The sequence below is a fragment of the Hydrotalea sp. AMD genome (assembly GCF_004100315.1).
GTDB classification, from domain to species: Bacteria; Bacteroidota; Bacteroidia; order Chitinophagales; family Chitinophagaceae; genus Hydrotalea; species Hydrotalea flava.
This window is the reverse complement of sequence record NZ_SCKY01000001.1, coordinates 57672-115342: the sequence shown is the minus strand read 5'-3', so window position 1 is coordinate 115342 and position 57671 is coordinate 57672. Positions and strand designations below refer to the sequence as shown.

Below are 57671 nucleotides of genomic sequence, written 5' to 3'. Positions count from 1 at the left end.
CAGGCATTGGAGTAAGCACCAACATTTACATAAATATTGCCATCATTATCTAATGTAATGGATTTAGATTCATGTTCTCTTCTGTTCAATAACCCATGAACAATTTCTTCAGGTTGATTGGATGTTAATACCTCATGCTGATTATTTAGTTTATAACGATAAACATTTTCATCGGATGAAGCGTATAAGTAATTGTTTTTCAATGCTATACCAGTACCTATATAATTTCCAAAACCGGTACCTTCATCCACCCTTCCATCACCATTTTTATCTTTCAGTAAATAAATACCATTGCCGTTAAATAAACGAGCCAATTTTACATAAATATATCCTTCCGGAGTTACAGCAATATGCCTGGGCTTACCATAAGTATCAGTTACTTTTAAAGCACCAAATCCTTTGGGTAAAATCAGGCCTGCATTATCCGGATCAGGCACAATAGTACCCGATTTTTGTATGGTGGAATCACTGTAAACAGCATTGTGCGCCTGAACAAACAATACTGAGAGAGCAGTTACCGCTAATGATAAAATTAATTTTTTCATACGCATATATTTTATATTACAAGTGAGAAAATGCGAGAAGATAGTTTTTAAATGATTGAAATTAGCTTCAATTGTTTTTGGGCTTCTAAAGATAGATAAAGATTTTAGTTTTGAAGCGAATAATTCAATGTTATTCAATGGCTGCAAGGGCATCTACCAATAAAGTGTTTTCTTTTTCAGTACCAATGGTAATGCGCAAACAACCTTCGCACAGCTGCACATTACTTCTATCACGCACCACAATGCCTTTTGTTAATAAATAGTTATAAACCGATGATGCATTTTTTACCTTAACCAATAAAAAATTAGCATCCGATGGATACACTTTCTCTACCACCGGTATTTGTTGAAACACTTTGGCCAATGCTCCACGCATGGCTACTAATTCTTTAATCATATCATTTACCATACCTACTTCCTGCAATGCATCTGTTACCAAATCCTGTGTAACCTGATTGATATTATATGGCGGTTTTACTTTATCCATTATTTCCACAATCGGTTCATGTGCAAAGGCCATTCCCAATCGTAAACCGGCCAGTCCCCAGGCTTTACTAAAAGTTTGCAGAATAACAAGATTAGGATAATTGGATAGCTCCTGAATAAAAGATTTTTGGCGCGAAAAATTAATGTATGCCTCATCTATTACAACAATGCCGTTGTAATTGTTGAGAATGGTTTCAATATCAACCCGATTCAATGAATTACCGGTTGGATTGTTGGGAGAACAAAGCCAAATAATTTTGGTATGGATATCTACCAAATTTTCCAAATGAATGGTGTCTAACTGAAAATGCTCTGTTAAAGGTGCTTTTCTTATTTCAATATTATTAATGGCAGCCGATACCTCGTACATGCCGTAGGTAGGCGGGCAAATAATTACATTATCAACTCCCGGTTCACAAAAAGTTCTGTATAGTACATCAATACATTCATCACTACCATTCCCTAAAAATATTTGTGAGGCGGGAACTGATTTTACAGAGCTAATGGCAGCTTTTAATTTTTTTTGATGCGGATCGGGATAACGGTTATACCATTTCAGTAATGGAGAACCCAGACTGTTTTCATTGGCATCTAAAAAAACCGAAGCGTCCCCGCTAAATTCATCTCTTGCAGAGGAGTAGGGTTTTAATGCAGCAATATTTTTTCTAATTAATTTTTGTAATGAGAATGACATGATCTATGAATTTATGCGTTTGCGAGAAACATTATTCCATCGTATTTAATCGGATTTGAACAGCATTACGGTGCGCATCCAATCCTTCTGCCGCTGCCATTAATGCTACTGATGGGCCAATTAATGCCAATCCATCCTGTGTTAGTTGCTGATAGGTAATTTTTTTTACAAATGAGTCTACACTTACGCCACTATAGGCTTTTGCAAACCCGTTGGTAGGTAAAGTATGATTGGTACCACTGGCATAATCACCCACACTTTCAGGAGAAAATACACCTAAAAATACAGAACCTGCATTGGTAATTTGTTCGGCAATCAGTTCCGGTTGCCGGCAGTGCAGAATTAAATGTTCGGCTGCATAAGCATTTACAAATGCTATGGCTTCCTCCATTTTTTGAAGTACAATACATTTGCTATTATCCAAAGATTTTTTAGCTAATGTTTTACGAGGCAGCATCTTTAGTTGCTTTTCAATTTCCTCCAAGACCAAGGTTACCAATGAAGCATGTGTTGTTACCAACATTACCTGACTATCTGGTCCATGCTCAGCCTGCGATAATAAATCTGCTGCAATAAATGCTGCATTAGCCGTTTCATCGGCCAATACGCATACTTCGCTGGGGCCGGCAGGCATGTCAATAGCAACACCCTCCTGTTGTATCAATTGCTTAGCAGCGGTTACATACTGATTACCTGGTCCAAAAATTTTATATACCTGCGGTATGGTATTGGTGCCGTATGCCATGGCGCCAATAGCCTGTACTCCTCCAATACTGAATACTTTTTTAATTCCAAGTAAGGATGCCGTATATAATATTACTTCATTAACGGTACCATCTTTACGTGGAGGCGTACACAAAACAATTTCTTTACAACCGGCAATTTTTGCAGGAATAGCTAACATCAATAAAGTTGAAAATAATGGCGCTGAACCTCCTGGAATATATAATCCAACTTTATCAATAGGTACTGATTTACGCCAGCATACAACACCTGGCATTGTTTCAATTTTCTCAACTGGTTGTAATTGCTTTTCATGAAATAATGTAATGTTATTGGCCGCAACCTGAATGGCATTTTTAAGTTCAGGTTTTATTTTGAAGCTTGCAGATGCAATCTCAGCTTCCTGCACTGCTATATCTTCCAATAAAACTTTATCTAATGAAAGTGTAAATGAACGTATGGCTGCATCTCCGTTTAGTTTTACTTCTTTTAAAATATTTTGTACGGTAGCCTGTAAACCGGTATTATCAAAAACGGGACGTTGTAATAATTCTTTCCAAACTTGAGGAGCAGGATTTTCAAAAACTTGCATGGTAAAATTTATTTAAATAATCATTTTTTCAATGGGTACTACTAAAATGCCCTGAGCGCCGGCATTTTTTAATTGTTCAATAATATCCCAAAATTGATTTTCACTTAATACACTATGCACACTACTCCACCCTTGTTCTGCCAAAGGCAGTACCGTTGGGCTTTTCATACCCGGCAACAAAGCAATGATTTCAGTTAATTTATGGTTGGGTGCATTTAATAAAACGTATTTGTTATTCTTAGCTTTTTTTACTGCCTGTATACGAAACAATAATTTGTTCAGTAATTGTTGTTTGTGCTGTGGCAATTGTTCATTTTGAATTAATACTGCCTGTGAATTTAAAATTACTTCCGATTCTGCCAATCCATTCATAAATAAAGTTGAACCGCTGCTTACCAAATCACAAATAGCATCTGCTAAACCAATTCCCGGCGCAATTTCAACACTGCCGCTAATTTCATGTATTTCGGCATCGATATTTTTTTGTTGTAAGTATTGTTGTAATAAAACGGGATAACTGGTTGCAATTTTTTTACCCTGTAAATATTCGGGGCCTGCATACACATCACCTTTTTTAACGGCAATAGACAAACGGCATTTACCAAATCCTAATTTTTCAACCACCGCTACTTTTTTATTTTTTTCATATACCACATTTTCACCAACAAATCCAATATCTGCAACAGCATCTTCTACATATTGCGGTATATCATCATCTCTCAGAAAAAATACTTCAATCGGGAAATTACTTGCTTCGGTTTTTAATTTATTTACACCATTGGTAATATCAATACCACATTCTTTCAATAATTTCATTGAATCATCATGTAGTCTTCCACTTTTTTGAATAGCCAATTTTAATTTTTCGTTTTGCATATCATTTTTGTTTTTCACCTATTTGTCAAGGTTTGTAAAATAAAAAAAGCTTACCGGAGTAAGCTTCTAATGTTATGGAAAGTATAAACACAAAACATCATCTGCTTACAAAGGTGGCAGTGTATGATGATGCATGTATACGTTATTTAAATTCATTTGTTTTTTATTTCGCTGCAAAGCTAAGGCATTGATTGGAATAGAGAAATTTTTTTTTGAAAAAACTCAAACACCGGTGTTATAAATTGAACAATAACCATTGCAATGAATGATAGTTGCAAAATATAGCAATCTTATAACAAGATATTTCAATTTATTCAATAAATTTGTAAGGAACCATTAAAAATAAAATTTATGAAAGCAAATATTGGAATCAACGATCAACATGCACAATCAGCAGCCAAAAAATTAAACCAGATATTGGCCGATGAATATGTACTATACACCAAAGTACGAAATTGTCATTGGAATATTGAAGGCAGTAATTTTATGGAAATGCACAAGTTTTATGAGGATATGTACAATGGTATTGATGAAATAATTGATGAAATTGCAGAAAGGGTAAGAATGTTGGGCCATTATGCTGAAGGAAGATTAAAAGATTTTTTAGCCTTAACCAACTTATTGGAAGAAGAATATACCAATAACCAAAAGAAACAATTAGAAAATTTGTTGAATGATCACGAAACCATGATTCGCAGTTTACGCAACGATATTGTTTTATTTTCTGACGAATACAAGGATTTGGGAAATGCAGATTTTTTAACCGGTTTGTTGAAAATGCACGAAAAATGGGCATGGTTTGTAAGAAGTTATCTTAAATAAAAGTTGAAGCAATTTTAGCGCATAAAAGCCGGGACACTACCCGGTTTTTTTGTGAAACTACTTTTTATGTGAAGCTGTTTTTTTACCGCGATGCTTGTGTTGGTGGGTTTGTGGTGGGTGGTGCGTAGGTTGTAACATTTTTTTGCGTAACAGATTGCCTAATAAAATAAGGGCAAGTGCAAACAATGCAAACAAAATAATAGGGAAATTAATGTTACCGGTAATGGTAATTTGTATTATAATCCAAATAGCAAAAATAATTCCTTCTGCCATAACAAGAATAGGATGAAATGCAATATGCTGTATGCAGCTCCAGGCTGCAATCAGGCTTCCCAAGCCAATAAAAACAACCAATAACCAACCCGGTGTGCTATAAGATGAAAATGGAGTGCCTTGTAAATCATCGTATGACAATCCTAATGAACGGCCACTGGAATCGTTGATTAAGCTAAATCCAATATACAATGCAGTAAGTGCTGCAATAATTAGTATAGCAATTAAAAATTGACGAATTGTTTTCATATAGCAATACAGTTTTAGTGAATGAATGAAATAATTATTTACATTATTTTATATACCCGGAAATGTTGATAGATAAAGTTACAATCCGTTGCTTAAAATTTCACAAATACTTAGAATTATTCTGTAGTACTATTTTGCTGCAACAAATATTGTATGGTATGTTCAAAATCTTCCTGAAATTTTTTATAATATTCACCTGAACCCGGGCCATAAAAGCCGGTATCTATTTTGGCAACTTTCCCATCTTTACCAATAAAGATAAGCGTTGGAAATACTTTAATGGACTGTAAAGCCGGTAAAGTTTTCTCTGTTTTCAAACTATCATTTACCGCAGCGCCTGTAATTAAAATGGGATATTGTACATTAAACCGATGCTGAAATTTTTCAAGACTGGCTTTTGATCGGTTAAAGTCAGTACTCAATTCATAAGCCAAAGCAATTACTGCAACGCCTTTATCTTTATAGGCATCATAAAACTTACTGAGAAATTGTGTTTCATCCATGCAGTTAGGGCACCAGGAACCCATAATTTGCAAAACCACTACTTTATTTTTAAACGCAGCATCCTGCAAAGAAACCGGATGATGATTTAAATCGGGAAAAGTAAAATGCAATGTTGTTTCACCGGGTTTCATATAAGTGGCAGCAATTGAATCGGGCAATTGTGCGTTTCTGTTTTTAACAGCAGAAAATTTTTCAGTAGCCGTAGCATCAGAATAAAAAAAGCCATTTTTTAAAATGCTGTCGTTTTCAGCAATGGCATGAAAAAGATAAGCATGGCCTCCATCAAAAGTAGAGAGCTTTAATGTATCGCCGGTTACAATTCCGCTCAGGTATCTGTAATCGCCACTGGGTGTTAAGAATGTGCCCGTTATAATATTACCGGTTTGTTTAAATTCGGCAATGGCAGGCCGTAAAGTTCCATTGGGTCTGGTGAATGTTACCTGCCATCTGCCCGATAAATTAGCGGAAGCAGGGCTTGTTTGTTGAAATTTATCTGGTTGAACCGTTGCTGTAAAAGGTAATTCAACAGGTATTGCAGAGGTTCCTTTTTTCCAAACCCCCTGCCATAAATCAGGTGCCAGTACTTTGGCTTTAAACTGCGATTCAAATACGGGCATCTGTATAAAAACAGAATCGTTTCTGAATTGAACACTGTCCACCAAAAATTTATCCGAACCATTTAACAGATACAAAACGGTTTTGTGCTGCAGGGTAGCTAATTGAAAATTAAATACTATAGTATTCCCATCCGGACGTTTCATACCTGCAGTCCAAATACTTTGGGCATTTACTTGTTGTGTAACAAAAAAAGTAATGAAAAGAAAAATTAAAATGAATTTTCGTTGCTCGTTTTGCATTATTGCTTTAATCATTGTTTTAATCATTGATTTGTGTTCAATAAAAATTGCTGCCACCAGAAACCTGAATTTTTGATGGTACGTTGTTGCGTTTTAAAATCAACATGCACCAACCCAAATGGAGCCTGAAAACCTTCTGACCATTCAAAATTATCGGTTAATGTCCATACATAATATCCTTTTATAGGTATTCCATCTTTTTTTGCTTGTAACAGTGTCCTTAAATAACTCTTAAAATATGCAATACGCTGCACATCATGAATCATACCATTGTGCAGTTTATCTTTAAAGCAGGCACCATTTTCAGTTATAATCATTTTATTTACATTCGGATAATCTGCGAACTGTTTTAAAATATTATAAAAACTTTTTGCATTAATTTCCCAGCCTAAATCAGTATGCGGTACTTTACGTTTGGCAGCTTTCACCTCAATAGCCTGCACATAAGGAATCATAGCCTGATGGGCTACCGTAACGGGAAAATAATTTTGAAGGCCGATAAAATCAAAATCAAATTTCATCCTTTCCGTATATTTCCATGCTTTGGTATATAGGTGCAATCGATCCATTAAAATAAAATCATCCGAAGGATAACCCATACCCAAGGCAGGTTCAATAAATAATCGGTTAAATAAAATATCAATTTTTTTGGATGCCACAATATCTTCTTTTTTTTCTGAAGCCGGTACAACTTCACTGCACGAAAATGTGGTTCCAATCATTGCGTCCGGCACCATTGCACGAACAATTCTGCCGCCTTCAGCCTGAGCCAATACTGCATTGTGTACAGCAGCAAAAAATTGTTGTATACCCGATTTTCCTGGTGCATGTTTACCCAGCATATATCCCAATGAGGTAAAGCCCATTGGTTCATTCAGAATAATCCACTGCTTTACTTTGTTGCCATATTCGTGCATACAAACCGTAACATATTTTGTAAACCATTTTAGTAAGGAATGAGAAGTCCATCCACCCTCCTTTTGTAATGCCAATGGTAAATCCCAATGATAGAGCGTAATACAGGGTGTTAACCCTAAAGCAATGCATTCATCTATAACATGATGATAAAAATGAATTCCTTCTTTATTCACAGAACCGGTTCCATTCGGTATAATTCGGCTCCAGGAAATTGAAAAACGAAATACTTTAAATCCCATCTGTTTTACCAACTGCAAATCATTTTTATAACGGTGGTAAAAATCGCAACACTCATCAGGTTTGGCATTCCCCTTAATTTTTCCGCTACGAATTGCAAACTGATCCCAAATGGAAGGGCCGCGTCCATATAAATTATGAGCACCTTCATTTTGTGCGGCTGCAATGGCAATGCCCCATAAAAAATCAGAACCAAAATCAGCTGCATTGAACGATGTAGATGTAGGTGTATACATATTAGTTTGAATGTCCTAAAATTCCATGATTATTTTGATATACACATTAAAATTTGATAAAAATAAATCAAACGTTTGTTTAAATCAAACATTTGTTTAAAATTTGCATTTTAATAGTTACACTATGAGTATAGACAAGAAGGAATTGATTATACAAACCGCCATTTCCCTTTTTTCAGAAAAGGGATTTGAGGGCACTTCAATTCGTGATTTAGCACAGAAAGCAGAAGTGAATCTTGCTATGGTAAACTACTATTTTGGTTCAAAAGAGAAATTGTTCGAAGCCATAGTAGAAGAAAAGGTTCGTTATATAAGGGGTCGTATTGAGGATTTGGAAAATGATAAAAACCTTAGTGAAATTGAAAAAATTGATTTAATTATAGAAGCTTATGTAGATCGCTTTTTATCCTATCCAGATTTTCATAAGGTGATGGAACAGGAAATGCTGGTTTCGCAGCGAAAAGATTTGCATAAGAAAGTGATTGAAATAGTAACGCAGAACATCAACAATTTTACAAAAATTATTGAAAAAGGTATTCGAAAAAAAGTATTTAAAAAGGTAGATGCTCCTCTCCTTTTTGCCAGCATTATCGGTACCATTAATCAGGTACTGAAATCGAAACAAATTTGTTGTGTATATATTTTCAGAGAAAGTAATAAAGATTTTAATCCTTACTCCGATGAACATTTTAGGAAACGACTCGTTACACACATTCAACAAATGGTTCATTCTACATTATTACAATCATAAAAAATAAATCATCAAAATACATGGAACAGCAAGCACAGGAACAAAAGAAAAAATCACCCATCAGATTAATTATACTCATTGCGGTTTTATTGATAGCAGGGTATTTTATTTTCGATAAAATAAAATTTGCACTAACCCATGAAACTACCGACGATGCTCAGGTTGAGGGGCAAATTACCCCTGTTTTACCCAGGATTTCAGGTTATATTAAAACATTGTATATAAGAGATTATGACAGTGTAAAAGCCGGACAATTGGTAGCAGAAATTGATGATGCAGATTTATTGTTGCAACTGAAAGAAATGGAGGCTACTTTGGCTCAAACAAAAATAGATATTGTAAATGCCAGAGCTACTTTAAATAATGCATTGGTTACTTTAAAAGTAAACAAAGGGAATATTGACTTAAGCGAATTAAGACTGAAGAAAGCGCAACAGGATTTGAATAGAGATAAAAATTTATTTGTAGCTGAAGCCATTACCAAAAAACAATTAGACGACACACAGTACAATTATGAAACAGCACTTCAGCAATATCAAAACTCGCATAGAGATTATAATGCGGCCGATAGCAGACTGGCTGTGTTAAGAGCATCAGTTGAAAAAGCCGAAGCATCTATTGCTGTGCAACAAGCAAAAATTGACCAACAAAAACTTAAATTAACTTACACTAAAATTTTTGCGCCACAATCGGGGAAAATTGGCAAACGAAATGTTAGCGAAGGCCAGTTTGTGCAAGAGGGCACCCCATTGTTTTCGATTGTTGACAATAGTACTTATTGGGTAGTGGCCAATTTTAAAGAAAACCAGCTTCGCCATTTATATAGGGGCAAAAGAGTTGAAATTAATATAGATGCTTATCCGAATTTAAAAATTACAGGAACCATTGCCAATTTAAGTGATGCTACAGGTGCCAAATTTGCCTTGCTTCCTCCAGATAATTCTAGCGGCAACTTTGTAAAAGTTACCCAACGTGTGCCTGTTAAAATAAATTTCGACAATATTGATCAATTCAAAGATTTATTGAGGGCCGGTTTAAGTGTATATGTAGTTGCTAATAACAAATAAAAAAAATTCATGGCTACACCAAAAGGATTTGCCCGTACCATTATTGTGTTAACTACCGTTACAGCAGCCGTAATGGAATTAATTGACACATCTATTGTAAATGTGGCTTTAAATGATATGAGTGGAAGTTTGGGCGTAAGTATAGAAGATATTAGCTGGGTAATTACTTCTTATGCCATAGCAAACGTAATTATTATTCCCCTAACCGGATTTTTAGCCGAATATTTTGGCCGTAAAAATTATTATCTGGTATCCATGATCATTTTTACAGCAGCATCGTACATGTGCGCCCAATCTTCCTCGCTGGTTGAAATTATTGCTTGGCGCTTTGTGCAGGGCATTGGAGGTGGAGCGCTACTATCTACCTCCCAAGCCATTTTATTTGATGCATTTGAACCACAGGATCGCCCAATTGCTTCCGGATTGTTTGGGATGGGTATTGTACTGGGGCCAACGCTGGGGCCAACACTTGGCGGATATATTATAGACCACGCTTCCTGGCCTCTGATTTTTATGATTAATATTCCTATTGGCATTATTGCTACCATGCTTACTTTCTACTTTATTGAAAAAAAGGAAGGCGAAGGGAAAAAGAAAAAATCCATACATATCGATTACAACGGTATACTATTGCTGGCAGCAGGTATTGGCTGTTTACAATTTGTATTGGAACGGGGTGAAGCAGATGATTGGTTTAGTAGTTCTGCCATACGTATATGTTCTGTTATTGCAGTGGTAGGTATAATAGGCTTTATTATTTATGAGTTAAGTATTAAAGAACCTGCTGTTAATTTAAGGGTATTGGGTAATCGTAATCTGGCATTTACCACCATTTTTACTTTCGTTGCAGGATTGGGATTATTTACTTCTGTATTTGTATATCCGGTATTGGCACAACGTATATTGGGTTTTACTGCATACGATACCGGCATTTCACTACTGCCCCCTACACTTGCTGCTGTCGTAATGCTGCCCATTGTAGGAAAAATAATGAGTAAAGGCGTATCACCCATTCCATTTGTTGTAGCAGGTTTTTTACTGTTTGCAGCTTATAGTGTATTAACCTCAGAAGTAAGTTCGGATGTAGGTAAATGGGACTTCTTTGTACCATTATTATTGAGAGCAATTGGCATTTCAATGGTACAATTACCACTTATTAATCAGGCAGTAGCCGGACTTGAACCCAAAGATTATGCTGCAGGTATTTCATTAAATAATATGATCCGGCAATTAGGTGGCGCATTTGGTATTGCCATGGCCAACAATTATATATCACACCAATATGCACAACACAGGAGTGATTTGGTAAGTAATATGCCATCAGGTTCTCCTTTACTATTACAGCGTGTGCAAATCATTGCACAGGATTTAATCAGTAAAACAGGCGCCAGTTTACAGGATGCAACCCATCAGGCTTATGGTTTTATCAATGCTTCAGTAGAAAGGCAATCCTATTACTTAGCTTATCTGGATACGTTTAGATTAATTGCTATATTTTTTGTAATGGTAATTCCTTTAGTGGCATTTTTAAGAGTAAAAAAACAAAATGCAGCAGAGAAAGCAGCGATGATGAAAGCAGCCAGTGAAGCGCATTAAGTCAACATCCAGTATTGTTTAAACGTACCATAACAATTGAATTAAAATAAGGAAAGATGAAAAAATATAATTTTTTAATATTATTTACTTTAATAGCTGTTTTTTGCCAGGCACAAGTGCAGGTAAACACAGAATTAAAAAATTTGATTAATCAATCTTTTACTTTTTATCCCAAAGTAAAAGAAGTAAATAATACCATTAGTACTGCACAACAAAAATTAGAACTTACCAAACTGAATAATATGCCGGAAATTACCGGTAATGCCAGTTATGCATATGTACAACCAAAAATCACCATCCCATTAGGTGGTACCGATTTTCAGTTTGCGCCTGTTAACAGTATGAATGCCAGTATGAATGCGCAATATGCATTATTTGATTTTGGAAGATTGAAAGCCAATATTGAAAAATCGAAAGATGAATTGCAAACTGCCACACATAATCTTGCAAATGTAAAATCGCAATTAGCCAATCAGGTTTCCATTATTTATTATAATATGGTTTATTTGAAAAAAGCAATTGCAATTCAGGATAGTGTTTTAAAGTTTTTAAATGACAATAAAAAAATAGTAGATGCAAAATTAAAAAATGGCGATGCACTTAAAATTGATGTAATGAATATACAAGCCGCAATTGATAATGAACAAAACAGAAAAGTTGATCTTCTAAATTCATTACAAAAGCAACTAAATTTACTGGCATATACTACCGGCACCAATTTTGAAAATGGAACAACATTCGATTTTGATTTAACAGCTACCAATAATATTGATGATTTAATCAGCATTGCACAAGCCACCAATATGGATTTTGTTATTATGAAAGATAAAATAAAAGAGGCTTTAAGCGATGTAAATATTGCCAAACTTTCCAATAAACCAATAGTAGGTTTACAGGCAGCAGCAGGTTACAAAAATGGATATGTTCCTGAAGTTGAAAATCCCCGTTTTAATTATGTTGCAGGTGTTGGAATCACCATTCCTATTTATAATGGCGGTAAAACCAAACAGCAGGTTAAACTGGCACAAAATATTGTAAAACAAAATGAATTGGCACAGGAAACATTAAATAATAATTATCGAAAAGATATACAGCAAGCCCTTACCGATATTAAAAGTAATATGGAACGAATTCAAAATACAACCGGACAAATTGAAGAAGCTGTATATGCAGAAAAATTAGCCGCTTCCCGGTTTTTAAATGGTACAGGCACCAATTTAGAGTTAACCAATGCCAGTACCAACGTGCAAAGGGCTGCTTTAACCAGATTGCAATATGAATACCAATTATGCCTGGCTAAAATTGAATTAGCACGATTAATTGGCTATAAGTATTGGTAATTTTTTTATAGTTGGGTTTTGGTGAATTACGGGGCTGTATTCTTACAGCCCCTTTTTATAACTGTATCAAATTATTTTGCATCGAACCAAATTTTTGTTGTATCATTTGGATTTGCATTGTAATTAATAAAAATCTCATCGCCTTTATTAATTTTTTTTACAGTAGTAATCGTCATTAATGCGCTTTCAAAATCCATCGTATAATCAGCATTAGCATCATAATCATGATTGTATAAAGATAGATAGCCTAACCCTAATGCTGCCAGCTTCCGCGACCTACCCCACTCAAAAATGTAATTATATAACAAAGTTTGCTCTACAATCAAACGTTCCTGTTTACTAAAAACCAACACCGGTGAAATTTCAATAATGGTTCCGGATGGTATAACGGCTAAAGCAAATACTCCTCTCCCTCCTTTTGGGGAGGGTGCTATGATTAAATCTGGTAATATCATTTCTTATTCACTAATGCAGGCGAAGTTAGCAGAATTCAGTATCTCAAATTTTTTCTTCCTCTGTTAAAGGCTTAAATTGCAATATGGCTGAAATTTCAAAAAAAAATATTTCCAAAGAAGACCAATTCTTGCATTATTTGCAATCTGATAACAAAGAAGGGCTTTCCTATTTTTTAAATAACCTGCATATCAGCGATGTTGTTGAATTGGTAAACCAATTTCCGGATGAAGAGGCTACCATCCTCTCTAACATGTCTATTCACCGAGCCATCAATGTTTTTAAAATTTTAGATATTGCGCAACAGAAAGACATTATTAAAACCTTACCACCTGCCAAAACTGCTGAATTACTGAATGAATTGCCACCCGATGACAGAACTGCTTTTTTAGCAGAATTGCCCAATCATATTATTCGCGATTTAATTAAACTACTCAATCCAGAAGAAAGAAAAATTACATTGGCTTTATTAGGTTATCCGGAAGATTCTGTAGGCCGCTTAATGACACCCGACTATGTGTATGTATATGAATACAATACCATAGAAGAAGTTTTTGCTACTATCCGAAAATTTGCCAAGAATAGCGAAACCATTGATGTGATTTATGTCATTAACCACAAAGGGGAATTATTAGATGATATACGTATTAAGGATATTTTATTGGCAGTACCCAACGCTTTGGTTTCAGAAATTATGGATGGAAGAGTCATTACATTGAATGTACATGACGATCAGGAATATGCCGGTAAAATTTTTAAAATGAATAACCGGGTAGCTTTACCGGTAGTGGATGACAATAATATTTTATTGGGTATTGTTACCATTGATGATATACTTTGGGTAACCAATGAAGAATTTAGTGAAGACATACAAAAAATAGGTGGAACGGAGGCATTAGATGAGCCTTATTTGGATATCTCTTTTTTAAAACTCATCAAAAAAAGAGTAGGATGGCTTATCGTTTTATTTTTAAGTGAAATGCTAACTGCAACAGCGATGGCCTATTTTGCCGATGAAATTGAAAAAGCTGTTGTTTTATCCATATTTGTTCCACTCATTATGTCGAGTGGCGGCAACAGCGGCTCGCAGGCCTCTACCCTTATTATTCAGGCAATGGCAGTGGGCGAAGTTTCTTTAACCGACTGGTGGCGGGTAATGCGCAGAGAAATTAGCAGTGGAATTATTTTAGGAAGTATCTTGGGACTCATTGGTTTTATCAGAATTGCATCCTGGCATGTTTTAATGCAGCATGGCATTATTCAGAACTTATATGGTACCCACTGGTTGTTAATTGGATTTACGGTTGGGGTAAGTTTAATTGGAGTAGTTTTATGGGGAACCCTATCCGGCTCAATGTTGCCTATGCTGCTTAAAAAATTGGGGGCCGACCCTGCAGTTTCTTCCGCGCCTTTTGTGGCAACATTGGTGGATGTTACCGGTCTGATTATTTATTTCAGTGTAGCCTATCTTTTTTTAAGAGGCATATTATTGTAACAGCTTATACAATTCCATATAAACTTCCGCCTTTTGCAAAAATCGGATCGATTTTTTTTTGGATTTCCGGCAATACTTCAACCGGAGGAGCATGATGTGGTTTAATGCGTGCATCAATTACCAATGGTCCTTTGCAACCCCAATGTTTGTTTTCAATAAAGGCACCAATACCATGTATATCATGCGATGGATTGGAACGCGTAAAGGTAACCCACAAAAAATTGTTGAGGGTAGCCGCAGTAAATACACTGCTGTCACAGAATACAATACAAGCCACATCAGACAATGTATTCCATCTCTCTTTGAGTTGTGTTTCTAAAATTTCTAAAGTTTGTTTTGCTGCATCTGTATCTGTATAAGGCTGTGCTGTTATGGCAATAACCCCGGGTATTACCAGTTGCGCATTTTCAAAAGAATGGAGTTCTTTTAATTGAACAGGCACCTCAGTGCATAAGCGCCTAATTGGATTTCCGTATGCAGCAAATACTACCTTACTGCCTTTGTTGAATCCTGCTCCGCTGTAATCCAATGTATCAATACTGGTATTGGTATAAAAATGCACATCCCGGGTAAAATCAATTCGCTCCATTACAAACTGCATAAATTCAGGTACGTTAGATGTAGTTAACTGTTTGGTATCATCAGCAGTAATGAATAAAAATTTAGCCAGACTCAATTGGCCGGTTCCCAAAATATGATTGGCAATGGTTAAAATTTCCGCAGGCTCTCTGGCAGGATTAAATGGCGTATATCTTTCGCTGCCAATAGCCAGCAACAATGGATGTACACCTGCAGCATCCACTGCATGAATTTCACGCACACCCGGAATTTCCTTTGTAACAGCATTACCGGTAAGTTCATGAATTAATGCTCCAAAACTGGTATCTTCCTGTGGTGGCCTGCCTACAACCGTAAATGGCCAAATGGCATTTTTCTTTGCAAATACCTTATGCACTTTCATTACAGGAAATGGATGTTTCAAACTATAATAACCTAAATGGTCACCAAATGGTCCTTCCGGTTTGTTTTCTCCCGGCATTACTTCACCCGTAATTACAAAATCAGCATCAGTACTAATGGCAAATCCATCTACATAGGTATAACGAAATCTTCTGGCACCCAATGCCCCTGCAAAAACCATTTCGCTTATGCCCTCTGGTAATGGCATTACTGCTGCCAAACTATGTGCCGGCGGGCCACCCACAAAACAGCTTACTTTTAATGGAACGCCTTTTGCATTGGCTTTTGTTTGATGAATACCAATACCTCTGTGTAATTGATAATGCAACCCAATTTCTTTATTCCATACATAATCATTCCCTGTTAATTGAATGCGGTACATGCCAAGATTAGCATGCATAATGCCAGGTTGTTCAACATCTTCCGTATACACTTGCGGAAGCGTAACGAATGCCCCGCCATCATTGGGCCAGTGCCGTATTAACGGCAAATCACTGATTTGAATTTGATTAGCTAATACCGGCTTTAGAATGGGATTTTTTAAGGGCAATGCTTTCAATGCAGCCCATCCGGTGTATAAATATTTAAAAGGTGATTGTAGTGCTTTAATGGGATTATCTTTCAGCTCAATTAACTGTTGTACCAATTGAAAAGTATCTCGAAAAATAAATTTACTTCTTTCCACTGTTCCAAAAATGTTGGAAGCAGCTCTATACGGTGTACCCTTTACATTTTCAAACAACAATGCCGGCCCACCTGCAGCATGCACTCTTAAATGAATAGCAGCCATCTCCAAATTGGGGTCTACGGCTTCTTTAATACGCACTAAGTGACCATTTTTTTCTAAATCATTGATGCAGGCTTCTAATGTGGCATACGACATAACAGTAAGAACAATTGCTCTTTTACAAAGTTCTATGCGAAGTTACTGTAGTTTTCAAATGAACCATACAGTAATTCAACTTCTTTACTTTCAACATAATTAAAGAAAATATTCAATACTGACCAATATTGCGGCATTGCATTTTTTATAATTACTTTGCATAAAATAACTCAGTTGTATGAATACACGGTTAAGTGTCAATATTAATAAATTTGCCACTTTACGCAATGCCAGGGGTGGCAATAATCCCAATGTAGTCAAAGTAGCTATCGATGCACAGCTTTTTGGTGCAGAAGGTATTACTGTGCATCCGCGACCTGATGAACGGCATATTACTTACCAGGATGTGTTGGATATTAAAAAAGTAATTACTACTGAATTTAATATAGAAGGAAACCCATCTGAACAAAAGTTTGTTGAGCTGGTGCTGGCTGCTAAACCAGATCAGGTAACATTAGTACCCGATGCCACAAAACAATTAACCAGCGACCATGGCTGGGACACGATTCAACACAAAGATTTTTTAATAGATATCATCGGCACATTTAAAAAGGCAGGAATCCGGGTATCAATTTTTATAGACCCGGATTTAAAAATGGTAGAAGCCGCAGCCAAAACCAATACCGACAGAATTGAATTGTATACAGAAATGTATGCCCGTGAATTTGCTGCAGGAAAAAAGGAAATGGCTATTCAACCTTATCAGTCAGCTGCAAAATTAGCGTCCACCTTAGGTTTGGGTATTAATGCAGGGCACGACTTAGATTTATATAACCTTCACTATTTCAGGCAACATATTTCGCATTTGGATGAAGTGAGCATTGGCCATGCCTTAATTTGCGATGCATTGTATTTGGGTTTTGAAAACACCATTCAACTATATAAACGGCAATTACAAATTGCAGTATAAAAAAAATGATATGGAAACAGGAAACATTAAAGTAGGTATTGTAATGGGAAGCGACAGCGATTTGCCCGTAATGCAGGCTGCTGCAGATATATTGACACAATTTAAAATTCCATTTGAATTAACCATTGTTTCGGCACACAGAACACCGCTGCGCATGGTTGAGTATGCACAAAAAGCAAAACAAAGGGGATTAAAAATTATTATTGCAGGCGCCGGCGGAGCTGCTCATTTACCCGGTATGCTGGCTGCCATTACGCCATTGCCGGTTATTGGCGTACCCATCAAATCATCTAACTCAATAGATGGGTGGGACTCTATTTTATCCATTCTCCAAATGCCCAACGGTGTGCCGGTAGCCACAGTTGCCTTAAATGCTGCAAAAAATGCCGGTATTTTGGCCGCAGAAATAATTGGTACTTTTGAACCCATTACAGGTACTTTGGTAGAACAATATAAAATTCAGTTAGAACAGGAAATAAAAGAAAAAATTTCTAAAATAAAATCAGACTGGGTAAATCAGTTTGATATTTAAGACATTGCAATAATGCCCATTTGCTGCCCAAATGATTTTGAAGCTGCATAAATATGATGAAATAATTCAGGGCCATGTTTTCCATATAATACAGAAAAATTCTCCACACGCTCCTGCAGATTATTATTAGGAAATAATTGTGTTTTAATGTTGGCAATTCGTTGCATATCAGTTGCATATTTTCGCCTTTCTGCTCTTGCCATCTTTTTCTCTAATTGTTCAATTTTTTCAATGGCCCGATGCTGTAATACCTGAACATGTGTAGTTAAAGCACTATCTGCTTTAGCAGCATGCGCCGAAATGAGCGCATAAATAGCTCTGATTTGCGCTATCTCATCATTTAATGATAAAGAATAATCGCTATGTCTTTTTGCATATTCATTTTGCAAATGCAATACCGGTTTAAATAAATCTTCTACACTAAATTGCAACGAACGCCATATTTCCAACTGACGTTCTTGTATTAAAACAAACGAATTGCGTAACAATAACATAGGATAAGGCACGCCTGCCGATTCAAAAACCCGCTTTAATTCTAACCAATAAGCCAATTCGCCACCGCCACCAATAAAAACAATATTGGGTAACACAGTTTCCTGAAATAACCCCCTTAAAATAACATTTCCACTAAATCGTTCGGGATGCTGCTGCAGTTCTTCCAATATGGCTTCTTTACTGAATTGCAAGCCGGCTTTTTTTACAACAAATACATTGTTTTCACATTCAATACGTTCCCGATAGGTATCCATCAAATAAAATAAATTAATGGTGCGCCCTTGCGTTTGAATGGGATAATGCTGCTGCATTTCGCGGATAGTAGCTTCCACTGCCTGATGCGAAAATTGTTCGGACAATTCTTTAATGATAACCGGTTCAAATACTTTTTTTAAACGGGCATTATCGGGTATTAATATCAGCAAACCAAAATTAGCAAATAAAGTATGCACCAGTTCCAAAGTAGCCTGCTGTATTGTTTTACCTAACGTATAAGCATTGGCGAATAAAGTGCTTAATTGCTTACCATGTGGCAATACATCAATTTGTCCTTTTATTTCCGCTATCAGTTGCAGAAAAGACTGATCTACCTTCATCCTGCCTACTGCACCTGTTTGTTTGGTTTGCCAGGTAAGTTGTTTCCCATCAATTGTAATTGTCCCTAATTCATCCAAATCAGCATCTTCACTACCCATATAATAAAATGGAATAAAATGATATTGGGGTAATTGTACTTTTAAATAATCAGCCAGCTGAATAGCATGTATAATTTTGTAAATAAAATACAATGGGCCGGTAAAAATATTGGGTTGGTGGGCCGTTGTAATGGTAAAGGTATTTTCACTCAGAATAGCCTGCAAGTTATTTTGCTGCAGAGTTGTAAGTGATAAACCTGCAGATTGTTCCACTAAAACATCATACAATAATTGGCGATGATTGATAGTTTGTTGCCGCGCCTGAATGGCTGCCTGAATGCCTTCTATTGAAACGGAGTGTTGATAAAAAGGGCTTAAACCTTCATGTTGTTGAACATACTCTACTGCAATTTTAGAAAAAAAACCGGTGGACTCAATAGGTAAATAACTATACTGTGCTTCCATGTATGAATACTTGTTACTATTTAAAAAAATTGATGAGGGCAAACTGCTCAATCATTCAAATTCATTTTACAACACCAGTTCCCCTTCTATATCATAATCATACGCTTTTGTAATACGTACGTTAACAAATTCTCCAACAGAAAGTTTTTGATCAGTTGCTATAATTACTTCATTATCCACTTCAACACTATCAAACTCTGTTCTGCCTATATAGCGGCCTGCTTCTTTTTTATCAATCAATACTTTAAATATCCACCCTACTTTTTCCTGATTTTTTTCCAGACTAATTTCCTGCTGCACTTCCATTATTTCCTGTGCTCTTCGTTGTTTTACTTCAGCAGGTATATTGTCTTCTAAAGTATAAGCGCCGGTATTTTCTTCATGGCTGTATGTAAAAATTCCAACTCTGTCAAAGCGGTGCTCTTCAAGAAAAGATTTCAGTTCTGTTACATCTCCTTCCGTTTCTCCCGGAAATCCGGCAATTAACGTTGTTCGCAAACAAATACCCGGTACTTCCTGCCGTATGGTTTTAATCAATGCACTCATTTCTTCTTTAGTGCTGTTTCGGCGCATGGCCTTTAGCATGTTATTGCTGGCATGCTGCAAGGGCATATCTAAATAATTGCAAATATTTTTCTTTTCACGCATTACAGCCAACACTTCCAACGGAAATTTATTGGGATATGCATAATGCAGCCGAATCCATTCCAACCCTTTCACATCGGCCAGTTGCTTCAGTAAAACATGCAATGAACGTTTTTTGTATATATCTAAGCCATAATAAGTTAACTCCTGCGCAATCAGCATAATTTCTTTAACACCTTTTTTAACCAAGGTTTCTGCTTCTGCAACAATGGCTTCAATGGGTTTGCTAACATGGCTGCCCCGCATAAGGGGTATGGCACAAAAAGCACAAGTTCTGTTACAGCCCTCACTAATTTTAAGATAGGCATAATGTTTTGGCGTACTTAATAAGCGTTCGCCCAATAATTCAGATTTGTAATCGGCACCTAATTGTTTTAAAATTAATGGCAGTTCCATGGTTCCAAACCAGGCGTCTACTTCGGGTATTTCTTTTTCCAAATCGTTTCTGTAACGTTCACTCAGGCAACCGGTTACATATACTTTGTCTAATTTTCCCCTGCGCTTTAATTCTACCTGATTTAAAATGGTATCAATACTTTCTTCTTTGGCTTTATCAATAAAACCGCAGGTATTTACCACCACAATATTATGGTCGGTTTTAGTATTTTCATGCACTACGGGAATAGCATTGGCTGATAACTGCCCACTCAGCACCTCACTATCTACCAGATTTTTACTACACCCCAGCGTAATAATGTTGATTTTATTTTGTTTCAGTGTTTTTGACTTCATATTGGGCGCAAAGGTAGTTTTTATTCCAAAGCACTTCATGAAGAATCAGATAATTTGGTAGCCAGCATTTTGTAATGCTATTAAACACCGGTTGCGTCGCACACTGCAACGTTCCCATCATTATTCAACAACGCTGCCATAGAAAAATTTCGGACAAATATTTGGCAATGCACTTAATTTTGGCCGATATGGATACCCCGAACGATCAGCCATTCAGCCCCATTCTTTCACCTCAAAAAGCTGCAATGTTTGAAAACCGCTTGATGAAGGTTTTTAAACACAAATATAAAATTGCAAAAAAACAAAATATTACCTGCTGGCGAGTTTATGATCATGATTTACCTGAATTCCCTTTTTGTATTGACTTGTATGAGGATAAAGTGTATTTAGCCGAATACCAGCGCAGGCACCAGATGACAGAGGAGCAGCATACGGAATGGTTAGAGGCTTGTGTTGCTTTGATAAGCAAATATCTTGGGATAGCCAACGAAAATATTTACATTAAAGAACGCAAAAGAAAGGCCAACCGAAACAATCAATATGAAAAAACAGGCGATACCAAACAATATTTTACTGTTACAGAAAATGGGTTAAAATTTTTAGTAAACCTAACCGACTACTTAGATACCGGCTTGTTTTTAGACCACCGCATTACCCGCCAAATGGTTCGCAACGAGGCTGGTGACAAACGTGTTTTGAATTTATTTGCATATACCGGTTCTTTTTCAGTGTATGCGGCAGCAGGAAAAGCTGCAAGTGTTACAACGATTGATTTATCGAAAACATATTTACAATGGGCTCAGGATAACTTTTCGATTAACCGATTGAAAAATGCAGACGCATTTCATTTTATACATGCTGATGTAAAACAATACTTAAAAACTTTACCACCCAATAGTTTTGATTTGGTAATCATGGATCCGCCCACTTTTAGTAACAGCAAAAGAATGAAGGATATTTTAGATATACAACGTGATCATGTGGAGTTATTGAATGATGTGCTGACTGCATTACCCACAGGCGGTAAAATATATTTCAGCACCAATTTTACCCGATTTGTGATAGATAAGGACAATATTAAAGCAGCTGCTATTAAAGACATTACAAGAGCCACAACACCATTTGATTTTGAAGGGAAATTAAAAAGGTGGTGTTACCTTATTGTAAAGTAAATGTATAGCTTAGCACATTTTAATTTTAAAAGCAGCGGCACATTCTTTAATTTTACAAAATAAACAGCATGTCAATCAATTTTAAAAATTAATGTATGGAGTACACATATCAACAAACCACACTCTCAAAACATTTATCAGTAGGCGTTTTGGCAGGTTATCTGTTAACAATTTTCAATCTGTTTTACGATTTTTTATTGCGTTCATTAACCAATTTTACTTATTCAGAAATTGTAAATGTTTCGTCAATCATATTCTCTTCCATGTTGTTTATGATTATTGCCAGTTTAATATACCATTTCTTGTTTGTAAATTTTAAAATGGCCGGTGCCGCTATTTATATGATTGGTTTTGGAGTATTAACCATTTTTCTTTTTATAGCTGCCAGCCATATTGGCAACAAGTTTGCAATTCCAATTTATAATGATGCATTTCGTATGCAGTTTATGGGTTATGCAGGAATAACAGGCGGATTTGCAACATTGGTCATTCCTTTTATTTCCCGGGCATTCAAATACATATTTTAAACAATCCAATTGGAACATTATACTTCTGAATTACACAGTTGTTTTTGCTAATGCTAAAAAATGGCTGTGTAATTTTATTATCTGTGGCAATAGTAGTTGTGTTTCATCGTTTTGCAGTACAAATTGGCAGCGTTTTAATTTTTTATTTTCATCCATTTGTTGATTCATCCGTGCCAGTACGGCAGATCTTGTGGTGTTATCTCTTTTCATTACCCTTGCAATTCTTAATTCCAAAGGGGCTGTAACCCCAACCATATAGTCCATTTCCTTATCTGACCCCGATTCAAAAAACAAAGCAGCTTCTTTAATTACGTAGGCAGATTGCTGTTGTGCCATCCATTGTTGGGAAAAAGCAATGGTTGCCGGATGTACAATAGCATTTAGGGTATGTAACTTATTTTCATCCTTAAAAACAATTCCAGCCAAATAAGCTCTGTTTAATTTTCCATGCAGATACACTTCATTGCCAAAAACTTTACGAATGGCAGTAACAACTGTAATATCTTTCTCCATTAATTCCTTTGCAACAGTATCTGCATCCAACACGGGTATATCAAATACTTTAAAAATATTTGCAACGGTTGTCTTACCACTACCAATTCCTCCTGTTAACCCTATTTTAAGCATGGTTAAAATTAGTATTTCTCTTTTGATATAATTGCATAAAAAACCCGGCCATGTTTGCACAGCCGGGTTTTACTTACTTAAATTAATTATTTTTTTTCGGCAACTGCAGTTGCTTTATTCAGTGCTGCTGTCCATTCCATACTAATGGCAGATTTTTCAATTTTTAAATAGCTGCCCGGGTTTACTTCAATTTGCAGGGTACCATCTTCATTTACCTTGTTAACAGTGGCATGTATGCCGGCAAGTGTAACAATTTTATCCCCTTTTTGCAGATTATCGATAAACTTTTTTTGCTCTTTGGCTTTTTTTGCCTGCGGACGAATCATGAAAAAGTAAAATACAGCAATGATGGCAATCATTAAAAACAATTGAATAGATCCACCACCCTGCTGTGGATTACCGGCCATTAAAATAACATTGAACATGTGATTCTGTTTTATAATTGATTAAATAGATACAAAGTAATGGTTAATGGTTGGCAACACTATCTGCAATAACCTGCCCTTCAAAAAACAAATAATGTTCCGTTCCATTTTTGGTATTGGTATTGGCAATAACCGTTTTACGCACATTTCCCACCGGCACATGTTCACTGTTAAACGCTGCTTCAATTAACCCTTCAGAACCCGGCATTATGGGATGTTCTGTATAACTGGTTACTGTACAACCGCATTCAGACCTTACATTCACCAATATTAATGGTTCATTACCGGTATTTTTACACCGAAAACGCACCGTAATATGTTCACCTTTAGGTATACCGCCAAACTGAACCGTACTATCTAACCATTTTACCGTTGTATAATGAGCAGTATCTAATGCTGCTTTCATATCGGTATTCGCTTCTTTATGATGCGTACTGCAGGCGAATATAGCAAAGAACAATAAGGTTATAGTAACTAATGGGAATAATTTCATAGCTGCAAATGTATTATTGCCCGGATTTAAATTCTACTTTTTCAATTTTACCTACAAACACCAGCTCTTTGTGAATAGAATCTAAAATGCCATTTACAAAATGGCCGCTTTGCGGCGTACTATATTCTTTTGCAATATCAATGTACTCATTAATGGTTACTTTGGTTGGAATGGTTTCAAAATAAAGAAATTCACATACACCCAAACGCATAATAATCATATCTAATAATGCAATTCTTTCTGCATCCCAATTATTTAATTTGGGTTTAATGATGCTCAATGTAAAATCTTTTTTTTCTATGGCTGTCATCAGCAAATCTTTGGCAAATTTCCATTTATCTTCTGATAATAATTGCGGAAAATTGCTTGCCGCCGGTTTTTGAATGATTTCTGTAATGAATTGCATCATCATATCGCCATCATTCTGCCAATTGGGGAAATAATCCTCTACATGTGCTTCAAAATCTTCATTCGGTAAAATGAACTGATTAAAAATATAGAGTAAAATGGCTTTTTCCTTCTTTAAATCGCGACCTTGTTCCAGAATATAGGTTTTATACTCTGAAGAGACGATCATATTCTGATAAATTTTCTTTATCAGTTCCCTGTCAATCATTTTATCTGGTTGATTGGATTTGATGGCCTCCTGAATGGCTGGTAATTCTAAAATATTCCACAGGATTTGATTTCCTGCAATTTTAGTATTGACATTCAAATCTTCAAAACTGGTAATATTTTTACTGGCTTTTAAACGAGCATCCTGCTCTGCATACTTTGCAACTTCGGTTAAAAAATAAAGCAGGTAAACAAAGAGTTCTCCGGTTTTTTTAAAATTATTTTCAAGTTGTTGTACCGGATTTTTAAAGCACTCAGGATCTTTTGCACTCTCAATAATGTAGAGTAACTGCATTACTTTAACGCGTATATTTCGTCTGCTAATCATTGCTGAAAGAACTGTTTTAGTGGCAGCAAAAGTAATGGTTTATACGTAGTTTCCAAATGTGATTGAGTAACAGATGTACACTTTTACAATATTACAATATAGGTATAAAAAAAGTCCGCTATTATCCTTCCCCGGAAATAGCGAACTTACCACGCAAAATTTACATAACTATAGTACCAACTATGTTTTATGCCTGCACCACTTGCGAACGCAGTGAATTAATAATGGTACCTAATCTTGCAATCAAATAATCGGGTAATCCATTTTTCTTGGCTGCCACAACCACATCCTTAATAAATGAATCAAAATCATCGTTCATTGCTTTGCCATTCATACGTGGATTGGTGGCAGGATTATGGGCAGATACCATATCTTTCCCACCATAAGTAAAGTTTTTAGCACCGGTGCCTACACAGAAAAAATCAGTTAAATTCTTGCTCAAAGCCTTAAATCCACTCAAATTTCCGGATGAAACTTCCTGTAACAACACTTTAAAGTAGACATTAATGTTTGTATCGGCAGCAATTACAAAAATGGCGCTATCAACTACCGAACGAATACCCAAACGCCCTTTTTCAATCATGGCACCCTGAACTGCCGGATCAGGTACCATTGTTGTTCCACCTAATGAATCATATAAAGTTTTTGTCATCATAGGCGGTGTGGTGTCACTTTTTTTACACGAACTGCCCAATAAAGCGATGGCTGCAAAAAATGCGGTTACCAGAAATACGGTTTGTACTTTTTTCATTGTGTTGAATTTTTATTGTTTAAGAATGATTAAAAAACAGATTGAACCATTTGCACCAGCTTTTTCTCAGTTGAATTAGGCAATACCGGACAACCGGAAGCCATTTCTTCCGAAGAAGGTAAATAACGGCTGGCCGGTAGTGCCATTGATTTTGATAATTGCGCCGTTAATTGAGTGGCATTTATTTGAGCAGGATAAAAGGTAAACACTGCAATCCTGGTTTTAGTATTACATAAAACATGTGAAACCCCTTTTTGGGCATACAACCACTCGGTAATGGCGGCACCTTGTTGATCGGTTAATGGCGTTTTAAAATCTATCCGCGCCATTGCAATGCTGTTTACATCTATTTTTTGGGGCCGGGTCACCCAATAAATGTGAACAAATAAAACAACCACTAAAACAGAAAGGGTAATGGCCCCTATACGAAGTATTTTTGTTGTTTTCATAAATGACAGTTTAATGACACTTACGAATTGTGATTTCATTTGGATTGAAAAAAAGTTTTTTTTCTTTTATCCGGGCAGTCGATAATAAATGGGTTAGGGCGTGAAATTTTGACACTTAGTTTATTTCATGAAGGTTACTTAACCAAAGATTGCTGCCAAGCTGGGAAATTTACTGAAAAGAAAATAGGCAAAGTCTGCAAATTTGACTTGTTATGTCGCGGTGGCATAAAAATAGCAAGTAACGTTTCATTAAAATCAGTTTTCTTTTAACAACTAAAAATCTATAACGTATGGCTAAAAAAGTAAACGTTACTCCACTACATGACAGGGTAATTGTTAAGCCTGCTGCGGCAGAAGAAAAAACAGCAGGTGGAATTATCATTCCTGATACTGCAAAAGAAAAACCCCAAAAAGGAACTATTGTTGCTGCCGGGGCCGGTAAAAAAGATGAACCTTTAACCGTAAAAGTAGGCGATACCGTTTTATATGGTAAATATGCCGGAACTGAAATTCAAATTGAAGGAGAAGATTTATTAATTATGCGGGAAAGCGATATTTTGGCGATAGTTTAATCCATCAGCCATTCAAACATGCTTACCGAATGATGCATTAATTGCGAATCTTAGCCTTTTCCGAAAAAATATTCAAACAAAATATTTCCAAACTTTTAAAAAATAAAAGATGGCAAAACAAATTTTCTTCGACATTGAAGCAAGAAATAAAATGAAAAAAGGTGTTGATGTATTAGCCAACGCCGTAAAAGTAACATTAGGCCCTAAAGGCAGAAATGTTGTAATTGAGAAAAAATTCGGTGCACCTCAGGTAACTAAAGATGGTGTTACTGTTGCAAAAGAAATTGAATTAGAAGACCCTATTGAAAATATGGGTGCACAAATGGTAAAAGAAGTAGCTTCCAAAACCGCCGATCAGGCCGGTGATGGTACTACTACCGCTACCGTTTTGGCACAAGCGATTATTAGTGAAGGTTTAAAAATGGTTGCATCCGGTGCCAATCCAATGGATTTAAAACGTGGTATTGATAAAGCTGTTAGCTTAGTGGTTGAAAACCTGAAAGCACAAAGCCAAACTGTTGGAAACGATTCTAAAAAAATACAACAGGTGGCTACCATTTCTGCCAATAACGATGAAACCATCGGTAAATTAATTGCAGAAGCATTCTTAAAAGTAGGTAAAGAAGGTGTTATTACCGTTGAAGAAGCCAAAGGAACCGATACTACAGTTGATGTTGTAGAAGGTATGCAATTCGATCGTGGCTACATCTCTCCTTATTTTGTTACCAACAGCGAAAAAATGGAAGCAGAATTGCAAAATCCTTACATATTAATATATGATAAGAAAATTTCTGCCATGAAAGATATTTTGCACATACTTGAAAAAGTTGCGCAAAGTGGCCGTCCGTTATTAATAATTGCAGAGGATTTAGAAGGGGAAGCATTGGCTACATTGGTGGTGAACAAATTGCGTGGTACCATTAAAGTGGCTGCTGTAAAAGCTCCCGGATTTGGCGACAGAAGAAAAGAAATGTTGAACGATATTGCTATTTTAACTGCAGGTACTGTAGTAAGCGAAGAACAAGGATTTAAATTAGAAAATGCTGATTTAAGTTACTTAGGACAGGCTGCTTCTGTTACCATCGACAAAGACAATACTACTATTGTTGGCGGAAAAGGTAAAAAGCAAGATATAACCGCAAGAGTGAATCAAATTAAAGCACAAATTGAAAATACTACCTCTGATTACGACAGAGAAAAACTGCAGGAACGTTTGGCTAAATTAGCCGGGGGTGTTGCAGTATTGTATGTCGGCGCAGCTACCGAGGTGGAAATGAAAGAAAAGAAAGACCGTGTGGATGATGCTTTACATGCTACAAGAGCAGCCGTTGAAGAAGGTATTGTTCCCGGCGGTGGTGTTGCTTACATCCGCGCCATTGAGGTATTGGAAAACAAAATTAAAGGCCAAATTGCTGATGAACAAACCGGTATGGCCATTATTCGCCGTGCTTTGGAAGAACCCATCCGCATCTTAACTACCAATACCGGTGTTGACGGTTCAATTGTAGTGCAAAAAATTAAAGAAGGCAAAGGTGATTTTGGTTTCAATGCCAGAACAGAACAATACGAAAACCTGTTTAAAGCCGGCGTTATTGATCCTACAAAAGTTAGCCGCGTAGCTTTAGAAAATGCCGCATCTATTGCAGGTATGTTCTTAACTACCGAATGTGTAATTGCCGACAAACCAAAACCTGAGGCACCTGCAGCACATCCTGCACCCGATATGGGCGGAATGGGTTACTAATCCTTCTAACCATACAACATATAAAAATCCCGAAACGAATAGTCATTATTTTTTTCGGGATTTTTTTCCAATCAATCCCTTTATCGTTTCATGACAAAACAGTTGAACTATGAAATGGATACAATTGTGGAAAAAAGTTTTGGATTATTTTTTACTCAAGAAAGATGATGACTTTAACAATCCTTACCTCATTTTATGAGGTATTTTTTTATCCCCTAAAATAACGGGTAAACCCATCTGCCAATAAACTCAGCGCATAACCATAACTTACCATTACTACTACACCAAGAAAAGATACATCAGAATATAAAATCATTTTTAATGCCAGTACCGAATCAAAAATCATGAACAATGCAGCGCCGGGTATAAAAAAATTAATGACTAAATTTTTCTTACTTCTACTACTTAATAAATTAACCATACTAACAGCCATTGTACTAATTATCAACATATATATTAGTCTAGGCCATTTCATGCCTCCTAAATTGGCACCAATAAAGCGAAAGACTAAATAGTTCCAACAAAACAAAATAGCCACACCAATAAATGCTTCCTGGCTATGTTTTAGTTCAGGCTGGTGCATTCTTAAAAAAGTAATGATGAAAAAAATGAGTGCAACAATAAATGCCACCATTCCGAAAATAAAGAAAAGGATTCCTTTCCCCATTAACAAAATATCGCCTATCCAGGCAAATACGAACGCTAAAAACACAATGTTTTAGTATGTTTAAACAAATTATGTTTTGCGTTTAAAAAATAAAAAAAAGCAAAATGGGTATTAACAAGGGTTTAGTAAATATCCGCAATTGCTCTTTTTCTGTATGAATGAGGTAACAATCGGCCAATAAAAAAAACCAGAATACCAATATGCCATGCTTTTTAAGTAAGCGCATGCAGTTAATTTTAAGTGTATGCTACGAAAATAAGCCGATTCAGTAATATAATTTCTGTTTTAAAAAAATGTATGCTAAAAGTAAAGTAATGTCAGGTAGATGCAATATGTAATACCTGATTTTGACATTTTAACCCAAAAAATCGATTTTTTATACCATAGCAGCAATTTTGAAAGCTTAAATATTACATTTGCGACATGTTAACCGAGGAGGAAGAAAAATTTATTGCTTATTGGTCTACTAACGGGGAGAAGCAAAAAACCAGCGTCCGCACATTATTGAAAGGATTTTCATCAGGAATCAGTCTGGGTGCAGGCATCATTTTGCTGATAGCTGCCGGATGGTATGAACGTGCAGATATGGAAGCGCATACCAAACTAAATCCATTTTTTTTATTGTTGATCATTCTCATCATTTCAATAGTTATGGCTTTTTTGTACAGGAATTACCGATGGGAAATGAACCAGCAGCATTATTTAGAATTACTATCCAAAAAACGAAAACTTGAAAAAAACAATACAACAACTGGTTCTAACAACCCAAACAATTCTACTCATTCATAAAAAAACAATGATGGTGAAGCAACTGTTAACAGCGGCTTTTATTTCAGTAATCTTTTTTTCTGCCTGTTCAAAATCCAATTCCGGTGGAGGTGCTCCTTGCCAGTCAGCAACGGTAGCTTCAGAAAAAAATGCCATGGTAGCCTTTTGTGTGGCCAATGGCGTTACCTACCAAACTGATACCAGTGGCATTTTATATCAAATTATCACATTGGGAACAGGCGCAACCCCTTCACTCAATTCAAAAATATATATAACATATACCGGAAAATTATTAAATGGTACCACCTTCGATATGCAGCCCAATGCCAGTCAAACAGGATGGAATTTGTATTCACTGATCCAGGGCTGGCAAATTGCCATTCCGCTGATTAAGAAAGGAGGCGAAATTAAAATGGTTATTCCTTCTGCTTTGGCTTACGGATGTATTGGCAGTGGCCCGATACCCCCCAATGCGCCGCTATTTTTTGATGTGAATCTGGTGGATGTACAATAATTTTTTTAAAACAATTTTACTGTTGTTAATTTCTAATTAAATATCATTTTCATTCCCCTATCTTTGCCCACTCTAAAATTTTATAAACCCTTACTAGTATGCAACTGAAAGGTTTAGTGCGATTTTTTACGATTGCTCTTATTTTAATTTGTATTTACCAGCTCTCTTTTACATGGATTGTAAAGAGCCACGAAAGTGCCATGGAAGCCAAGGCCGAAAAATATGTACAGGCCTACCCTGCCCCATCAGTAAAATATCCTGATAATACTAACTTGCGGGATTTGTATGCCGATACTTTAAAACAGTTAAAAGAAGCTGAATACAAAAGGTTATTGGACAGTACCCAAGATTTTAAAATTGGGCCATTCGGTTTAACAACCTACCGCAGCGCAAAAGATAAAGAACTATTATTGGGGCTTGATTTGCAGGGAGGTATGAGTGTTACTTTAGAAGTACAGTTAGATGCTTTAATCAAATCGTTGGCCGATTATACCAAAGACCCACAATTTAATCAGGCTTTAGCAGCTGCAGTCAATAAAAAAGCAAATAGTGGAGCAGATTTAATTACCCTGTTTATTGATGAATACAAAAAAATTAATCCCAATGCACAGTTGGCTCCATTCTTTGTAGCCAGAAGTAATGGCAAATTAAAATACAACACATCTAATGATGATGTTACCAATTATTTAAGAGAACAGGCTACTGCTGCTTTTAATAACACATTACGGGTTTTAAGAACACGTATTGATAAATTTGGGGTTTCTTCTCCCAATATCAACCCCGATCCTGCAAAAGGGATTATCAATGTAGAATTGGCCGGCATTACCGATCCGGAAAGGGTTAGAAATTACCTGCAATCTACTGCCAACTTACAATTCTTTGAAGTGTATACCGCCGAAAATCCGGAGTTAGTGAATGGTTTATTAAGTGCAGACAAAGCTTTACAGGATTATTTAAATGGCATCAAAGCTACTGATACTGCAAAAGCAAAATCGGAAACTGCACCTGTAGCAAAAACATCAGAAAAAACAGATACAACACAAACCGCTACATTATCGCAATTATCATCTGCTTCAAATAGCAATACCACTACAACCGATTCTACCACATTCAAAAACAATGAAAATCCGTTAAGAAGGTTGTTGTTACCCGGCCCTCAACCCTATCGTAATGCTACCGGCAAAGTAGTATATCCGGGTGTTATTGCCATGATTCAGGTAAAAGATACAGGCACGTTTAACAGGTACATCAATATGGATATTGTGAAAAGCAAATTTCCATCTAACCTCGTATTCATGTATGGTAAACCCGATAATACCAGTGATGATCCTAAGGCAAAAAATTTCCTGAATCTATATGCTATCAAAACTTTAGACAACGGACAGGCTGAATTAGAAGGTGAGCATGTTACCAACGCACGTCAGGATAATGATGAAAGAGGCCGTGTGGTAATCAGCATGTCAATGGATAATGTGGGTACCAATATCTGGGCAAAAATGACTGCCAGAAATATTGACAAACCTATCGCTATTGTATTAGATAATTTTGTTTACTCTGCACCCAATGTAAATGATGCTATTACAACCGGTAATTCACAAATTTCCGGCAACTACACTGTTAAAGAAGCACAGGATCTTGCAGAAATATTAACCAGTGGTAAATTAACTGCTCCGGCAAAAATTGTACAGGAGCAAATTGTTGGGCCTACTTTGGGAAGTGCAGCCATTAAAGGTGGTGCTTTGGCATTCTTTATCGCCTTCCTGGTTATATTCTCTTTAATGCTTATTTATTATAACAATGGTGGTTGGGTAGCCAATATTGCATTAATCCTAAACTTACTATTTACCATAGGTATATTGAGTGCATTAGGATTTACACTTACCGCAGCCGGTATAGCAGGTTTGGTATTAACGGTGGGTATGGCGGTAGATACGAACGTTATTATATTTGAAAGAATTAAAGAAGAACTTACCAAGGGTAAAAGCTATCAAAATGCAATTAACGACGGTTATAAACGTTCATTGGCACCTGTATTAGATGCCCACGTAACTACTTTGTTAACCGCTATTATTTTGGCTTATTTTGGATTGGGTCCTGTGTTAGGATTTGCTACCACACAAATTATCGGTATTTTATTATCACTGTTCTGTGGTATTCTGGTTTCCAGAATGATTACCGATATATACATGACCAGGAAGCGCCACTTTAACTATTTCACTGCCATCTCCAGAAAAATATTTAAACATTCTGCATTCAAATTTATTGAGTATAGAAAAATTACTTATATCATTTCTGCCATTGTATTTACCTTGGGAATTGCCTCTTATTTCAATGGTTTTGATGAAGGCGTTGAATTTGAAGGGGGTCGTAGCTATACCGTTAAGTTCGATAAACCGGTAAACCAGCAAAAATTAGCCGATGAATTGCGTCCTGTTTTGGGTGGTGAATTGCCGATTATTAAAACAGTTGGAACCAATAATCAGTTAAATATTACAACAGCTTATCTGATTAAAGAATCAAAACCCAATACTGATTCAATTATAGAACATACTATATTTGAAGGATTGAAGAATTATTTACCGGCCGGTACTACTTTCTACGATTTTGATAAAAAATACAAGCAAAGTTCTCAAACTGTTCAGCCTTCTATCTCAGATGATTTGAAAGCAGGTGCCAAAAAAGCAACCATCATTGCAGTGATTATTATATGTTTGTATATTTTCATCCGTTTTAGAGACTGGAGATATTCGCTGGGTACTATTTTCTCTTTAATGCATGATGTATGCGTTACTTTAGCTGTTTTCTCTTTCTTTAGAAAAATTGTACCATTCCCATTAGAAATTGATCAGCATTTTATTGCGGCCATCTTAACCGTAATTGGTTTCTCTATGAACGATACCGTAATTGTGTTCGACAGAATCAGGGAAAACAGTCACTTAATGAAAGGGGCCACAAAAGGAGCCATTATCAATAAATCAATTAATGATACATTGAGTCGTACCATTATGACATCATTAACCGTATTTCTCACCTTGTTAATATTATTCATATTTGGTGGTGAGGTTACCCGCGGATTTTCTTTCGCAATGTTAATTGGTGTAATTACCGGTACTTACTCTTCCATATTTGTTGCCGCACCTATATTGGTTGATATGGCAAAAGATAAACCACTGGGCGATTCTTCTGAAAAGAAATAATTGCAACATCAATATATTCAATTTAAAAACCTGTTGTACCCATGCAACAGGTTTTTTATATAATCAGTTGTAGAAGTAAAGCAGCCTAAATGTTCTACGTTAAAAGATTATTAAAGTATGCTCATATAATCGAATAGCCTGTATTATAATTAAATTTGCAATCGTGGATGTATTATTTAAAAATAGAATAAAAAATATTGTAGCAAAATTCCTCTTATTGGTAGTAGCCCTACAGGTTCTAAATTTCAGTATGGACTCTATCGACTTTCATCCGCATAAACACAGAAATACCATCAGCGACTTCAATTATTTAAATTCAATGGTAGAATATTTCGATGAAATTATTTTAGGCAATAAAGATGCCTTCCCGGAATATTGTAAACATAATGCAAGAGAATCACAAAACATCAAACATTTTGATGTAAAAATTTGCCAGCAACTACCTGTTAAATTAATTCCGCTTCAATATGTGAAGGATAATACTTACCGTAGAAGCAGAAATGAATTTTTTACTTTACTGATCATCCGCGAAATCACACCGCCTCCTCCAAAGCCATTCATAGCATAAAATTATTTTTACAATTATGGTGTGTATTTGGTTAAAATATTGGCAAATGCTTAGTATTTTAACGGATATAATTTATTCATAGAATATTACAGGTTGTATATGCAAAAACTAAAAACGATTTTTTTGTTTGGAGTAATATTGCTTTGTTCCCGTATTGCAATGGCACAATGGCAACCTCCCACTAGTGATACTGTTCATTTAAGTATAGATAGTGCTGAAAGTATCTTCTTGCAAAATAATTTGCTGCTTTTAGCCCAACGCTATAATGTAAATGCACAAAAGGCATTAATTATACAGGCCAAACTGTATCCCAATCCAAATATCAATATTTCGCAAATGATGCTGCAGCCGGTTTCAAAAAAAGTGCTGCCCTTTGGTTCGGAAGGCGAAATTCAGGCTACACTTTCACAAATGATTATTTTGGCCGGCAAAAGAAATAAGCAAATTAAACTGGCCGAAACCAATGCCAAATTGGCTGAATATCAGTTTTATGATTTAATGCGCACCTTGCGGTATACACTAAGAACCGATTTTTATAATATTTATTATTTAACGCAATCCTCTAAAGTATACCAACAGGAAATTCAATCGCTGCAGCAAGTGGTAAAAGCCTTTGAAGAACAGCAATCAAAGGGATATATTGCCGAAAAAGAAGTAGTTAGAATTAAAGCGCAATTGTACAGCTTAGAAAGCGAATACAACGATTTAATCAATCAAATTAATGATACAGAAAGTGAATTGCGGCTGGTATTGCAGTTAAAAGACAGTTTTATACAACCAGAAGTTAATGAAACCAAACTGGCAAAAATCAGCCCTGCCAAATATCCTATTGCAATATTAATCGATTCAGCTTATCAGGCCAGAACCGATTTAAAAATTGCAAAAGCTTACACAGACATGAATAAACAAAATTACGAACTTCAAAAAGCCTTAGCAGTGCCCGATCTTACCCTTCAATTAGGATACGACCAGCAAGGCAACTATATTCATAACTTTAACAATATAGGTTTTGGTATAGATATCCCAATTTTTAACAGAAACCAGGGTAATATTAAATCGGCCAAATCGATGATTGATTACAGTGCCACTACCCAGAAAAGTGCTGAAGCAAGTATTGAAGCGCAAATATATCGGGCTTTGCAAAAGGCATACGACAATACGGCATTGTACCAAAAAATAGATCCTGCTTTTGGAAAAGATTTTGACCGGTTGAAGGATGAAGTTTTATCGAATTACAAAAAACGAAACATCAGCCTGCTCGATTTTTTAGATTTTTATGATGCCTATAAACAAAATACATTACAAATAAATTCTATTAAATTCAACCGCATCAGCGCATTTGAAGATTTAAATTATTATACCGGAACATCACTTTATTAAACCCTGAATTATTGATTTATGAAACATATTTTTAAAAATAAATGGGTATTGCCCGCATTTATTATTGCAATTACTGCATGCAGTATGAGTGCCTGTAAAGATGAAACAGCAAAAAAAGAAACGAGGCTACAATATGTAATTCCCGACTCGTTATTGAAAACATTGAAAATAGATACTGTACAAAAATGTCCGCTCGTTGAAGCATTAACATTAACCGGAACAGTAGATTTTAATCAAGATAAGCAGGTAAATATCTATCCGTTGGTGAGTGGTAATGTGGAAGATGTAAAAGTACAGTTAGGCGATTATGTACAAAAAGGCCAGGTACTGGCTATTGTAAAAAGTAGCGAAATGGCCGGTTACAGTAATAGTTTAGTAAATGCAGAAACAAATCTGGCAGTTGCCAAGAAAAATTTAGATGCACAGCGCGACTTGTTTAAAAGCGGACTTGCTTCGCAATTGGATGTGAATGCTGCCGAAGCAGCTTACCAGCAGGCAGTTGCCCAATTAGAAATGGTGAATAGAATTTTAAAAATTAATGGCAACAATACACAGGGTAATTATGTGATTAAAGCACCTATCAGTGGTTTTATTGTTCAAAAAAATATTACCAACAATACAGCTATCAGAACTGATAATGGTAATAATCTTTTCACCATTTCTGATTTGAAAGATGTATGGATTTATGCCAATGTATATGAATCAAACATCAGTAAAATTCATCTGGGCGATCCCGTTGACGTTACTACCATATCTTATCCCAACAGAATTTTTAAAGGAAAGGTTGATAAAATGATGAATGTATTAGACCCGGCCAATAAAGTAATGAAAGTTAAAGTAGTATTGCCAAATAATGATTATGCATTAAAACCCCAAATGTTTGCAAGTATTTTAATTACCAATAAAGAAAATAAACAAGCTATTTGTGTTTCATCCAAAGCATTGGTATTTGATAACAGCAGGTATTATGTGCTGAAGTATCAGGGTAACGGTGTAGCCGTGATTACACCTGTAGAAGTAATTAATACGATTGGAGATAAAACTTATATCGCTTCGGGTATTGAAGTGGGAGATCGCATTATTGCATCGCAGGCCATTTTAATTTACGATACCCTAAACAATTAGTTTTCATTTATTTCAAACTAAAGCAATGATTAAAATATTAAAAAGCGTAATTGGATTTTCGCTTAAAAATAAATTTTTTATACTATTGGCATCGCTGGCTATGATCATAGTGGGTATTGTAACATTTAAAAATATGCCCATTGAAGCATTTCCTGATGTTACCAATACTGAAATCAGCATTATTACTCAATGGCCGGGCAGAAGCGCAGAAGAAGTAGAAAAATTTGTTACCATTCCCATTGAACTGGCCATGAATCCGGTACAGGATAAAGTGAGTCTTCGTTCCTCTACCATATTTGGTTTATCGTATGTTAAACTGATATTCGATGATAATGTAAAAGACCCACAAGCCCGTCAGCAAGTAATGAATTTGTTGGGTAATGCCAATCTTCCTGCCGGCGTTAATCCTTCAGTTCAACCTCCTACTGGGCCTACCGGCGAAATTTATCGCTATACTCTCAAAAGCAATATCAGAGATGTAAGAGAATTAAAAACCATGCAAGACTGGGTCATTGATCGTCAATTGCGCTCCGTTCCCGGCGTTGGCGATATTGTAAGTTTTGGCGGAAAAACTAAAACTTATGAAATACAGGTAAACCCGGAAAAACTCACCAATCTGGGTATTACTCCGCTCGATGTGTTTACTGCTGTACAAAAAACAAATATTAATATTGGTGGAGATGTTATTATTCAAAATAACCAGGCTTTTGTAGTGCGAGGTATTGGTTTATTGAATGATATTAATGAAATCAAAAACATCATTATTGAAAACATCAACGGAGTACCGGTACTGGTAAAAGATGTTGCTAATGTTGAAATTTCCAACTTGCCCCGCTTAGGCTGGGTAGCTCGTTCAAATGGCTTGATAAACAAAGATGGAACAAGAGTTGAAACCGATGAACCCGACGTGGTAGAAGCCATTATCTTAATGCGAAAAGGTGAAAATCCTACTAAAGTATTGAATGCAGTTAAAGATAAAATAGATAAACTGAATCAGTTTATTTTACCTGCTGATACACAAATTGTTCCTTATTACGATAGAACTGATTTAATTAATTATGCAACACATACTGTACTGCATAATTTGGTGGAAGGCATATTGCTGGTTACCTTATTGGTTTCGCTCTTCATGTTTAACTGGCGTACAACTTTAATTGTTTCCATTATTATTCCCATGGCCTTGTTGTTTGCCTTTATTTGTTTGCGCTTAATGGGCATGAGTGCCAATTTGTTATCATTGGGTGCAGTTGACTTTGGTATTATTATAGATGGTGCGGTCGTCATGGTAGAAGGTATGTTTGTAATACTTGACCATAAAGCCAAAGAAATGGGTATGGAGCGATTCAATAAAATTGCCAAACTAGGGTTAATCAGGAAAAATGGAGCCCAATTAGGAAAAGCTATTTTCTTTGCAAAAGTGATTATTATAACAGGCCTCTTACCCATTTTTGCTTTTCAGAAAGTGGAAGGGAAAATGTTCTCTCCATTGGCTTATACATTGGGTTTTGCCTTATTGGGTGCACTGATTACTACACTAACACTGGTACCTGTTTTAATAAACTTATTGCTTAGAAAAAATGTGCACGAAAAACACAATCCTTTTGTAGAAGCCCTCACTGGTTTTATGCAGAAAGGATTTGCAGGTGCTTACAAAAGAAGAAAATGGGTTGTACCCATTGCATTGGTAATTATGGTAGGTGGTCTTTATTCTTTCAAATACCTGGGATCTGAGTTTTTACCTGAATTAGATGAAGGTTCTATCTGGTTAAGGGTACAAACACCTTACAGCATTTCCTTAGATAAATCGGTTGAAATTTCAACACAGATTCGAAAAATATTAATGGGATTTCCTCAGGTAAAATATGCCGTATCACAAACCGGCCGTCCAGATGATGGTACCGATGTAGCAGGTTTTTACAACAATGAATTTTCTGTGATGCTGTATCCAGAAGATTCCTGGAAGCCGAACATCACTAAGGATCAATTGATTGAAGAAATGAACAAATCCTTATCCAATATACCAGGTATTGATCTAAATTTTTCGCAGCCCATTATGGATAATGTAGAAGAAGCTGTTTCCGGTGTAAAAGGTTCCATCAGTGTAAAAGTATATGGTGATTCTTTAAATTATATGGAAGGCAAAATTCAGGAAGTATATAATATTTTAAAAAATGTTCGTGGCATTACCGATTTGGGTGTGATCCATAACATTGGGCAACCGGAGTTAGATGTAAATCTTGATCAGAACAAAATGGCCATGTATGGCGTTGCCACTGCCGATGCCAATGCAGTGGTTGCTATGGCCATAGGTGGTTTAGCAGCCTCAACATTGTATGAGGGTATTAAAACATTTGATATTCGTATTCGCCTTCCGGAAAATTTCAGAAAAACACCGGAAGATATTGGGAACCTTTTGGTGCCAACACAAAGTGGCTCTAAAGTGCCCATTAAAGAAATTGCCACCATCACAGAAAAAACAGGCCCCTGCTTAATTTTCAGGGATGATAACCAACGTTACTCTGCACTTAAATTTTCTGTACGCGATAGAGACATGGGCAGTACGATTGCAGAAGCACAGAAAAAAGTTGATCAGGCTGTTCAATTAAAACGTGGTTACACCATGGCATGGCAGGGCGATTTTGAAAATCAGAAAAGAGCCGAACATAGACTGGCACAGGTAGTTCCCATCAGCTTATTATTAATTTTTCTATTGCTGTTTACCATGTTTGGCAATTTAAAAGATGCCGGGCTTGTCTTTTTAAATGTGCCTTTTGCAATAGTGGGTGGAATTGCAGCACTGCATATAACGGGTACCAATTTCAGTATCTCCGCAGGTATTGGTTTTATAGCCTTATTTGGTATCTGTATTCAGGATGGGGTTTTACTGATAACGGTATTTAAGCACAATCTTGAAAACATAAAGGGTGCGTCCAATACATTATACTCAGCCATTAAAGAAGGGGTTAAATCGCGCATACGCCCTGTAATGATGACCGCCTTAATGGCAGCCATTGGTTTATTGCCTGCGGCCATTTCGCATGGTATTGGTTCTGAAAGTTCCAGACCTTTGGCCAGAGTTGTAATTGGAGGTATTTTATGTGCCATGATCTTCTCGCTATGGGTATTCCCATTAATCTTTGGATGGGCTTACAGAAATGTAGATAATAAACATAAGTCACTTACAGATAATGATAATTCTACTGAAACAAAGAGCTAATGCTCTATATTAATTTTAGTAGAAATTAAAAGCCGCTTCTTATCTTCACGAAGCGGCTTTATTATGCTCTATTGCTTCCTCATCAAAAAACTATTACATGAATACAAAATGGAAATATTACCTCTTTTTATTTTTATTACCATTGCTATTACAGGCACAAGAGCCGCAACAACAATCATTGCTCTGGCGCATATCAGGCAATCATCTTCCAGCCAATGCCTATATCTTCGGTACCTTCCACTTATTATGCCCTAATGAATTTATACTTCCAGATACCATTTCCAGCATCATTCAAAAAGTTGATACCGTTTATTTTGAAATTAAATTAGACGACCCTGCTCTATTTAATAACATGATGCAGGAAATGACCATGCAAAACAATCAAACACTTAAAAATTTTGTATCCACACCTGCTTATGATTCTATGAATCATATTTTTCAAGAGAAGACAAATATTAATCTCAGTTTTTTTCAATTTTATAAACCCATTCTAATTACTTCGTTCTTATATCCTGCATTAATGGGCTGCACTCCCATTTCTTTAGAAACTTCTATTCAAAAAATTGCAGAACAGTATCATATTCCAATTGAGGGTTTAGAAACAGCCGGTTTTCAATTTAAAATATTGGATGACATACCTTACCAACAACAAGCCAATATGTTAAAAGAAACGCTGCTGCATTTTAATCGGTCGAAAATAGAACTTAAAAATATGGTGGCAATGTACAAACGTATGAACATAGATAGCATTCAACAAAGTCTGACCACTGAGGATGATTTACTACAATACCAAAATGAACTGGTGGTTCAGCGCAATAAAAATTGGGTAGCCAAAATAACACAATTAATGCAAGCAACTTCCTGTTTTATAGCTGTTGGTGCCGGACATTTAGGTGGAAATGAAGGATTAATTGCATTATTCCGTAAACAAGGTTATACTGTTGTGCCAATATTATTCCAATAAGAATAGATGCTATGATAACTGATGAAAACGAATATTTTTAAAGCAATTTGAAACAGTTCACTTTGCATGTAGTACCTTCCACTCAATATTTTAATTTTTATGAGAAAATTGATCTGCTTTCTAAGTTTCATTTTGCTTTGTACCGGCACAACCAAGCTAAATGCGCAACCTACTTTTATTAAAGATAGTTTAAATACCTACATTGAGCAGGGCATGCAGGACTGGAATATTCCCGGTTTAGCCATTGCGATTATAAAAGATGGTAAAATAATAGTAATGAAAGGCTTTGGCGTAAGAGATGTTACAACAAAAGCGCCGGTTGATGAAAACACGCTTTTTATGATAGCCAGTAACTCAAAACTATTTACAGCTACCTCACTTGCACAATTGGCTTATGATCATAAGCTTTCGTTAAATGATAAGATTATAAAATATTTTCCCGATTTTCAATTGTATGATTCTGCCGTAACCAAAATGGTAACCATTCATGATATGCTATCGCATCATTTGGGTACCAAAACATTTCAAGGCGATTTTTCTTTTTGGGACAGCAAAAATTCGCGGCATGAAATCATGTACAAAATGCGCTATTTAAAACCATCGGGTACTTTCAGGCAGGATTTTGGTTATTGCAATAGCTGCTTTTTAACTGCAGGTGAAATTATACCAAAAGTTACCGGAAAACCCTGGGAAGTTTATGTATACGATAGTTTAATACAACCATTAGGAATGGAGCATACACAAACCTTAGGCTATGGTATCAGCAGAATGCCCAACGCTGCTAAGCCACATACGACTGCATTCGCGGGCAAACTACAGCTGCTCCCCTACGATCAGGTAGATAATTTAGGCCCGGCAGGAAGTTTGTTAAGTTGTGTTTCCGACCTTTCCAAATGGCTGATGATGCAATTAGACAGTGGCAGGTATAATGGCAAAAGAATTGTTCCCTGGGAAGTTCTAAGAACAACCAGAGATATGGCTACCATCATCTCCAGCCGTAAAAGAGGTGATTCACATTTTAGTGGTTATGGACTCGGTATATTCGAAACTGATTACCATGGCAAACAGATTTTCTGGCATACCGGTGGGGCATTTGGATTTGTAACCAATACCTGTTTTGTTCCCGAAGAAAATCTGGGTATCACCATTCTTACCAATCAGGATAATCAGGATTTTTTTGAATTACTACGCTATCAAATTTTAAATGCCTATTTAAAATTACCTTTTGAAAATTTAAGTAAAACAGTATTGCCCGGATTTTTAGATGAAGAAACAAGGGAAATAAAAAAGATAGATGGATGGAAAGATCGAATTAAAGGCAATACACCACCGTTACCTTTAAAATCCTATACCGGTCAATATGAAAATACATTATATGGAACGATCACTATTTCTGAAGAAAGAAATAATCCAGGCAATTTATTGATCAAATTCAACAGCCATCAAAACTTACTGGCAACACTGCAATATTTGGATAATGATGAATGGCTGCTCACATATAACAACCCGGCTTTTGGCGTTTTTACCACTTCCTTTTTAACCAAAAATAATACCGTAACAGGCATTCCAATTAAAGCCAGCGATTTTGTTGAATTTGATCCCTATCTGTTTATAAAAAAATAATGTAACCAGCAGTAAGTAATTTTATACCAAGCAATCATTACATTTGAATACCAACCATCAAAACGAACATTATGAAAGTTGCCAAACTACTGTTTTTACTAATGCTGCCTTCACTGGCATTTGCGCAAAATGAAACAAATACCATTAATACTTATGCAAATGCTCTAAATGATTCGGTAATTGCCTGGCGAAGACATTTCCATCAATTCCCTGAATTATCGAACAGAGAATACAATACAGGCGCCTACATTGCAGCTTATTTAAAAAAATTAGGATTAGATGTACAATATCCTGTTGCTAAAACCGGTGTAGTGGCCATCTTAAAAGGCAGCAAGCCCGGCCCCGTTGTAGCATTAAGAGCCGATATAGATGCACTACCTGTTGTTGAACGCATTCAATTGCCATTTGCCAGTAAAGTTACCGGAGAATATGAAGGCAATAAGGTGGGCGTAATGCATGCCTGTGGGCATGATTCTCATATTGCTATTTTAATGGGAACGGCTACAGTGCTTACAAAAATAAAAAATGAAGTACCCGGTACCGTTGTTTTCATATTTCAACCTGCCGAAGAAGGCCCTCCCGGTAATGAAGAAGGTGGTGCACCTTTAATGATTAAAGAAGGGGTAATGGACCATCCGAAAGTAGATGCTATTTTTGGTTTACACATCAATTCTCAAACCGAAATCGGAAAAATAAAATATAAATCTGGAGCTACCATGGCTTCCAGCGATTGGTTTACCGTAAAAGTAAAAGGTAAATCATCGCATGGCTCACAACCCTGGAGCGGAATTGATCCTATTGTAATAGCTGCACAAATTATTCAGGGCTTTCAAACCATTGTAAGCAGACAGGAAGAATTAACCAAAGCACCTGTTGTAATTACTGTTGGTAAAATTAATAGTGGTGTGCGCAGCAACATTATTCCGGAAACATTAACAATGGAAGGCACCATTAGAACTTTAGACAGTAAAATGCAGAAAGATGTGCATGAAAGAATGATACGCACTGCAGAAAAAATTGCAGAAGCATCCGGTGCTACTGCAACAGTTTCTATTGATACAAAAACAGAAGTTACTTACAATAGCCCCAATTTAGTGAAAGCAACTTTACCGGCATTAGAACTGGCTGCAGGGAAAAATAATGTATCAGAATCTGACTGGACTACCGGAGCCGAGGATTTTTCTTTTTATGGTGATAAAGCGCCTGCATTCTTTTTCTTTTTAGGTGGAATGCCTAAGGGAATGGATCCTGCTAAAGCGCCACCACATCATACTCCGGATTTCTATATTGATGACAGTATGTTGTCTGTAGGTGTAAAAGCTTTTTGTCAGATTGTATTTCAATATGCAAACACACACAAATAATACAAACATAGAATGAAATTTTTGGGCAGGATTTTTTCCAGATGCTTTGCAGTTATTATGCTTTTGGGTTGCAACATTCAGTTAAATGCTCAAAGCCTTCGCTTTTTTTCAGCCGATAATCCAAAATTTCAATATGTTGGGAGAATAGATTTTAGCAATCCGGCGCTTCCTAAATATTGGGCGCTGGGTGTGTATGTAACAACTTCATTCAATGGCTCATCGTGCAAATTCATTGTGCAGGATGAAGTACCCAGCCCCAATGCCCATAATTATGTTGAAGTGGTAATTGATAATTACATTTATCATCGTATTCGTTTACAGCAAAAAAGAGATACACTTTCTTTTTATAATTTAAAAAATGGTGCTCATAAAATAGTGTTGTGTAAAAATACAGAAACCAATATTGGTTACATGGAATTTGCAGGGATGCTTTGCAATGCATTGCTTGAACCACCACCATTACCCAACAAACGGATAGAATGTATTGGCAACTCCATAACCTGCGGTACAGGTAGTGATCAATCGGTGGTGCCTTGCCATGCAGGAGTTTGGCAAGACCAGCACAACACTTATTTTGCTTATGGCCCCACAACAGCAAGAAACCTGAATGCACAGTGGCATTTAACCGCTTACTCGGGCATTGGATTGGTGCATAGCTACTGCAATATTGCATTTAATATTACAAACATATTTAATCAATTAAATCTCCAACCGAACGGAATTCCATGGCAATTTTCAAAATATCAGCCGGATGTTGTAACCATTTGTTTAGGTCAAAATGATGGCAAACAAGATTCTGCTTACTATTGTAAACAATATCTTTATTTTTTGCAAACTATCAGAACTCAATATCCGAACGCACAGATTATTTGTTTATCCAGTCCGATGGCGGATAGTAGTTTGAATGCAAATTTACAACGCTACATTACTGCTGTAGTTCAAAATAACTGGTGTGTGCAAGATGGAAAAATCAGTAAATATTTTTTAAAACAGGCTTATAATGGCGGATGTGATAATCATCCCGATTTACAACAACAACAACTGATTGCAAAACAACTTACCGATTATATTGCAAATGATCTGATGCACTGGAAGCAAATCGCTTCTCATTAAGCACGTTTCCCAAATAACAAACTGCCAATACGCACCATATTGCTGCCACATGCAATGGCAATTTTATAATCGTTACTCATTCCCATAGAAAGAATGGTGAAATCTGATAACTTTTGATATTTTTTTTTACAGCTTTCAAACAAATGCTTCAAATATTGAAACTCTGATTCAATTTGAGATTGATTTTCAGTAAAGCTTGCCATACCCATTAAACCCTTTAACCGAATATTTGAAAAAATACCTGATTGAACAGTTGATAGTATTTCGATTAGTTCCTCCGCATTCAATCCAAACTTTGTTTCTTCTTTTGCAATATAAATTTGTAATAAACAATCAATAACCCGATTACATTTTTGCGCTTGTTTATTAATTTCAGCCAGTAAAGACAAACTATCTACCCCATGAATTAAATAAACAAAAGGTGCAATGTATTTTACTTTGTTTTTTTGTAAATGACCAATAAAATGCCATTGAATATCAGTTGGCAGTTTAGTAGCTTTATCTACTAACTCTTGCACATAATTTTCCCCAAAATCTTTCTGGCCTAATTGATATAGTTGTAAAATATCTTCACCCGGTTTGGTTTTACTTACTGCAATTAACCTGGTATGCCTTGCATTTAATTCTTGTAGAATATTTTGATATGTTTCAATAGCTACTGCCATAATACAAAATTAAGGATGTCCCTGATTGTATTGTTGTTGCAGCAAAAGATATTCTAATAACAAAACAATATTGTATGCTGGTGAAAAATAATTAAACTGCCCAATATTCAGTTTTTCAAATATCATTTTAAAAGGATTAGGTAATATAGAACTCATATTGGCCTTAAAAAATACAAATTGATTATTCCTAAAAAAGTTTTGGATTTGAGGTACACCCATTTTTAAGGGAGCATTAATATTTTCACCCCATCTTAATAAAGCGGTTGCAACAATTATTTTATCAAAATAATTGGTAGATGGATTTGATAAAATTTGATGCGCTTTTTGCACGAGTACAGGTTTAAATTCGTGAAGTAAATCAAAACCAGACAAACTCATTAAACGGGCAAAATGATATAAAACTACCGGAGTTCTTTGATATTCTGGGGATACGATTGTAGTGCTTTTAAAAATGTATTTTTTTTCAATACTTATTTTTAAAAGTTCTACTGTAGCACTATCTGCTTTTGCGAAAAGTAAATGATTGTTCTGCACAAAATAGAGTATATTTGCCAACACACATACATCAAACTCAATGGGCATTTTTTTTCCAAACCATGTAGAATATGCCGGTAATTTTTTAAGTGACTTCTTTGTATTGCGAATTATTTTACCATTTAAATGATTGGTATATTGTTGCATCAGTAAATGTACTGCACTGGCAGAAGTGCTATCTGTGCCTAAAGCCAACAAATCAATTACCGTATCATCCATATCATCGGGAAGCGCCATAGATCGGTTCTTCAGATTTAAACAACCACCATTCGGAAATACTTCAGGAGGATAGGTTGACCAGAAATTATAAGTATTTCTCCCCGTTTTATTTTTAAATTTTTTGAAAGCAGGCTTTGCACGTTCAATGATGGAATCAATTAAAATTTTATCGGCACTGTCTGTTAAAGGATATAATTGTTTTAGTGTGAATACAATGAGTCCCGTAAAAAATATATTATCATCTGGTTTAGTTGTATTGTACCGGTATGTTCTGTATGATGGAAAAGTGCCTGTTGTAAAAAACTTTGCAGACTGCACCTGTTGTTGAGCTAATAAATGAATCAGCATGTGAGCACTAATCGTATCAGTTGATGCAGCCATCAATCCGGTTGGCAAATGGCTGCAAAAAAAGATAAATAGTATGAAGCTGATTTTTTTCATTGCAGTTATGTAAACTTACTCAAATAACTGCAAAACGGATTTGCTTATTTTAAAATATTTCTGCTAATTACGATCCGCTGCACCTCACTGGTGCCTTCATAAATTTGGGTAATTTTTGCATCACGCATCAATCGTTCAACATGGTATTCTTTCACGTAACCGTATCCACCATGAATTTGAACCGCCTCAACAGTAACCCACATGGCCGTTTCACTCGCATATACTTTGGCCATTGAGCTGCTAATGTCATAATTCATTCCATGGTCTTTTTCCCAGGCAGCTTTTAAACAAAGCAAACGGGCAGCATCAATACGGGTGGCCATGTCAGCAAGTTTAAATTGAATGGCCTGATGTTTGGCAATTTCTTTTCCAAAAGCTTTTCTTTGTTTGGCATATTGCAATGCCAGTTCATAAGCCCCACTTGCAATACCCAATGCCTGAGATGCAATGCCAATTCTGCCACCTGCCAGTGTTTTCATGGCAAACTTAAATCCAAAGCCATCTTCCCCAATTCTATTGGCTTTAGGCACTTTTACATCATTAAACAAAATACTATGTGTATCGCTGCCTCTAATACCTAGTTTATTTTCTTTGGCACCAACTGTAACACCTGGCCAGTTTTTTTCAACAATAAATGTATTGATACCATGCGCACCTTTTTCAGGATGTGTTTGAGCCATTACTAAGTAAACGCTGGCACTTGAACCATTGGTAATCCAATTTTTTGTACCATTCAATAAATAGTAATCACCCATATCTTCAGCAGTTGTTTGCTGTGAGGTAGCATCACTGCCCGCTTCCGGTTCACTTAATAAAAATGCGCCAATATAGAGTTCACCATCTTTTTTCCCCTGTGCAAGCGGTGTGAGGTATTGTTGTTTTTGGGCTTCTGTACCAAATTCCTGTAAACCATAACATACTAAGCTGTTATTTACACTCATACACACACTGGTACTGGCATCAATTTTACTAATTTCTTCCATGGCCAAAACATAACTAATGGTATCCATTCCTGCACCGCCATATTCTGGTTTTACCATCATGCCCATAAAACCTAAATCGGCCAACTGTTCTATTTGTTCTTTCGGAAATTTTTGGTGTTCATCGCGTTCAATTACACCGCATAAACAATGGTTTTTGGCAAAATCACGAGCAGCTTTTTGAATCATCAAATGTTCTTCACTCAACTTAAAATCCATAGCGTTTAATTTAATGCACACAAAAATAAGCTAACGATTGTTAGTAACCATTATTTGTACAAAGGAATTTTATTTTCAATTGTTACATATACTTTTTTTGAAGATTGTAAAGTACTAATCTTGCCGGTGCGGTCATGCCGGGTGTTGTATCCTGCAGAAAATGACGTTTAAAAGCAATAATGGCTGCAGCAGTATCTTTTACATTATAACCAATAACCCTCAATGCCGTTAAGGTATTAAATGCATCGGGTATAGTGTCAGTAATTATTGCATCATACCAATTGCCAAAACCATGTTGCGCCAATAATTGCCATGGGAAACGGTAGTTGGGATCGTTTTTACGTGTGGGTGCAATATCGCCATGCCCAATAAAATTGGGTGTTGGGATATGATATATTTGTTTTAAACGGCTTAACAAACTTAACAAACTGTTGATTTGTGCACTGTCAAATGGCTCAAAGCCATTGTTATCTAATTCAATTCCAATAGAAGATGAATTGATGTCTTTATCATTTCCCCAACTACTTACTCCTGCCTGCCAGGCTCTTAAATAATCGTTCAACATATGGTATACTGTTCCATCTTTGCATATTACATAATGTGCACTAACCTGTGTTGCAGGTTTGGTAAAGGTTTTAAGTGTTGCAGGACAGCTATTTTGTGCGGTATGATGTATAATAACGTAATTGGGTTTACGTAAATTAAAGTTGGTGGTTCCAACAAAATAAGGTGGCTGTTGAATGGTATCATTTGCAGGAACTGCAGGAATTATTTTTAGCTGTCGGCTAAAACGAGATACTTCTTTTTTATAGGTTCTGTTGGTTAACTGATAAGGATTGCGGGAACAAGCACAGATACCAACTATAAAAGTGCAAAGAATAAGATATTTTTTCATAACCAATTAATATTTATAACAAATAGCATTAATGTTCATTCCTGCACCTACAGAAGCAAAAAGAATGGTATCGCCCGGCTGAAGATGGTGATCCGGAATTTGCCCCTTCCGAACCCAATCTAATAATGTAGGAATTGTTGCAACAGAACTATTGCCTAATGTATGAATACTCATGGGCATAACACAGGGTGGTAATTCATGTATGCCATATAACTCATACAATTTTTTAACAATGCCTTCATCCATTTTTTCATTAGCCTGATGGAGAAAAATCATTTTTAAAGTTTTGATATCCACTCCACTTTTATCTAAACAATCTTTCATAGCTGCGGATACATAACGCATGGCATATTCATACACTTTTCTTCCTTTCATTTTAATGAAACGAATACGTGGATCAGAATGCGGAAAGTTAGATTTACCCATATATAAATAATCTAATTCTTCTAATGCATGCGACTGGACACTGTAGGATAAAATACCCACAGCTTCATCTGTTTCCTTTGCACTTACAATACAGGCTCCTGCGCCATCTGAAAATATCATACTATCCCTGTCATAAATATCAATTACTCTCGATAAGGTTTCCGCACCAATTACTAAACATGTTTTTGCAACACCTGCTTTTATAAATGCATCGGCCTGAATAATACCTTGCAGCCAACCCGGACAACCAAACACAATATCATAAGGAATACATTGTGCATTTTTAATTCCTAAACCGTGCTTTACTCTTGAAGCCAATGCAGGCATGGTATCTGTTTGTATGGTATGTTGAATAACATTACCGAAATTGTGCGCCAGGATAATTTGATCGATGGATTCTTTGTTAATTCCGGCATCTGCAATAGCGGCAGTGGCTGCTGCAATAGCCATATCAACATTATTCATATTACCCGGTGCATAACGCCGTTCTTCAATCCCGGTAATATTTTTAAATTTTTCGGCAATAATATTAGATGGCAAAGCGATGGGTTGTCCATTTTCATCATAAAAATGGTTTACATAAAAATCTTTATTCGATTTTATTACCTCAGGTATATAACATCCCGTACCGGTAATTACTGTTCGTAATGCAGGCATTATAGTTGGTATAATAGTGAACTTTAAAAGTAAGGATAGTTCACACACAAAAGTACAGACCTTAAAAAATTATTCAGGATTGTATCTTTACCCAAAAAAATATATGTCGTTATATTTAGGCAGAACTGTTTTTGGCAATCCGGCCAATCAGGATAATGTTTTAACAAAAGAAGATGCCATGCAACTAATGCAGGCTTGGGTATTGAATCCTAAACTGCAATTGCACATGTTGCAAGTAGCCCATTTAATGCAATGCTGGGCTGCAGAAATTGAACAACTGCCTGAAGCAACACAATGGAAATGGGAAATGGCGGGATTATTGCATGATGCAGATTGGGATCAGTGGCCTGAACTGCATTGCAGCAAAATTATTGAAGAGTTAGAAATCAGAAATATTGATCCTGAAATTATACATGCCATTGCCTCACATGGGCCTGCACATTTTGGGATAGTACCTGAAACCAGAATGGACAAAATGCTGTATGCATTTGATGAACTTTCCGGATTAATACATGCATATTCTTTAATGCGCCCCAATGGTTATGAAGGCATGGATGTAAAAGGCGTTAAAAAGCGATTAAAAGAAAAATCATTTGCAGCAAATGTTTCCAGAGAAGATATACAAGATGCATGCACCCGTGCCGGTATACAGTTGGATGAACTGATTGCTTTTATTATTGCTAAACAACAAGCGGTTACGTTACCTTAATACTTTTATTGTATTAGGTAACATTTTTCACAATAGCATCAAAAGAACGAATGCCCAATACCTTTTCGGAAATAAAGCCTTCGGCATATTCCACTCCTATTCTTTTACCCAGCATCATAGCTCTGGCTTTTACGGTTTCTAAAAATTGTGGAGATGAAATATATGTTTGAGGTTCATTTAAGTTTACATCGGGTTTATAAAACTGGGTAGCATATGCCAATACTGCCTCAATTTTTTGGGACATATAAGCAGATATATCTATAACAAATGATGGTTGAATAAACCGGTCTTGTATATAATGAAAAACATAAGTTGGACGCCATTTTTCCTGTAGTATTTCATTATCTGTTGTTTCAATTTTTCGCAGCCCTGCTAAAAATGCTGCATCAGCTACTAATTTTGCGCTTCGACCATGATCCGGATGACGATCTTCAGGTGCATTACATAAAATAATTTCGGGTTGATATTTTCTAATAACGGTAATTACTTTGCGCAGATGAGCTTCATCATGTACAAAAAAACCATCGGCCATTTCTAAATTTTCTCTCACTAATACACCCATTATTTCTGCAGCTTTTGCAGATTCCTGCAAACGGGTTTCTGCCGTTCCGCGGGTACCTAATTCACCTTTTGTTAAATCTACAACACCTACTTTTTTCCCTTCTGCAGCTGCAGCCATAATGGTGCCTGAACAACCTAATTCCACATCATCGGGATGTACACCAAAAGCTAAAATATCTAATTTCATCTTTTACAATTTTATTCAAACGTTACAACTTTCAATCATTTCAACAGTATTCTATTTGAAAGGTTGCATATTTATTATAAATTTAAGCAAAGCTATTGTTCAATAAAACAAAAAACCCAGTCAGTTTAAAAGACCGGGTTCTTGCTCTATTCTCACGTGTAAATTAACTTTTCTTCGCATATCTTTTCTTGAACTTATCAATACGGCCTGCAGTATCTACCAATACATTTTTGCCGGTATAAAAAGGATGCGAAGTATTAGAAATTTCTAATTTAATTAATGGATATTCATTGCCATCTTCCCATGCAACAGTTTCTTTAGAAGCAGCAGTTGAACGACTTAAAAATGAGTACCCGTTACTCATATCTTTAAATACCACTAAGCGGTAACTTTCGGGATGGATACCTTTCTTCATAATGAATGATTTAGGTGGTACGGTTTGGCCGTACGATTATTAATTTTTTTTGAGGGTGCAAAAATAAGGGTTGGGTAAGTTTTTACCAAAATTAAGATGATTGTTACACAATTTTTTAGCATTTAGATGAGTAAAAACTCCAACAAACCTCTATATTAAGCTATTAAACTGTCAGAAAAACCAAATTTATTTAAGATTTCATGTTTTCAAACTGAAGTGGAACGCCAAAATCCTGCTCATTACACAATTTAATAACCGCCTGCAGGTCATCAATTTTTTTACCCGTAACACGAATAATGGTATCCATAATAGCCGCTTGTACTTTTAAACCGCTGTCTTTGATTGATTTTACAATTTTTTTGGCATTATCTTGCTTTAGGCCATTTTTTACGGCCACTTCTTTTTTGATCACTTTTCCGCTTGGATAAGCATCTTTTTCAAAATCAAAAGCATTGGCAGAAATACCTTGTTTCATGCCACGGCTAATTAAAATATCAATCACCTGCTTCATTTTCATATCGCTTTCCACCTCCAGCATAATTGTAAAATCTTTTTTATTAAGTTCAATGATTACCGGAGAATCTTTAAAATCGAAGCGCCCCTGAATTTCTTTTTTAACCGCATTGATGGTGTTATCCAACAATTGTAAATCTACTTTACTGGCTATATCAAATGAAGGCATAATAATTTTTTTACAAAGATAAAAAATGCCGCAAATATTGATGATTTACATCTGGCAGAACATAAGTCAGTTATTTTATAAAATACTGCTTCGGTTTTGGAGTACTTATGTTTTGCATCTGAGCCAATAATTGTAATTGATTGGCAGTTCGCACTAAATTTTGATCTGCATAACTACAGGCATAATAACAGTTATGTTGCAAATAATCTGTTAAGAACCGCAAGGCCTGCATATATGTCATTATCTGGCCAGAATACAACAAATGTTCGTTCTCAAAATCAGTCAACACATGCACCATTGCTGAAAGATACCCTTCGGTTACAGCTTGCAAAAAATCAGGTCTTACTTCAATCAATGAGATATCTTTTTCTTCTTCGCCAACCGGACTTAAATAGGTGCGCATCATATCACCCATATCACTGAAAAAAAATCCGGGCATTACTGTATCTAAATCAATTACCGCCACACCTTTTCCTGCTTCATTGAACAATATATTTGAAATTTTTGTATCATGATGCATGGTTCTTTGCAGACAAGTATTTTTGTGAATGAAATAATTGAACTTTTCTATAATTTGTGTTTGTCCGGCAATTTGAGTGGCATATTTTTGAGCCTGCTTTTTTAACCCATCATCAGCCTGTTGCCAGGCTTGTTTAAATTGCCAATAGCGAAATGAAAGATGGTGAAAAAAAGGGATGGTAATTTGTAAATGATTGGTATTGAAATGTGCCAATGCTGCGGTAAACTTTCCAAATTGCTGAGCAGCTTCAAATGCATCTTCCGACCTTGATAAGATTTCCTGGGTATGTGAACCTTGAATAAAAGGAAAAACCCGGTAAAATGTATTGTCAACAACCATCATTGTTTTCCCATCAACATTTGCAATCGGGCCAACAAATAAATAATCCGGCGCTTCTTTAAAAAAATAGGCAGCAAGCATTTGCAGGTTTACATCCATTTTTTCCGGATGTGGAAAAACATGGGTATTGATAGCCTGCAAAATAAAATCACCAGTATTGGTAATCACTTTCCAGGTATGATTAATCAGTCCGTCAGATATTTGCTGAACCTGAATATTTCCTGTCCAGTTATATTTCTGTTGAAGTTGTTGTAACAGATGAGGTGGTAACATGTATCGGATGCTTTGGCTTATAAAATTCTCTAAATATTAAACGAAGGTTAGGATCTTTTGTAAAATAATTGTAAATCCAGTTTATAAAAACCTGAATCCTGTTTTTTACACCTACTAATAGAAAGAGATGCAATCCCATCCATACCAACCAGGCTAAAAATCCACCAAAATGTAATCGGGGTTTTGGAATATCTACCACCGCTAAGTTTCTGCCAACTGTTGCCATACTTCCTTTGTCGTGATATTCATACGGTTGAGGATTGCCGGGGTGTAATAAATTTTTAGCCAATTGCAGCCCTTGTGTTATTGCTACATTCGCCACCTGTGGGTGACCATGCGGATACAGTGGTGTTTCCATATAAGCTACATCGCCTACTGCATAAATATTCGGTACACCAATTACTTCATTCAATCGATTTACTTTTATACGATTACCATGCACAATAAGGCTTTCGTCAAGCCCAGTGGGTACATTACCTTTAATACCTGCTGCCCAAATTAATGTATTAGAAGCAATACTGTTACCGTTGTTTAAAACTACTGTTTCGCCATCATAATCAGAAACAGATATTCCGGTTAACACATCCACTCCTAATTTTTTTAAATATTGCTCTGACTGAATCCTGCTTTTTTCAAACATGGCAGCCAGTGTATGTACATTATTTTCAATCAGAAAAATTTTCATTAACGAAAAATCTAATTCAGGATAATCTTTCGGTAATATCAAATTGCGCATTTCGGCCAAAGCACCACACAATTCCACCCCCGTTGGCCCGCCTCCCACAACAACTACCGTTAGCAATTTTGCCAAAATGGCTCTGTCTGTGATTTGAAGTGCTTCTTCTAAATTGTGCAGAAAACGATGACGTAATTGCAACGCCTCAACAGTACTCTTCATGGGTAATGCTGCTTCCTGAATTTTTTTATTGCCGAAAAAATTGGTGTCGGCCCCTGTAGCAATAATAAGTTTATCATAATGAAAATTACCAATATCTGTATGCACTTTTTTAAAATGCGTATCGACGGATAAAACGTTGGCCATCCGAATATGTATATTGCTACTGTTCTGAAACACTTTTCTGAGCGGAAAAGAAATATTACTGGCATCAAGGCCAGCAGTTGCTACCTGATAAAATAAAGGTTGAAACTGATGGTAATTGTATTTATCCAAAAGCAATAATTCAATCCCTTTTTGATTGTTGAATGTTCGTGCAATTTTTAAACCTGCAAATCCTGCTCCAATGAGTACCACTTTCATAATGATTCCGTTTATGATGAATAATCAGTTGCTTGCCACACTCCGCTGCTTTTGTAAAGGTACACCTGTTTAAAAGGGTTCATTTACCTTTTCAGAAAAGAAAATCATGAAAACATTGCTGACATGCATCAATATCCCGATGATGATAGTACTGAATGTGTTATCTTTAAATCAACAAATTACTACTTCAGACAAACTAAATTTTTTATTGTGGAAAGAAGAAATTTTTTATCGCTGAGTTCTTTAGGATTGACTGCATTGGCTATGCCGAAAAACAGGCTGTCGGGCTTTGCCGGGCCGGTTAAAAAACCAATTGTTATTGCTACCTGGGATGCGGGTATTGCCGCCAATAAAGCCGCATGGCTTATTTTAAAAAATAACGGACGTGCATTGGATGCAGTTGAAAAAGGGGTAATGGTTACTGAATCATCCATCAATTGTTGTGTAGGGTTAGGTGCCAATCCTGACAGAGATGGCTATGTTACATTAGATGCCTCTATTATGGATGAAAATTTTAACTGCGGTGCGGTTGCCTGTTTGCAACGCATTAAGCATCCCATTTCAGTAGCCAGAAGGGTAATGGAGAAAACACCTCATGTTTTATTGGCTGGTGAAGGAGCCCAACAGTTTGCCATTGCCGAAGGCTTTATTTTGGAACCGGAGCAACTTAGCAATGAAGCCAAAAAAGCTTATGAAAACTGGCTGAAAAAAAGTGAATATAAACCTATTATCAACATTGAACGGAATGAAGGAAAAACTTCTTTTGTGCCCACTTCGGTTCCCGCAAAATTAGAAACCGGACAATGGAATCATGATACCATTGCTATGTTGGCGTTAGACAGTGCCGGCAATTTAAGCGGTAGCTGTACCACCAGTGGTCAGGCCTTTAAAATGCATGGCCGTGTAGGCGATTCGCCGCTAATTGGTGCCGGCTTATTTGTGGATAACGAGGTAGGCGCTGCTGCTGCTACCGGCCAGGGGGAAGATATCATTAGAATTTGTGGTTCGCATACAGTGGTTGAACTGATGCGGCAGGGATGGCCGCCGGAACAAGCCTGTAAAATGGCGGTTGAAAGAATTGCAAAAATTAAAGGCAGTAAAGCAAAAGAAATTCAAATAGGTTTTGTGGCTCTGAATAAAAAAGGAGAATATGGCGGCTATTGTTTACAGAAAGGATTTAATTATGCAGTTTGTTTTGCAGATGATAAAAACTTTTTAGAAGACGCAAAATTTATATTACCATAAATGAAACTAATTGAAATAGCGGTTTTCTCAATTGAGTCTGCTATCGCTGCTTATAAAGCCGGTGCCAATCGACTTGAATTATGTGAAAACTATGAAAATGGCGGCACTACTCCTTCCTATGGATATTTAAAAACGGTTCGACAAAAGATTGATCTGCCACTTTTCGTAATGATTTGCCCAAGAGCCGGAGATTTTGTGTACACTGATGCAGAGTTTGCAGCCATGCAGGCAGATGTTAAACTTTGCAAGCAAATGGGTTTTGATGGCGTAGTAATTGGCATTTTAAAAACCGACGGCAGTATTGATATAGCAAGAACACAGCAATTAGCAGCGTTGGCTTACCCAATGGAAGTTACCTTTCACCGGGCATTTGATCGGTGCAAACAACCATTGGAAGCCATGGAAAATATTATTCAATGTGGTTGTCAGCGTATTTTAACCAGTGGACAACAGCCCAATGCTTTATTGGGAAAAGCATTAATACAAAAACTAATTGTAGCAGCGTCAGACAGAATTGTGATTGTGCCGGGAGGAGGTATTAGAAGCAGTAATCTGGAGGAGTTGCTTTTATTTACCGGAACAGATGAAGTGCATAGCAGTGCAAAAAAATTGGAACCATCGCCCATGCAATTTTGGGTAGATGCCATGCAGGACAAAAGCGAAAGAATAATGGTAGATGCATCAGAAATTGCAGCATTAAAACAAATACTGCAACAATGTTAACACATGCTAATTAATTTTTACAACCCATAATCATAAGGCATGGCAGTGGATAAGCCCATCCAGTTCCAATCACCAATTACCCAATAATCAGAAGATGGAAAAGAATATCCGGTATTGGCAATATAAACCGGATTATCAGAGAAAATAATGTACGAATAGCTTTCTGCTAATGAGCTGGTAAATGGATTAAACCCATTGGATCTGTCAATCGGTTCCCATGCATCTGTTTTTTTATATTTTACCTCCATAATGTGCTGTGAGGCCAATAATACAGCAAGATTATCTTGATTCTTTTTCAGGAAATTAGATAACAAATTCTGTGCACCGGTTGCAGCAACATCAACAAACTTTTTCTTAACAATGGTATTTCCTTCTTTTAAAGATTGCATACCTGTTGTATTTTTTTTATTAGCAACAGCACTGGCATAACCAGATTCATTTTCAAAAATGCGTTGTATAAATTGAACAGTAAAACCATTTTGATGCAAACTGTCATTATACAGGCTTTTCCAAAAAGCAATCTGACTGGTTGGATAGTTTTGTTTTCTA

55 protein-coding genes (2 of these 55 cut by a window edge) are annotated in these 57671 nt (G+C 36.2%); 26 read left to right on the top strand and 29 right to left on the bottom strand.

Going from position 1 to position 57671, the window contains the following annotated elements:
• From EO766_RS00505 to hisG, 4 genes are all read right to left on the bottom strand, one after another.
• Positions 1-545 carry the start of a PQQ-dependent sugar dehydrogenase gene (locus EO766_RS00505; RefSeq protein ID WP_074420347.1) on the bottom strand. The gene continues 757 nt to the left of window position 1, outside the view, so the window shows 545 of its 1302 coding nt (coding positions 1-545); its start codon is at positions 543-545; its stop codon lies beyond the left edge, outside the window.
• Between the two features lie 130 nt (positions 546-675).
• Positions 676-1725, bottom strand: a complete 1050-nt coding sequence (gene hisC / locus EO766_RS00500) for a histidinol-phosphate transaminase (RefSeq protein WP_074420343.1) — start codon at positions 1723-1725, stop codon at positions 676-678.
• Positions 1726-1756: 31 nt separating this feature from the next.
• Positions 1757-3040, bottom strand: coding sequence for a histidinol dehydrogenase (gene hisD / locus EO766_RS00495; protein ID WP_074420344.1), 1284 nt, complete (start codon positions 3038-3040; stop codon positions 1757-1759).
• Positions 3041-3052: 12 nt separating this feature from the next.
• Positions 3053-3916: an ATP phosphoribosyltransferase gene (hisG, locus tag EO766_RS00490; RefSeq protein WP_074420348.1), complete on the bottom strand. Its 864-nt coding sequence runs from the start codon at positions 3914-3916 to the stop codon at positions 3053-3055.
• 351 nt (positions 3917-4267) lie between these two features.
• On the opposite strand from hisG, the gene EO766_RS00485 reads away from it, so the two are divergent.
• Positions 4268-4738, top strand: coding sequence for a Dps family protein (locus EO766_RS00485; protein ID WP_074420856.1), 471 nt, complete (start codon positions 4268-4270; stop codon positions 4736-4738).
• A gap of 57 nt (positions 4739-4795) precedes the next feature.
• Here EO766_RS00485 and EO766_RS00480 read toward each other — a convergent pair whose 3' ends face one another.
• The 3 genes from EO766_RS00480 to EO766_RS00470 form a co-directional block, all read right to left on the bottom strand.
• Positions 4796-5260: a hypothetical protein gene (locus EO766_RS00480; protein ID WP_074420857.1), complete on the bottom strand. Its 465-nt coding sequence runs from the start codon at positions 5258-5260 to the stop codon at positions 4796-4798.
• Between the two features lie 116 nt (positions 5261-5376).
• Positions 5377-6636, bottom strand: a complete 1260-nt coding sequence (locus tag EO766_RS00475; protein ID WP_287100606.1) for a peroxiredoxin family protein — start codon at positions 6634-6636, stop codon at positions 5377-5379.
• An 8-nt stretch (positions 6637-6644) separates the two neighbouring features.
• On the bottom strand, positions 6645-8012 hold the full coding sequence (locus tag EO766_RS00470; protein WP_074420858.1) for a GH1 family beta-glucosidase: 1368 nt from the start codon (positions 8010-8012) through the stop codon (positions 6645-6647).
• 124 nt (positions 8013-8136) lie between these two features.
• Between EO766_RS00470 and EO766_RS00465 the strand changes: the two genes are divergently transcribed.
• From EO766_RS00465 to EO766_RS00450, 4 genes are read left to right on the top strand one after another with little or no spacing between them, the layout of a single operon-like run.
• Positions 8137-8763, top strand: coding sequence for a TetR/AcrR family transcriptional regulator (locus EO766_RS00465; RefSeq protein ID WP_074420859.1), 627 nt, complete (start codon positions 8137-8139; stop codon positions 8761-8763).
• A 20-nt stretch (positions 8764-8783) separates the two neighbouring features.
• On the top strand, positions 8784-9830 hold the full coding sequence (locus tag EO766_RS00460; RefSeq protein ID WP_074420860.1) for an HlyD family secretion protein: 1047 nt from the start codon (positions 8784-8786) through the stop codon (positions 9828-9830).
• 9 nt (positions 9831-9839) lie between these two features.
• Positions 9840-11426 carry a DHA2 family efflux MFS transporter permease subunit gene (locus EO766_RS00455; RefSeq protein ID WP_074420861.1) on the top strand — a complete coding sequence of 529 codons (1587 nt, stop codon included), beginning with the start codon at positions 9840-9842 and terminating at the stop codon, positions 11424-11426.
• Between the two features lie 56 nt (positions 11427-11482).
• The gene (locus tag EO766_RS00450; protein ID WP_074420862.1) at positions 11483-12766 is read left to right on the top strand and encodes a TolC family protein; all 1284 of its coding nucleotides are present in this window, start codon (positions 11483-11485) and stop codon (positions 12764-12766) included.
• Positions 12767-12837: 71 nt separating this feature from the next.
• Here EO766_RS00450 and EO766_RS00445 read toward each other — a convergent pair whose 3' ends face one another.
• Positions 12838-13221: an SET domain-containing protein gene (locus EO766_RS00445; RefSeq protein ID WP_068244815.1), complete on the bottom strand. Its 384-nt coding sequence runs from the start codon at positions 13219-13221 to the stop codon at positions 12838-12840.
• An 83-nt stretch (positions 13222-13304) separates the two neighbouring features.
• On the opposite strand from EO766_RS00445, the gene mgtE reads away from it, so the two are divergent.
• Entirely contained in the window at positions 13305-14714 is a 1410-nt protein-coding gene (gene mgtE / locus EO766_RS00440; RefSeq protein ID WP_218330427.1) for a magnesium transporter, read from the top strand.
• 4 nt (positions 14715-14718) lie between these two features.
• On the opposite strand, the gene EO766_RS00435 is transcribed toward mgtE, so the two are convergent.
• Positions 14719-16557 carry a UbiD family decarboxylase gene (locus EO766_RS00435; protein WP_218330426.1) on the bottom strand — a complete coding sequence of 613 codons (1839 nt, stop codon included), beginning with the start codon at positions 16555-16557 and terminating at the stop codon, positions 14719-14721.
• Positions 16558-16735: 178 nt separating this feature from the next.
• Between EO766_RS00435 and EO766_RS00430 the strand changes: the two genes are divergently transcribed.
• Positions 16736-17467 (top strand): pyridoxine 5'-phosphate synthase, encoded by a 732-nt coding sequence (locus EO766_RS00430; RefSeq protein ID WP_218330425.1) that lies wholly within the window; start codon positions 16736-16738, stop codon positions 17465-17467.
• Between the two features lie 10 nt (positions 17468-17477).
• Positions 17478-17999 (top strand): 5-(carboxyamino)imidazole ribonucleotide mutase, encoded by a 522-nt coding sequence (purE, locus tag EO766_RS00425; RefSeq protein WP_218330424.1) that lies wholly within the window; start codon positions 17478-17480, stop codon positions 17997-17999.
• Here the strand turns inward: purE and bshC are convergent.
• A complete protein-coding gene (gene bshC, locus EO766_RS00420) occupies positions 17996-19594 on the bottom strand; it encodes a bacillithiol biosynthesis cysteine-adding enzyme BshC (RefSeq protein ID WP_287100605.1) in 1599 nt (532 codons plus the stop codon). The genes purE and bshC overlap by 4 nt on opposite strands.
• Before the next feature lie 66 nt (positions 19595-19660).
• Entirely contained in the window at positions 19661-20971 is a 1311-nt protein-coding gene (rimO, locus tag EO766_RS00415; protein ID WP_287100604.1) for a 30S ribosomal protein S12 methylthiotransferase RimO, read from the bottom strand.
• Positions 20972-21138: 167 nt separating this feature from the next.
• Here rimO and EO766_RS00410 point away from each other — a divergent pair, with 167 nt between their 5' ends.
• Entirely contained in the window at positions 21139-22143 is a 1005-nt protein-coding gene (locus EO766_RS00410) for a class I SAM-dependent methyltransferase (protein WP_287100603.1), read from the top strand.
• A 95-nt stretch (positions 22144-22238) separates the two neighbouring features.
• Entirely contained in the window at positions 22239-22670 is a 432-nt protein-coding gene (locus EO766_RS00405) for a hypothetical protein (RefSeq protein ID WP_218330421.1), read from the top strand.
• A 30-nt stretch (positions 22671-22700) separates the two neighbouring features.
• Here the strand turns inward: EO766_RS00405 and coaE are convergent, their stop codons facing one another.
• The 6 genes from coaE to EO766_RS00375 all read right to left on the bottom strand — a co-directional run bounded on the left by coaE (position 22701) and on the right by EO766_RS00375 (position 26358).
• The gene (gene coaE / locus EO766_RS00400; RefSeq protein WP_287100602.1) at positions 22701-23357 is read right to left on the bottom strand and encodes a dephospho-CoA kinase; all 657 of its coding nucleotides are present in this window, start codon (positions 23355-23357) and stop codon (positions 22701-22703) included.
• Positions 23358-23383: 26 nt separating this feature from the next.
• Positions 23384-23722: a preprotein translocase subunit YajC gene (gene yajC, locus EO766_RS00395; protein WP_068244790.1), complete on the bottom strand. Its 339-nt coding sequence runs from the start codon at positions 23720-23722 to the stop codon at positions 23384-23386.
• A gap of 43 nt (positions 23723-23765) precedes the next feature.
• Positions 23766-24215: a DUF1573 domain-containing protein gene (locus EO766_RS00390; RefSeq protein WP_218330419.1), complete on the bottom strand. Its 450-nt coding sequence runs from the start codon at positions 24213-24215 to the stop codon at positions 23766-23768.
• 13 nt (positions 24216-24228) lie between these two features.
• Positions 24229-25158 (bottom strand): transcription antitermination factor NusB, encoded by a 930-nt coding sequence (gene nusB, locus EO766_RS00385; protein WP_287100601.1) that lies wholly within the window; start codon positions 25156-25158, stop codon positions 24229-24231.
• Positions 25159-25345: 187 nt separating this feature from the next.
• Positions 25346-25909, bottom strand: coding sequence for a globin family protein (locus tag EO766_RS00380; protein ID WP_218330417.1), 564 nt, complete (start codon positions 25907-25909; stop codon positions 25346-25348).
• Positions 25910-25938: 29 nt separating this feature from the next.
• Positions 25939-26358 (bottom strand): hypothetical protein, encoded by a 420-nt coding sequence (locus tag EO766_RS00375; protein ID WP_218330416.1) that lies wholly within the window; start codon positions 26356-26358, stop codon positions 25939-25941.
• A 290-nt stretch (positions 26359-26648) separates the two neighbouring features.
• On the opposite strand from EO766_RS00375, the gene EO766_RS00370 reads away from it, so the two are divergent.
• Positions 26649-26930: a co-chaperone GroES gene (locus EO766_RS00370; RefSeq protein WP_068244777.1), complete on the top strand. Its 282-nt coding sequence runs from the start codon at positions 26649-26651 to the stop codon at positions 26928-26930.
• Between the two features lie 109 nt (positions 26931-27039).
• Positions 27040-28674, top strand: coding sequence for a chaperonin GroEL (gene groL, locus EO766_RS00365; protein WP_218330415.1), 1635 nt, complete (start codon positions 27040-27042; stop codon positions 28672-28674).
• Positions 28675-28882: 208 nt separating this feature from the next.
• On the opposite strand, the gene EO766_RS00360 is transcribed toward groL, so the two are convergent.
• On the bottom strand, positions 28883-29386 hold the full coding sequence (locus tag EO766_RS00360) for a lysoplasmalogenase family protein (RefSeq protein ID WP_074419846.1): 504 nt from the start codon (positions 29384-29386) through the stop codon (positions 28883-28885).
• Positions 29387-29764: 378 nt separating this feature from the next.
• Here EO766_RS00360 and EO766_RS00355 point away from each other — a divergent pair, with 378 nt between their 5' ends.
• The 11 genes from EO766_RS00355 to EO766_RS00305 all read left to right on the top strand — a co-directional run bounded on the left by EO766_RS00355 (position 29765) and on the right by EO766_RS00305 (position 45174).
• Complete coding sequence (locus tag EO766_RS00355; RefSeq protein ID WP_287100600.1) at positions 29765-30130, top strand: hypothetical protein; 366 nt, start codon at positions 29765-29767, stop codon at positions 30128-30130.
• Positions 30072-30623, top strand: coding sequence for an FKBP-type peptidyl-prolyl cis-trans isomerase (locus EO766_RS00350; protein WP_287100599.1), 552 nt, complete (start codon positions 30072-30074; stop codon positions 30621-30623). Before EO766_RS00355 ends, EO766_RS00350 begins: the two co-directional genes overlap by 59 nt.
• A gap of 98 nt (positions 30624-30721) precedes the next feature.
• Positions 30722-33820 carry a protein translocase subunit SecDF gene (gene secDF, locus EO766_RS00345; protein WP_074419849.1) on the top strand — a complete coding sequence of 1033 codons (3099 nt, stop codon included), beginning with the start codon at positions 30722-30724 and terminating at the stop codon, positions 33818-33820.
• A 163-nt stretch (positions 33821-33983) separates the two neighbouring features.
• Positions 33984-34388: a hypothetical protein gene (locus EO766_RS00340; RefSeq protein WP_074418396.1), complete on the top strand. Its 405-nt coding sequence runs from the start codon at positions 33984-33986 to the stop codon at positions 34386-34388.
• Positions 34389-34487: 99 nt separating this feature from the next.
• Positions 34488-35768 carry a TolC family protein gene (locus EO766_RS00335; protein ID WP_074418395.1) on the top strand — a complete coding sequence of 427 codons (1281 nt, stop codon included), beginning with the start codon at positions 34488-34490 and terminating at the stop codon, positions 35766-35768.
• Between the two features lie 18 nt (positions 35769-35786).
• Positions 35787-36893: an efflux RND transporter periplasmic adaptor subunit gene (locus EO766_RS00330; protein WP_074418394.1), complete on the top strand. Its 1107-nt coding sequence runs from the start codon at positions 35787-35789 to the stop codon at positions 36891-36893.
• Between the two features lie 25 nt (positions 36894-36918).
• Positions 36919-40110: an efflux RND transporter permease subunit gene (locus tag EO766_RS00325; protein ID WP_074418393.1), complete on the top strand. Its 3192-nt coding sequence runs from the start codon at positions 36919-36921 to the stop codon at positions 40108-40110.
• A gap of 97 nt (positions 40111-40207) precedes the next feature.
• Positions 40208-41074: a TraB/GumN family protein gene (locus EO766_RS00320; protein WP_074418392.1), complete on the top strand. Its 867-nt coding sequence runs from the start codon at positions 40208-40210 to the stop codon at positions 41072-41074.
• 99 nt (positions 41075-41173) lie between these two features.
• Positions 41174-42697, top strand: a complete 1524-nt coding sequence (locus EO766_RS00315; protein WP_074419850.1) for a serine hydrolase — start codon at positions 41174-41176, stop codon at positions 42695-42697.
• A 71-nt stretch (positions 42698-42768) separates the two neighbouring features.
• A complete protein-coding gene (locus EO766_RS00310; RefSeq protein WP_074418539.1) occupies positions 42769-44061 on the top strand; it encodes an amidohydrolase in 1293 nt (430 codons plus the stop codon).
• A gap of 12 nt (positions 44062-44073) precedes the next feature.
• Positions 44074-45174, top strand: a complete 1101-nt coding sequence (locus EO766_RS00305; RefSeq protein ID WP_074418538.1) for an SGNH/GDSL hydrolase family protein — start codon at positions 44074-44076, stop codon at positions 45172-45174.
• Here the strand turns inward: EO766_RS00305 and EO766_RS00300 are convergent.
• The 5 genes from EO766_RS00300 to EO766_RS00280 form a co-directional block, all read right to left on the bottom strand.
• Entirely contained in the window at positions 45171-45839 is a 669-nt protein-coding gene (locus EO766_RS00300; RefSeq protein ID WP_074418537.1) for a YggS family pyridoxal phosphate-dependent enzyme, read from the bottom strand. The genes EO766_RS00305 and EO766_RS00300 overlap by 4 nt on opposite strands.
• A 9-nt stretch (positions 45840-45848) precedes the next feature.
• On the bottom strand, positions 45849-47033 hold the full coding sequence (locus tag EO766_RS00295) for a hypothetical protein (RefSeq protein ID WP_074418536.1): 1185 nt from the start codon (positions 47031-47033) through the stop codon (positions 45849-45851).
• Between the two features lie 44 nt (positions 47034-47077).
• The gene (locus EO766_RS00290; protein WP_074419851.1) at positions 47078-48232 is read right to left on the bottom strand and encodes an acyl-CoA dehydrogenase family protein; all 1155 of its coding nucleotides are present in this window, start codon (positions 48230-48232) and stop codon (positions 47078-47080) included.
• A gap of 82 nt (positions 48233-48314) precedes the next feature.
• Positions 48315-49127, bottom strand: coding sequence for an N-acetylmuramoyl-L-alanine amidase (locus EO766_RS00285; protein WP_074418623.1), 813 nt, complete (start codon positions 49125-49127; stop codon positions 48315-48317).
• A 6-nt stretch (positions 49128-49133) separates the two neighbouring features.
• Complete coding sequence (locus EO766_RS00280; RefSeq protein WP_074418624.1) at positions 49134-50210, bottom strand: 3-oxoacyl-ACP synthase III family protein; 1077 nt, start codon at positions 50208-50210, stop codon at positions 49134-49136.
• Positions 50211-50313: 103 nt separating this feature from the next.
• On the opposite strand from EO766_RS00280, the gene EO766_RS00275 reads away from it, so the two are divergent.
• Positions 50314-50919: an HD domain-containing protein gene (locus tag EO766_RS00275; protein WP_074419852.1), complete on the top strand. Its 606-nt coding sequence runs from the start codon at positions 50314-50316 to the stop codon at positions 50917-50919.
• A gap of 13 nt (positions 50920-50932) precedes the next feature.
• On the opposite strand, the gene bshB1 is transcribed toward EO766_RS00275, so the two are convergent.
• The 5 genes from bshB1 to EO766_RS00250 form a co-directional block, all read right to left on the bottom strand.
• Positions 50933-51667 (bottom strand): bacillithiol biosynthesis deacetylase BshB1, encoded by a 735-nt coding sequence (bshB1, locus tag EO766_RS00270; RefSeq protein ID WP_074419853.1) that lies wholly within the window; start codon positions 51665-51667, stop codon positions 50933-50935.
• Positions 51668-51830: 163 nt separating this feature from the next.
• Positions 51831-52082, bottom strand: coding sequence for a type B 50S ribosomal protein L31 (locus tag EO766_RS00265; protein WP_068244709.1), 252 nt, complete (start codon positions 52080-52082; stop codon positions 51831-51833).
• A gap of 190 nt (positions 52083-52272) precedes the next feature.
• Positions 52273-52764 carry a YajQ family cyclic di-GMP-binding protein gene (locus EO766_RS00260; protein ID WP_074418578.1) on the bottom strand — a complete coding sequence of 164 codons (492 nt, stop codon included), beginning with the start codon at positions 52762-52764 and terminating at the stop codon, positions 52273-52275.
• Positions 52765-52834: 70 nt separating this feature from the next.
• A complete protein-coding gene (locus EO766_RS00255) occupies positions 52835-53896 on the bottom strand; it encodes a phosphotransferase enzyme family protein (protein WP_081300521.1) in 1062 nt (353 codons plus the stop codon).
• Positions 53853-55154 (bottom strand): NAD(P)/FAD-dependent oxidoreductase, encoded by a 1302-nt coding sequence (locus EO766_RS00250; RefSeq protein WP_074419854.1) that lies wholly within the window; start codon positions 55152-55154, stop codon positions 53853-53855. The genes EO766_RS00255 and EO766_RS00250 overlap by 44 nt, the downstream gene beginning before the upstream one ends.
• A gap of 123 nt (positions 55155-55277) precedes the next feature.
• Here EO766_RS00250 and EO766_RS00245 point away from each other — a divergent pair, with 123 nt between their 5' ends.
• On the top strand, positions 55278-56399 hold the full coding sequence (locus tag EO766_RS00245; protein WP_081301261.1) for a glycosylasparaginase: 1122 nt from the start codon (positions 55278-55280) through the stop codon (positions 56397-56399).
• Complete coding sequence (locus EO766_RS00240) at positions 56400-57122, top strand: copper homeostasis protein CutC (RefSeq protein WP_074419855.1); 723 nt, start codon at positions 56400-56402, stop codon at positions 57120-57122.
• 17 nt (positions 57123-57139) lie between these two features.
• On the opposite strand, the gene EO766_RS00235 is transcribed toward EO766_RS00240, so the two are convergent.
• On the bottom strand, positions 57140-57671 hold the final stretch of the coding sequence (locus EO766_RS00235) for a carboxypeptidase-like regulatory domain-containing protein (RefSeq protein ID WP_074417903.1). It continues 653 nt past the right edge of the window; 532 of the gene's 1185 nt are visible here — the last part of the coding sequence; the start codon falls outside the window, past its right edge; its stop codon occupies positions 57140-57142.

What these genes read in the sequence shown, in the direction of transcription:
- bshC (WP_287100605.1), bottom strand. Translation starts at nt 19,594, where the DNA reads ATGGAAGCACAGTATAGTTATTTACCTATTGAGTCCACCGGTTTTTTT.
- EO766_RS00375 (WP_218330416.1), bottom strand. Translation starts at nt 26,358, where the DNA reads ATGAAAACAACAAAAATACTTCGTATAGGGGCCATTACCCTTTCTGTT.
- EO766_RS00485 (WP_074420856.1), top strand. Translation starts at nt 4,268, where the DNA reads ATGAAAGCAAATATTGGAATCAACGATCAACATGCACAATCAGCAGCC.
- EO766_RS00430 (WP_218330425.1), top strand. Translation starts at nt 16,736, where the DNA reads ATGAATACACGGTTAAGTGTCAATATTAATAAATTTGCCACTTTACGC.
- EO766_RS00300 (WP_074418537.1), bottom strand. Translation starts at nt 45,839, where the DNA reads ATGGCAGTAGCTATTGAAACATATCAAAATATTCTACAAGAATTAAAT.
- EO766_RS00310 (WP_074418539.1), top strand. Translation starts at nt 42,769, where the DNA reads ATGAAAGTTGCCAAACTACTGTTTTTACTAATGCTGCCTTCACTGGCA.
- EO766_RS00380 (WP_218330417.1), bottom strand. Translation starts at nt 25,909, where the DNA reads ATGAAAAAAGTACAAACCGTATTTCTGGTAACCGCATTTTTTGCAGCC.
- hisD (WP_074420344.1), bottom strand. Translation starts at nt 3,040, where the DNA reads ATGCAAGTTTTTGAAAATCCTGCTCCTCAAGTTTGGAAAGAATTATTA.
- EO766_RS00295 (WP_074418536.1), bottom strand. Translation starts at nt 47,033, where the DNA reads ATGAAAAAAATCAGCTTCATACTATTTATCTTTTTTTGCAGCCATTTG.
- bshB1 (WP_074419853.1), bottom strand. Translation starts at nt 51,667, where the DNA reads ATGAAATTAGATATTTTAGCTTTTGGTGTACATCCCGATGATGTGGAA.
- EO766_RS00460 (WP_074420860.1), top strand. Translation starts at nt 8,784, where the DNA reads ATGGAACAGCAAGCACAGGAACAAAAGAAAAAATCACCCATCAGATTA.
- hisC (WP_074420343.1), bottom strand. Translation starts at nt 1,725, where the DNA reads ATGTCATTCTCATTACAAAAATTAATTAGAAAAAATATTGCTGCATTA.
- EO766_RS00355 (WP_287100600.1), top strand. Translation starts at nt 29,765, where the DNA reads ATGTTAACCGAGGAGGAAGAAAAATTTATTGCTTATTGGTCTACTAAC.
- EO766_RS00335 (WP_074418395.1), top strand. Translation starts at nt 34,488, where the DNA reads ATGCAAAAACTAAAAACGATTTTTTTGTTTGGAGTAATATTGCTTTGT.
- EO766_RS00465 (WP_074420859.1), top strand. Translation starts at nt 8,137, where the DNA reads ATGAGTATAGACAAGAAGGAATTGATTATACAAACCGCCATTTCCCTT.
- EO766_RS00470 (WP_074420858.1), bottom strand. Translation starts at nt 8,012, where the DNA reads ATGTATACACCTACATCTACATCGTTCAATGCAGCTGATTTTGGTTCT.
- yajC (WP_068244790.1), bottom strand. Translation starts at nt 23,722, where the DNA reads ATGTTCAATGTTATTTTAATGGCCGGTAATCCACAGCAGGGTGGTGGA.
- EO766_RS00260 (WP_074418578.1), bottom strand. Translation starts at nt 52,764, where the DNA reads ATGCCTTCATTTGATATAGCCAGTAAAGTAGATTTACAATTGTTGGAT.
- EO766_RS00285 (WP_074418623.1), bottom strand. Translation starts at nt 49,127, where the DNA reads ATGAAAAAATATCTTATTCTTTGCACTTTTATAGTTGGTATCTGTGCT.
- EO766_RS00405 (WP_218330421.1), top strand. Translation starts at nt 22,239, where the DNA reads ATGGAGTACACATATCAACAAACCACACTCTCAAAACATTTATCAGTA.
- EO766_RS00250 (WP_074419854.1), bottom strand. Translation starts at nt 55,154, where the DNA reads ATGAAAGTGGTACTCATTGGAGCAGGATTTGCAGGTTTAAAAATTGCA.
- EO766_RS00445 (WP_068244815.1), bottom strand. Translation starts at nt 13,221, where the DNA reads ATGATATTACCAGATTTAATCATAGCACCCTCCCCAAAAGGAGGGAGA.
- hisG (WP_074420348.1), bottom strand. Translation starts at nt 3,916, where the DNA reads ATGCAAAACGAAAAATTAAAATTGGCTATTCAAAAAAGTGGAAGACTA.
- EO766_RS00305 (WP_074418538.1), top strand. Translation starts at nt 44,074, where the DNA reads ATGAAATTTTTGGGCAGGATTTTTTCCAGATGCTTTGCAGTTATTATG.
- rimO (WP_287100604.1), bottom strand. Translation starts at nt 20,971, where the DNA reads ATGAAGTCAAAAACACTGAAACAAAATAAAATCAACATTATTACGCTG.
- EO766_RS00265 (WP_068244709.1), bottom strand. Translation starts at nt 52,082, where the DNA reads ATGAAGAAAGGTATCCATCCCGAAAGTTACCGCTTAGTGGTATTTAAA.
- EO766_RS00325 (WP_074418393.1), top strand. Translation starts at nt 36,919, where the DNA reads ATGATTAAAATATTAAAAAGCGTAATTGGATTTTCGCTTAAAAATAAA.
- EO766_RS00370 (WP_068244777.1), top strand. Translation starts at nt 26,649, where the DNA reads ATGGCTAAAAAAGTAAACGTTACTCCACTACATGACAGGGTAATTGTT.
- EO766_RS00455 (WP_074420861.1), top strand. Translation starts at nt 9,840, where the DNA reads ATGGCTACACCAAAAGGATTTGCCCGTACCATTATTGTGTTAACTACC.
- EO766_RS00255 (WP_081300521.1), bottom strand. Translation starts at nt 53,896, where the DNA reads ATGTTACCACCTCATCTGTTACAACAACTTCAACAGAAATATAACTGG.
- EO766_RS00315 (WP_074419850.1), top strand. Translation starts at nt 41,174, where the DNA reads ATGAGAAAATTGATCTGCTTTCTAAGTTTCATTTTGCTTTGTACCGGC.
- EO766_RS00450 (WP_074420862.1), top strand. Translation starts at nt 11,483, where the DNA reads ATGAAAAAATATAATTTTTTAATATTATTTACTTTAATAGCTGTTTTT.
- nusB (WP_287100601.1), bottom strand. Translation starts at nt 25,158, where the DNA reads ATGATTAGCAGACGAAATATACGCGTTAAAGTAATGCAGTTACTCTAC.
- EO766_RS00275 (WP_074419852.1), top strand. Translation starts at nt 50,314, where the DNA reads ATGTCGTTATATTTAGGCAGAACTGTTTTTGGCAATCCGGCCAATCAG.
- secDF (WP_074419849.1), top strand. Translation starts at nt 30,722, where the DNA reads ATGCAACTGAAAGGTTTAGTGCGATTTTTTACGATTGCTCTTATTTTA.
- EO766_RS00290 (WP_074419851.1), bottom strand. Translation starts at nt 48,232, where the DNA reads ATGGATTTTAAGTTGAGTGAAGAACATTTGATGATTCAAAAAGCTGCT.
- EO766_RS00410 (WP_287100603.1), top strand. Translation starts at nt 21,139, where the DNA reads ATGCACTTAATTTTGGCCGATATGGATACCCCGAACGATCAGCCATTC.
- EO766_RS00280 (WP_074418624.1), bottom strand. Translation starts at nt 50,210, where the DNA reads ATGCCTGCATTACGAACAGTAATTACCGGTACGGGATGTTATATACCT.
- EO766_RS00480 (WP_074420857.1), bottom strand. Translation starts at nt 5,260, where the DNA reads ATGAAAACAATTCGTCAATTTTTAATTGCTATACTAATTATTGCAGCA.
- EO766_RS00475 (WP_287100606.1), bottom strand. Translation starts at nt 6,636, where the DNA reads ATGATTAAAGCAATAATGCAAAACGAGCAACGAAAATTCATTTTAATT.
- EO766_RS00435 (WP_218330426.1), bottom strand. Translation starts at nt 16,557, where the DNA reads ATGTCGTATGCCACATTAGAAGCCTGCATCAATGATTTAGAAAAAAAT.
- mgtE (WP_218330427.1), top strand. Translation starts at nt 13,305, where the DNA reads ATGGCTGAAATTTCAAAAAAAAATATTTCCAAAGAAGACCAATTCTTG.
- groL (WP_218330415.1), top strand. Translation starts at nt 27,040, where the DNA reads ATGGCAAAACAAATTTTCTTCGACATTGAAGCAAGAAATAAAATGAAA.
- purE (WP_218330424.1), top strand. Translation starts at nt 17,478, where the DNA reads ATGGAAACAGGAAACATTAAAGTAGGTATTGTAATGGGAAGCGACAGC.
- EO766_RS00390 (WP_218330419.1), bottom strand. Translation starts at nt 24,215, where the DNA reads ATGAAATTATTCCCATTAGTTACTATAACCTTATTGTTCTTTGCTATA.
- EO766_RS00330 (WP_074418394.1), top strand. Translation starts at nt 35,787, where the DNA reads ATGAAACATATTTTTAAAAATAAATGGGTATTGCCCGCATTTATTATT.
- EO766_RS00240 (WP_074419855.1), top strand. Translation starts at nt 56,400, where the DNA reads ATGAAACTAATTGAAATAGCGGTTTTCTCAATTGAGTCTGCTATCGCT.
- EO766_RS00245 (WP_081301261.1), top strand. Translation starts at nt 55,278, where the DNA reads ATGCATCAATATCCCGATGATGATAGTACTGAATGTGTTATCTTTAAA.
- EO766_RS00320 (WP_074418392.1), top strand. Translation starts at nt 40,208, where the DNA reads ATGAATACAAAATGGAAATATTACCTCTTTTTATTTTTATTACCATTG.